Below are 57,278 nucleotides of genomic sequence, written 5' to 3'. Positions count from 1 at the left end.
GCGCGTCGAAGACCAACGCGATGGCAACGATGAGAATGGTTCCGGTGAGCGCCATTTCGAGCGCGTTGGCGCCGCCGAGGCGCGACAGACCGTTGAAGATCAACGAGCCGAGACCGGGCCCGAGGACGTAGGCCACGATCGCGGCGACACCGACGATCATCTGGGTCGAGACCCTGATCCCGGTGAGGATCACCGGCCAGGCGATCGGCAGCTCGACGGTGAGCAGGATCCGCCACCGCGAAAGTCCGATGCCACGCGCGGATTCCACGACCGTGGCCGGCACCGATCGCAGCCCGACGATCGCGTTACCGATCACCGGCAGGGCCGCGAAGAACGCCAGCATGATGAACGACGGCACCACACCGAGGCCGAACGGGACCAGCAGCAATGCCAGCAGCGCCAGCGAGGGGATCGTCAACGCGACCCGGCTCGAGGTGAGGGTCAACGCCGACGCCAGCGGCAACCGATACACCGCCACGGCGATGAGGATCGCGACGACGGTGCCGACCAGCACGGTCTGAAAGGCCAGCGACGCATGCTGATAGGTGAGGAAGGTCAGCACCTCGCCTCGGTCCTGGACATAGCTCCACAAATTCACGGCATTCCCATCGTCGGACTGGGCCTGTGGGTACCTGTTCGCGCGTGATCAACGGTCGAATGTGCCGTCGAAGAATAGTCGATACCGGGTGTTCGCCCGGGGACGCGCGCGAGGTGGTGGCGGTCGATGATGGTTATGCCGCACGCTCGAGCGGAGCGGTGTACGGCTCGGCGTCGCCGGCGATCACCGTGCTCGCGGTGCCGTCGATCCCGACGGGGACCGGCCCGCCCAGTGTGATGCGGGTGAGCCTGCGGTGCTCGCTGCCGTCGTAGTCGTCGATGGCGTAGTGCTGGGTGGCCCGGTTGTCCCAGATCGCAACGTCGCCCAGCGACCAGTTCCAGCGGGTGGTGTGCTCGAGGCGGGTGATCCGGTCCTGGAACAGCCGGAACAATGCCCGCGACTCGCTGCTCGACACCCCGACCAGCTCCTTGACGAAGCAGCCGAGCAGCAGGGCGCGCTCACCGGTCTCAGGGTGCACCTCCACCACGGGGTGCTCGGTCTCGAAATAGGTGGACTCGAACTCGCGACGGTAGTCGCGGTCGGTGTCGGCGGGTCGATCCTGGATCTCGGCGGCGTAGTCGTAGCGATTCGAATGCCGCGCGCGCAGGCTCTCGGCGAGTCGCTTGAGTGGCTCCGGCAGCGAGTTGTAGGCGGCCACGGTCGAAGCCCAGGTGGTCGAACCGCCGTAGCTGGGCAAGGCGACCGCACGCAGAATGGAGGCCCGCGGGACACGATCGACGAAGGTGACGTCGGTGTGCCAGATGTTGGACCGCGTCTGGTGCGAGTCGATAGCCAGGCTCTTCGCACCGGCGGAGGTGACCGTCGGGTGCGGGGTGGTCGGGTTGCCGAGCAACTGCGCGAACTCGTACTGCCCGTCCTCGGTCAGATGGTGCTGGCCCCGGAAGAAGATCACCTTGTGCTCGTTGAGCGCGGCGCGGATGGTGGCCACCGATCGCGCGTCCAGGTCACCGCCGAGCCGAATCCCGTCGACCTGAGCGCCGATGTGGGCGCCGAGCTTGACCACCCGCACCGCGCTCCCGGGTACAGCTGCGTCATGGACGGACATGCGGAGGCCTCTCAGTCGAACCTGGACGATCTCGTCACACGAAACCACCAGGAACGCGCCGCGACCATCATTGAATTCAGGCTGAGCGGAATGGCCGAATCGGCCGGTACTACGGTATGCGCAATTCCGCCGCGCTGTGCCCCTGGGATGTCCAAGTACTGAATCGCGATTCGGCCGCTTCCGCCGACGGCGCGCTGATCACCCGGGCGACCGCTTCCCAGGACGCCCCCGACGCGCGCACGAAGCGGACAGCTTCGACGAGCCGCCGCTGTGCCGACGCCGTGTCCTCGAACGCCAGCCGCACCGGAATCAGCGCCTGCATCTCGAGCTGGTGATAGTCCCATTCGGCCAGGACCAGGCGGGCGAGGTCGGCGTCGAGCCGTCCGGTGGAGCAATGCAGCACCCGCGCGGAGGGGGCGTGGTCGGCGGACAGCTCGGTGCGTAGCCAGGTTCGTCCGTGCCACCCGTCGCAGGAGCACAGTGCGCGCCACCCGATCACCTCCTCCGGTCGGCGCGGGTGGCTGTCTTCGGGGGCCAGCGGCCGGGCGTCGTTGGCGACCGTCGCGCGGGGGCTCGGGGCGTCACTGCGTCCGTACAACCCATCCGTGAAGATGTCGGCTACCCATCCGCGATGGTTTTCGAGCAAGCTGTTCATCCTGACTCCGATGTCGAATCCGAAAAGCTCGATCCCGAACCGGCCCGTCATGACGCGATCGCCGGAGGTTCGGTGTGTGGGACAACTACTCCCAGACACTTACGATCAACCTCAGCGACGCCGACGGCAATCACTTCGCCGCATTGTTGTTCCTAGTCACATAATGCCTGGTCGCGGTCTGTGCTCCGAGCGCGGTGAGACCTGGTGGCGAGGTAGATCGTCGCGCCGGAACGCCCGCGGGTCAGCGGGTTGTCGAACTGGATCGGCCGAGCCTCCACCTCGACGAAGGCCGATTCCAGAATTTCGCAGAACTCGTCATCTGGCGCGTCGTCGGACCACATCGCGAAGGTGCCGCCGTCGACCAGGTGTCGCGCGACCGCGCGCAGGCCCTCACGGGTGTAGAACTCGGCATTCGACCCGTGCAGGACATGGCGCGGTGAATGGTCGATATCGAGCAGCAGCGCGTCGTACACACGTCCCGGGCGTGCCGGATCGAATCCCACCGGCCCCGCCGCCGCGGCGAAGAAGTCCGCGCAGACGAGCTCGACCCGAGGGTCGGCAGCCAGCCCGGCGGTGTCGGGCAGCAGCTCACGTCGATGCCAATCGATGACGGCGTCGGAGTACTCGATCACCGTGAGCGCGTGAATTCGAGGGTCCAGCAATGCTTCTCGCGCGGTGTATCCCAAGCCGAGTCCACCGACGAGCACCTCCAGCCGGTCGCCGGGCGTGCGCCCCAATCCCAGCCGCGACAGCTCACGTTCGGCGACGGTGAACAAGCTCGACATCAGGTACTCGTCACCGAGCTTCACCTCGTAGACATCGGCCCGCACCGTCGGATCGAAGCGGCGACGCAGACTGATCTCGCCGATCGGGGTCTGCCGCCAGCTGAGTTCTTCGAAGCGTGCGCTCATCGCCGTCACGGTAGTCCCGTGGCGGCCACAACCCGGCCGGACGACGCGCACAGAACGTCGCCAGATTTGTGCTGGGCGTGATCTTTACGCCATGTTTATGGGTCGACGAGTCGGGAAGTCTGGTCGGCAACCCTGCTCGTGCTCGGTCGGGCGGGTTCTATCGGCCAGGAGTACGCATGACGCTCGCAATCACCCACCTCAGCATGGGCCTGGGCTGGGACCCGGCCCACGCCAACGGAATGCACCCCCGCCGCAAGGACATCGATCTCAACGCCGCGGCATTGTCGTTCGCCGGCGAGAATTTTGTCGACGTCGCGTTCCACGAGCAGCTCACCTCGCGCGACGGCGCGCTGCGCCATCTCGGGGACAGCGTCACCGGCGACGGGGACGGCGACAACGAGGTGATCGTGGTCGACCTGGCCTGCCTCGATCCCGCCGTCACCACGATCGTGTTCCTGGTGACCTGCTACACCGGCCAGCGATTCGACCAGATCGCCAACGGCTTCTGTCGCATCGTCGACAATGTCACCGGTATCGAATTGATCCGCATCGATCTCGACAGCGTCGGCGCCCACACCGGCATCGTCGTCGGCAAACTGCACCGCCCCCACCAGGAGTGGGCCTTCACAATGATCGGCCAACCGATCATCGCCCAGCACGTGGTCGACGCCGTCCCCCAACTCACCGCCTACCTTCACTGAGAGCGACGACCCACCCCGTCGTCACTCCGCCAGACGGTCGCGGGCTCGCAGACGCGTCTCGAGTGCGTCGAGTACGTGCGTCACGTCCGCGTCGAACTCCTCGGCCAGCATTTCGAGTAGTGCCGCGCCCAGCAGCAACAGCGTGGTGAAAACCACGGGGGCGATCGGTTCGGTCACCTCGAGCAAGGAGCGAGCCCCGGGCGCGCCGCCACGATGCCAGGACTCGAGCAGGGCCAGTGCGCCCTGCAGATAGATCGGCGGTTCCGGGCGGGCGCTCAGCGCGGGGATCGCCCGATCGGCCGCGCGGCGCAGGATATCGGAGATGGACTCGACGCCCGGGGCCATGGCCTCCATCGCGCAACAGGCCAAACGCAGGGCACCGTCCAGATGACGCGGGCTGTAGCGGGCCGACTCCGGGATCTGGTCCCAGGGCAGTCGCAGGACGCGAAGCAGGTCGGCGGTGATCGCGGTCGCCGCCGGCGCCTGCGCCGTCGTCGGGGACGACCCGGACGTGTGATCGACGCCGAGCATGATCTCGAGCCCGATCGCCGAGGCCATGAGATCGCCTCGGCTGCTGCGGGTTTCGCGTCGATGGCGGCGGTCCTCGACCAGCAGCCAGCCGACCGTCTGCGCGTCGGCGGCCCGCAACAGTTTCGCGTCGGCCTGCCAGCCGTTCGCGGTGTCGCATCGCGACAGCGCGCAGACCAGGTCCGCCATGACGTGGTTGGCGGTGACCAGCGTCGGCTGATGCCGTGGACGGCGTGACACCACCGGAAGATCACCCAGCCGGGCCGAGGAGGACACGAACGACATCGCGGTGAGTGCCGCCGCGGCGGTACGCGCGGCGGACACGGCGTCGGCGGCGTTGGTGCGCAGCAGCGCGCGATGGATCGAGTCCGCCAGCGGTGCGACGCCGAACTCCGCGTAGTGCAGCAACAGCCAGGCCAGGGGCATGTCACCGAGGACCGGCGCGAGCCGTTCGTTCAGTTCGTAGAGCAACGCGGCCGACTGCTCCGGCTGACGCGATCGCGGCGCCTCCCCGGTGAGGTCACGCCATTCGAGCAGCGCCAGGTAATTGGGTAGCAGCAAGCTATCGACCAGCTCACTCACCTGAGCGATGACGAATTCGAAATCCAGCTCCGTCATCGCGCCCGGCCCGACCGAATTCACCACCGGGTTGCCGTCGAACGGATCGAAACCCGATTCACCCAGAGCGAGATCGAACAACAACTCCGCGTGCCCGAGCCTGCCGACGACCCGGCCGACAAAGGGCACCACCCCACCGTCTTCCACCGCTGTTGCGGCACCGAGGAGGCAATTCACCATCGCCCCTTCGGCTTTCGCATGCGCACAGAACCTGCGCAGCCGCTGGTGCACGATATCCTCGGTATCGAAACCCGTCCGCACGATCTCTTCCGCGATCGTCACGATTGCCGCGTCGACGACATATTCGGGCCTGCCCCCTGCTTCATCCGATGCCGACGCGGGGCCCGCGAAATAGAGCCGGTCACTGAATGCGTCGCCCATTCGTCGCCTCACCACAACCTCCACTCGGATGCGCAGTATTCCGTGTACTCGACACCCTTCCAGCAAATTGTTCGCAAGTCGCGGCTCACACCTCACAAGGCGATAACGGCATGAACTCCGCGCGCAGCGGCCGGACCAACTACACCCATGACGCGTCCCACCGAGGCCCTGTCGCGACACAATCTGCCCGAATTCGGGCAGGGATGTTGGCGAACCCGGTCGGGGCAGGCATGATCGTGCGAGTGAATGACGGGGTACCCACCGAGTTGGTCCGCTACGTAGTGGCGTCCACCGGCCTACCCGAACGCGTGGCCGCCCGGGTCGTCGCCGACATCGTCGGCTACTTCGACGAGACGGCCGAGCAGTTCGTCCGGCGCAGGCACGCCGAGCTGCAAGCTCGGGACATGCGCAATGCCGAGATCTGGCGACGCCTCGAGGTCGAACTCGGCGAGCGCCCGGTCGCGGCACCGTCATTCACCGAACGGCAACTTCGTCGCATCGTCTACGGGTAAGGGGTTCATCACGCCATGTGTGGAATCGTCGGATACATCGGTCACCGGCAAGCCGTTCCCGTGCTGCTGGAGGGTCTGCACCGGCTCGAATATCGCGGCTACGATTCGGCCGGATTGGCACTGCCGCATCGCGGCAAGGCGCGCGTGTGCAAGACCCGTGGCAGGGTGCAGGACCTACGCGACAAGGCCGACACCACTGCCCTGCGCGGCACCGTCGGCATCGCGCACACCCGCTGGGCCACCCACGGCGAGCCCAGTGATGCCAACGCCCACCCGCACACCGACGCCGGCGGCCGTATCGCCGTGGTGCACAACGGCATCGTCGAGAACGCCGAGCAGCTGCGGGCCGAGCTGACCGCGCTCGGCATCGATCTCGTCTCCGACACCGACACCGAAGTGATCGCCCACCTGGTGGCACGTGAGCTCGAGGAAGCCGAGTCCCTCGAAGACGCCGTTCGCGTCGCGCTGCACCGGATCCGAGGCACCTACGGTCTGCTGGTGCTCGACGCGCGCCGCCCGACCGAGCTGGTGGTCGCTCGTAACGGCAGCCCCATCGTGCTCGGCGTCGGCGACGGCGAGATGTTCGTGGCCTCCGATGTCGCTGCCCTCGTCCACCACACCCAGCGGGTGGTGTTCCTCGACGACGGCGAGCTCGCGACCGTCCGCGACAGCGAATTCCGCACCAGCACACTGGGAGTCGAGTCCGAACAGACCGACAAGACCCCGACCACCATCGACATGGTGGCCGAGGACTACGCACTCGGCGGATTCCCCGACTTCATGCGCAAGGAGATCGCCGAACAGGGCGAGGCCGTCCGCCGAGCGCTGCGTGGGCGCCTCGACGACCGCTTCGCCACCGCCCACCTCGGCGGGTTGAACATGGACGCTCGCGAACTGCGCAGTATCAGCAAGGTCGTCTTCCTCGGTTGCGGTTCGGCCTACTACGCGGGCCAGCTCGGTGCCCAGCTGATCGAGGAACTCGCCCGTATTCCGGCCACCGCGGAACCGGCCTCGGAGTTCCGCTACCGCAATCCGGTCGTCGATCCCGACGCGCTCTATGTCGCGATCAGTCAATCCGGCGAAACCCTCGACACCCTCGCCGCGGTGCAGGAGCTACAGCGCAAGGGCGGTCGTGTGATCGGCGCCGTCAACGCGGTGGGCAGCGCGATCGCTCGCCAGTGCGGGGCAGGAGTGTTCCTGCACGCGGGCCCGGAGATCTCGGTTGCCTCGACCAAGGCATTGACCAATATGACCGTGTCGTTCACGATGCTGGCCCTGCTGCTCGGCCGGGTTCGCGACCTGTCGGCCGCCGACGGCCATCGCATCGTCGACGGCCTGCGCGCCCTGCCCGCCGCCATCGACCAGGTCCTCACCGACGAAGACGCGATCGCCGAGATCGCGCACCGCTACGCCAAGGCCCGCAGCATGTTCTTCATCGGCCGGGTGCGGGCGTGGCCGGTCGCCCGCGAAGGCGCGCAGAAGCTGAAGGAGGTCTCCTACGTACACGCCGAGGCCTACCAGGCCTCCGAGCTCAAACACGGCCCGCTCGCGCTGATCGACCAGGAGATGCCGAGCGTGGTGATCGTCCCCGACGACGAACTGCTGGCCAAGAACCTCAGCACCATCGAACAGATCAAGGCACGCGGCGGACCCGTGATCGCCGTCACGAACGCGGACCTGCCGCCGAACGCTGCCGACGAAGTGATCCGGGTCCCGCGCGTCGCACCGGAATTGGACCCGATGCTGCTCACGATTCCGCTGCAGCTGCTCGCCTATCACACGGCCATCGCGCTCGGCCGCGACGTCGACAAGCCGCGCAACCTGGCGAAAAGCGTCACCGTGGAGTAGCGGTCGCGTCGAGCGCGAAGCACGGCGGCGGGGCGGCTGGCAGGATCGTGGCGTGACTACCGCGAACCTGACCCGCTCCGAGACCGCCGCGCGATCGGCGGCGATCACCGTCCGCGCCTATCGCGTCGAACTCGATCTGTCGGCGGCCCCGGATCAGTCCCGGGACGGTTTCGCGACGACGACCACCGTCGAGTTCGATGCCACCGCCGAGCAGACGTGGCTCGACTTCATCGGTCTGTCCGTGGAATCGGTGACCGTCAACGGCGTGGCGGTCGCGGTCGAGTACGACGGTGCCCGGCTCGTGGTCGGGGGATTGTCCGAAACGAACGTGGTCCTGGTTCGGGCCACCGGTGCCTACAGCCGTTCGGGCGAGGGCCTGCATCGGTTCCTCGATCCGGTCGACAACCAGACCTACCTCTACACCCAGTACGAGCCGGCGGACGCGCGGCGGGTCTTCGCCTGCTTCGAACAGCCGGATATGAAGGCGCCGTTCACATTCGCGGTGACCGCACCGGCCGGGTGGCAGGTGATCTCGAATCGGCCGTTCGCGGCCATCCAGGACAACGGCGTGCTCCAGAACGTCGAGTTCTCCCCCACCTTGCCGATCTCGACGTATATCACCGCCGTCGCGGCCGGCCCGTACCATCGCGTCGAATCGTCGTGGACGCGAGGTCAACTCACGATCCCGCTCGGGATCTATTGCCGCGCTTCGCTGGCCCGGTACCTCGACGCCGACACGATCTTCGAGGTGACGAAGCAGGGTCTGGACTTCTTCGCCGAGAACTTCGACTACCCGTACCCGTGGGGCAAGTACGACCAGGTGTTCGTCCCCGAATACAACCTGGGTGCGATGGAGAACCCCGGGCTGGTCACGTTCACCGAGGCCTACGTGTTCCGGGGCGCGGCCACCGCCGCGCAGTACGAGGGCAGGGCCAACACGATCCTGCACGAGATGGCCCACATGTGGTTCGGCGATCTGGTCACGATGGTGTGGTGGGACGACCTGTGGCTCAAGGAATCCTTCGCCGACTACATGGGCGCGCTCGCGAGCTCGGAGGCCACCGAGTGGACCGACGCCTGGGTGGCGTTCGCGAACCGCCGCAAGGCCTGGGCGTATCTGCAGGATCAGCTGCCGACCACGCACCCGATCGTCGCCGATATCACCGACCTCGAGGCCGCCAAACTCAATTTCGACGGCATCACCTATGCCAAGGGCGCGAGCGTGCTCAAACAGCTGGTCGCCTATGTCGGCCGGGAGGAGTTCTTCTCGGGTGTACGCCGGTACTTCCGCACGCACGCATTCGGCAACACGACTCTCGACGACCTGCTGGCCGAATTGTCGGCGGATTCCGGCCGCGATCTGGCGGGCTGGGCGCGGGCCTGGTTGCAAACGACCGGGGTGTCCACCCTGACCTTCGACAGCGGTGCGATCGTGCAAACCGATCCGCGCCCGCACCGGCTCGCTGTCGGGCTCTACGACTTCGATGCCGAGGGTGACTTGGTGATTCGCGAGCGCGTGGAACTCGACCTCGTCGACGCTCGCACACCGGTGACTCTCGCACCCGCTGCACTGCGTCTGCTCAACGACGGTGATCTCACCTACGCGAAGGTTCGTCTCGACGTGGATTCGCTCGCCACCGTGGAGAGTTCACTGAATCGGGTCACCGACCCGCTGGCGCGCGGACTGATCTGGTCGGCGCTGTGGAACGCCACCCGCGACGGCGAACTCCACGCCGAACGCTACCTGTCGATGGCTCGTGATTTCGCGCCCGCCGAAACGAACATGGCGCTGCTCACCGCCGTCCTGGCGAACGCGTCCTTCACCATCGGGCATTATCTGCCCGATCCGGCGCGGGATCGGTGGCGCGGTGAGTGGCTCGAATCCTGCTGGGCCACACTGCATTCGTCGGCACCGGGCTCCGGCGCGCAGCTGGCGTGGGCGCGCGCGGTGGCGGCCGCCGCCACCGTCGACGGGCGCCGTGCCACCGACATCCGGGCGATCCTGCTCGACCGGGCACCGGACGGCCTGGCCCTGGATCCCGATCTGCGCTGGGCGCTGTGGACGGCGCTGGCCGCCACCGATGCGGCGACGGTCGCCGACCTGGACGCCGAGGGGGAACGCGACGACACCGCATCGGGGCGAACCGCTCACCTGCGCGCACTCGCGGCCCGCCCTCGCGCAGACGTCAAAGCCGCGGCATGGAATTCAGCGCTGAGCGACACCACCCTGACCAACGACCACCTCGACGCCACCATCGACGGGTTCCGCGCCGGCCGCCACCGCGACCTGATCGCGCGCTACGACGTCGACTACTTCGCGGCACTGCGCACGGTATGGGATCAGCGGAGCATCGAGATCGCCCGGCGCATCGTGGTCGGGCTCTTTCCCGCCGCCGACTCCCTCGACGGGGTCGACCGGTGGCTGGCCACGAATGCCGACGCACCGAGTTCGTTGCGTCGGTTGGTCGTCGAACAGCGTGACCACCTCGCCCGGGATCTGCGCGTGCGCGACGTGAACTGATATTTCCCATTTCACGTCGGGTTAAACATCTAAATCCGAAAAAGTCGCTCTGTCAACCCCAGTCGACCAATAACGGTTTAATAACCGACGCGTTGGTGAACCCTTGATCTATGACCAACTCACGTAATCGGACAACGAGTACGCCGAGCATGGATCTGACCAGCACCACCATCATGTTGGCCACCTGCGTGTTCTTCCTCTTCGGCCTGGCCGCACTCACCGGATCGCTGCCCGCCGCGATCTTCGGCGCCGTCGGCCTCGGCGCGGGAATGATGATGACGTTCCGAATGCTGGACCTACACGCACTTTAGGTTCATCTCCGCAGATCCGGAGCGCATTCGAAGGCCAGGAGCTGATCCGCATGTCCAAGACCACCGACCGCACCTACGAACACGCCGAACCCCTCTTCGCGCGCTGGGCGCTGACCGATCCGCGCAGCCCCGAACACGACGCCCTGCGCGACCGGATCATTGAGGTCTGTCTACCGCTCGCCGAGCACATCGCTCGCAAGTACGCCGGCCGTGGCGAGATCTTCGACGACCTGCTCCAGACCGCGCGGCTCGGCATGGTCATGGCGGTCGACCGCTACGACGTGACCACCGGTTCACCGTTCCTCGGCTTCGCCGTGCCGACCATCATGGGTGAGGTGCGCAGACATTTCCGCGATCACATCTGGCCACTGCACGTTCCCCGTCGCGAGAAGGAACTCCAGGGCAAGGTCAGGGAAGCGACCGAGGAGATGAGCCGTCGGCTCCAGCGCTCCCCCACCGCCCACGAACTCGCCGCCGAGCTCGACGTGCCGGTCACCGACATCGCCCGCACCCTCGTGGCGGCCAACGCTTTCCAGACCCGCAGCCTCGACACTCCCGCTCGCGACAACGACGGCGATCCCGGCATGACCGTCGCCGAGACGTTCGGCGACGTAGATCCGAGCTACCGTCTCACCGAAGACACGATCACCGTCGCGCCGCTGCTGGCGCAACTGTCGCCGCAGGACCGGCAATTGCTGATCTGGCGGTTCTACGACACGCTCTCCCAAGGCGAAATCGCCGAACGCCTCGGGGTGTCGCAGATGAGTGTCTCCCGCAAGCTCACCAGGCTGCTGGGTGATCTGCGTGCCAAGGCCGCCGACGACCAACCGGTAGCCGTCGCCTGATCTTCGGCCCGCCTGCACCGTGCCCAGACGAGGCGGTGCAGGCTTCGACCGATACCGTCCATTGACTCTGCGGCTACCGGGCTGCACAGTTGATAAAGCAGAATCTCGCGCGTGTCGTGGCGGCGTCCACCGGGTCGGCGCTGTTCACATGGTGTGTCAGTGTGGTGCTCGCCGGCGGGAAGGGTGCGATGACGATGCGCGGTCGACGGAATCGACGGGACCGAGAGATTCGCGAAGTGCGGGAGATCCGGGCCAGTCCGGCCCATCAAACCGCGAAATTCTTGCTGTCGGTGCTGATGCTGGTCTGGTTCGGGGCCGGGCTGGCGGCGGCGATGCAGCGGGACTACTTCACCAATACCCCGGCCAATTGCGGCGATCTGGGCACGATCGGCCTCACGGTGCTCGCGGGCCCGCTCAACTACCTCGGTATGAACCCGAAGGTCTCCGAATGCCAGTTGCCGGAGCCGAGCCGCTGAGCGCACGCGCGACCGGATGCCGCCTCAGATGAGTTCGGCGAGCTGGTCGCGGTCGGTGGCGTCGAGCTTGATACAGGCCCGGTAGATGTGGCCTTCGACCGTGCGGACCGAGACACAGAGCCGTTCGGCGATCGCGCGGTTGGACAGGCCACGGCCGATGAGGGCAGCGATCTCGCGTTCGCGTTCGGTGATCGGCAGAGGGCGCGCCGCCGCGGTGATAGCGGGAGTGCCCGCGCCGTCGCAGCGCGCGGCCAGGGCCGTCGTGCGGGCGGCCGCCTGGGCGCTGGGCCTGCGCTGTCCGGCATGGTCGTAGATCGGCACCGTCTGCGCTTCGGCATCGGCTGCCGACAGCAGGAGCCCCGCGGACTCGAACTCGCGGCTGACCGCGGCGAGCGCGCGGGGGTCGGCAGCGCCGAGGGCAGCGGCGTGGCGGGCGTAGATCGCCGCCACCGGGCCCTGGACACGACCGGCGACGGTCGTGAGCCGGGTGGCGAGGGTGCGATCGCCGAACCGGGCGGCATGGTGCAGCGCTTCGGCTTCCATGGCGTACTGACCGGCGCTGTGCGCCAGGTCGGCGGCCTTGCGGGCCAGGTCGACCGCCGCGTGCGCGCTGTGTTGGGCAGCGGCCAGCCAAGCGCGCGCGATGATGCGCTGCGGTTCGTGCAGGGCCATGTGTGGCCCGCTGTGCTCCTCGGCGTCGCCGAGCACCCGCTCGGCCTGTTCGACCTCGCCCAGCGCCGCGTAGGCCCGGGCCAGCAGCAGCCGCGCCGGCAGCTTCCACGGCAGCGAATTCTCGGCGTTGAGCGCCGCCAGCGCCTGTTCGAAGGCGGTGATCGCTTCGCGGAACCGCCCACGATAGGTGGCGACGACACCGTCGGCGATGCGCGCGATCGCCCAGCCGACGAACTGCCCTGCCGAGGAGAACTCGCGGTATTCGATCGCGCGCTGCTCGGCGAGGTCGAGGTCGCCGATGGTGGTCAGGGCGAGAACGTCGCCATAGCGGACCATCACCCGGATGATCCCGTCGGTGGACTTCTGCTGCGCCCGGCCGCAGGCCGCGATCGGCGCGAAGTCGGCGCCGCGACCGGCCACCGGCATCGCCAGACCCAGGGCGAACGCGGCGAAATCGACGGCCTGGCGGGGTGAGTTCGGATCGGCGATCACCCGCTCGGCAGCCTCGATTCCCTCGTCGAGGTGGTTTTCGTGGACCGCCATCGCCGCCGCGGCGGCATCGACCGTCAGGCGAAGAGCGGGATACTCGACGCGGGTGCGCAGCATTTCGACCAGGTCGCGGGCGTGATCGACATCGCCCAGCGACCAGAACCGCAAGCTGGCGCGCACCACACCCCACTGCACCAGTTGCAGCGGATCGAGGCGGTCGGGATCGAACCGGGCCAGGATCTCGTCGGCATGCTGGGGCCTGCCCTGCCAGAGCAGCGCGCGGGAGAGCAGTTCGGCCGCGCGCAGCCCACCGCCACGCTCGCACGCGGCGCGGGCGAGCCGTTCGCCCAGCGGCAGATTGGCCAGCGACACCGCGTCCTTGGCCGCGTCGATCAGCAAGACGATGTCGATCGGCCGATCGCTGTCCACGCACAGGCGCGCCAAGCGGATACGGTGGGCCGGTGTGCTCAGGTCACGGTCCTGCAGCGTCTCGACGAGGCGTCCGCGCCGGCTGCGCGCGGCGGCGGTGCCGAGACGGCAGCGCACCACCTCACCGAGCAGGGGATGACTGAACCGGACATCGACGACCCCGTTGTGGCTCGTGACCCGGATCAGGCCGGTGACCTCGGCGGCGTCCACGGCGTCGGCGCCGACGAGCTCGCTGAGGATGTCGACGTCGAGCGGCTCGTGCACAGCCAGCGTCTCCAGCACGTCGAGCACAGGCGCTCCCACCCTGCTCAATCGCTCGCCGAGCAACTCGACCAGACCCGAGGGCACCGCGGTGGGCCCGCGTAACTGCCAGACGCCGTTGACGTCTGTCAGAGTGCTCGCCTCGACGCCACCCTCGACCATGTTGCGCAGGAACAGCGGGTTGCCGCCCGAGGACTCCCACATCACATCGGCGCTCAGCCCCTCCAGCGTCCCGCCGAGCACGGTCTCGACGAGTTCGGTGCACTGGGTTTTGGTGAACGGCGCCAACTCGATTCGCTCGAGGTATCCGTCCTTCCACAGTGAGGTGACCGCGTCGGGCAGCGGTTCCCCGGTGCGCACGGTGGCGATGATGCGGGCCCCGCGGTCGACGGCGATCTGGTGCACCAGCGTGGCGGAGAGAATGTCGAGCAGGTGCGCGTCGTCGACGCCGATCACCGTATCGGGCTGGGCGAGCACGTTCTCCCGGGCCGAATGCAGCAGCGCGAGCGGATCGCGCGAGACCGACGCGGCGATCCAGGGCGCGAACGCACCGAGTGGAATGGCTTGTGACGACGCGGTACAGGCCACCCAGCGCACCGGCTCGGACAGCACAGCGGTGACCATCCGGGCCAGGGTGGTCTTGCCGACGCCCGCGGCACCGACGAGGATCACGCCACCGGTGTCGCGGTTCGTCAAAGCCTTACGGACGGCGTCATATTCGGCGGGACGATCGAGCAGCTGCCAGAGTCCGCCCATACATGAAAAGTGTAGTTCCCGTCCGGCCCCGTCACAACGCATCGGCCCGGCGACACGGCTGACGCGCGGGTGGACCGGCGCGGCGGGCGCGCGCGGCGGATGGGTGGGTGCCGCGATGGTCACGGCGGGAGCTCGGTGGCGTCACGGGGCTCGAGCCGCGGCGCGTTGTTGACGTCGTGGCGGTAGTTGCTCGAGGCCTCGTACACGCGCTTCTTGAGCCGGTTGATCGAGCCGAGCGGTCGGTGCGCGTCCAGACCACGCCAGGAGTTGAACGAGAGCACGTCGTCACCGTAGGCACGCCGCTGCGGGGTGTACGGATCCTGCACGTCGAAGCGGATGGTCGCCACAGTGCGGTGCGGTGAGTCGCCTTCGGGCCATGGCACAGTCGCGTCCTCGATCGGCATGGTGGCGGTATCGGTGCACAGTTGCGCGCGCAGTTCGTAGGTGGCGCTGTGCGCGGCGAAGAAGTCGACGATCAGGTCCTGATGCGCGTTGACTCCCGCGTCGGGGTCGACCGGTTGCCCTTGCAGCGCAACGACTTCCGGCGACACCGGCACGTAGAGCAGCTTGGCCACGTAGTCGCCGTAGCGCAGTGGCGCCGAGGAGTAGAAGGTCTCACCGAGGATGTGGGTGTTGGGTGCGACGAAGACACCGAGATTCGGTGGCACGCTGCGCCCGATCCGGCGCAGCACGTGCGTGTTCAGCGCGGCGACGAGGTCGCTGCCCGCGCGCAGGGCGGCGTCGGGCAGCCGGGCCAGCACCCACGCGGTCGGCATCCCCTTGGTGAGGTAGGCGTGCGCGTCGGCGAAGAGGAACTCGCGGTGGGTGACCATGATGAAGTCCTGCGTGCTCGCCTCGTCGTCGGGCAGCGCGCGCGGCCCGTGTACTCCGAGCACCTTGATCCCGAGTCCGCGGACGCCGCGGAGCTGATCGCTGCGGATCACCCCGGAGGTGCTCGACAACCGCGCGATCACCGGATAGGTGCCCGGGGTGGCGAACATGCCCTGGGCCAGTTCGGGCGGCAGGCCCGCGGGCACCGTCAGTTCGCCGCGCAGGATGCCGTGACTCTTGGCATGGGCGTCGCGCAAACCTCGCTTGTACTTGCGGTAGGCGCGTTCATTGTTGTCGCGCAGGACCGCGATGATCTTGTCGATGATCTGTTCTTCGTCGGGCCTCGGTTGTTCCAGGTCCTCGCGGTAGCTCACATAGCTCATCGCGGGCTCCTCCACGGGGCGAACGGATTCGCGACGCCCTCCAGCGCGGGCGCGAGGGTCGGGAAATGGCGCAGCAGCACGCTGCGCATCGTGTTGTCACGCACCCAGGCCAAGCCCGCCTCGGTGTAGACCTCGGGCCGGAAGTCGGTGGTGAAGAACCGGTCCGCCGACAGGCGCCGCGACGCCATCAGCACGAACACGCGAAAGGCGGTGTCGCTGAAGCCGAAACCGGGCGGCTTGGGCTCGGCGTAGAGGCCGATCATCAGGTCGACATCGTCCACGTCGCCGTAGACCTGTTCGAGTTCGCGCGCCCACCGCGGATCATCGGTGAGTTCGTCGAACGAGGTGACCGGCGGGAGGCGCAGGTGCCGCCGGAACTCGTTGTAGCGCGGCACACCTCGCTCGCGGACCCGCAGGATGTCGACGGTCGCGAGATCGAGCAGCGGTTGACCCGGACGCTCGAGCTGTTGGAGGTGGACGGGGTAGTTGTGCAGCGTCAACGCGCCGGGATTGGCTCGGCCGAAGGAGTAGAGCAGCGTGTCCATCGCCGTCTCGGCGAGCCGATCGCGGATGTGGGTGACGCCGAGTTCGGGCAGCGGATGCTCGGCCAGCACGGTGTCGTCGGCGAGACTGCGGACGACGAGCGCGTCGGGGATCAGCGGATGCATGCGGTAGACCGAGACGAACTCCTCGGTGAGCGAGTACGGCACTCCGCTGTCGTCGCGCGCGGAACCCGGTATGCCGCACAGCACTTCGTTGCCGATGAAGTGGCCGAAGCGCCGCGAAACCCGCTCTCCCAGCACGCCGAACCAGTTCGCGCGCATGGCCGCGACGGTGGTGGGATGGGCGATCACGGCCGGTGTCCAGTCGACGGTGTGGATCTTCGCGATCAACGCGGAGTTGACCAGCCGGGCGGTGTCGTAGAGCTGCTGGTCGTTCATGTCGGGGTAGCGCCGGGTCAGGCGGGCACAGATCGCGTTGTGTTCGCGCAGGAACAGCGAGTGCAGAAGGGCCAGGCCCACCCAGGCGTTGGCCGCCGAGGGGTCGAGTGCCACCAGCCGCTCGGCGTCCAGCGGCGGGAGCCCGAGTTCGTCGATCACGAGCTGGCCGTGTTTGCCCGAGCGCAGCGAAGCGGCGAATTCCGCTGTCTTGCCGTAGATCTGAGAAGCATCCCACCAGTGGGTCTCCCCGGTGACGTAGGTCGGCGCGGCGCCCGCATCGGGGGCGGGCACTGTCACGGTGCGTGGGATCGTCATCGGGGGGTGCGGCCACTGATCGTCGTCGTCCAGGGTGACGACGAAGGGGTCCTGTTCGGCGGGGTCGTGCACGAACCAGTCGTGCACCTCGAACTGGATCCAGGCCGCCGCCAGCAGATTCAGGGTGGTGGCCGGCTGGAATCGGTCGCGCGTGAGCAGCTGCCTGCTGATCGTGCGCGGGTTGGGTTCCATGATCCGCGCGGGATCCTCGGGGTAGGTGCGATCGAGTGGAACATTGCGGCCGAATCGGCAACCGATCGAACCCGCGCGCGGGTCGTCGGGGCTGTTGTAGGTGCCCTCGACGGTGCGTGCGTTGCGGTGTTCGCCGGTGTCGTCCGGGGGCAGCGGTCCGGCCGGGTGCGGGCCCGTGTCGAAGAGGTTGCGCGCCCGCAGTCTGCTGCGCAGGCCGACCAGCACGGCCAACCCCAACGGGGTCGGTAACCGGAACCAGCCGACACGCCGGTCGAGCGCCTCCGCGGCGGTGACCAATGCGCGAGTGACCAGTGATTGCTGCTGTGCGTCGACCATCGAGAACCTCCACGGAATGGCGCGTGCTCCCCGCCTACCGGACCGATCGAATCCAGTCTCCGGCACCTGGTCAGGCCTGTCACGAGTAGTCCACTACGCACGCGCACGCGCACGCGGGCACCGTGGCGCCGATCCGGCGCCACTGTCGTCGACGGTCGTCGCTCGACCCGGACGCACGACCTGATCGGGTAGCGCACTACGCGCGCGCCGCGGCCCGTCGATGGGCGAATCTGGCTTCCAGGGGGCCCGCGCACCGCGGGCAGCACCCGCCACAGCGACAGAAAGGGGGCCCGGGTGATCACGCCGATCGAGATCAAAGTGAACCTCGACGGGGATGTCGCGGGCGCACTGCACCGGCTCCGATGTCCCGATACCGCCGCGGTCTACCGCGACATCTGGTTCGCCGAGCCGCTGCACCCGGGTACCGCGGGGGCGCCCACGCTGCTGTCGAGCCGCATCGTCATCCGGTTGCGCAGCGGCGCGGAGGAGGACGATCTCACCGTCAAACTGCGACCGTGCGTGCGCTCCCAGCTGGCGGGCCGCTGGGCGGCACCCTTCACCGAGCCAGGTGTGCGGTACCGCATCGAAAGCGATTGGTCGGCCGATCGGCGGATGCTGTCGGCCTCGGCCATCAGCTCCCGGCCTGCCGGTTCGCTGCGCGCGGCCGTGGCCCGGGGCGTCGATGTCACCGACGCGCTCCACTCGGCTCAGCGGCAGTTCCTGGTCAGCTGCACGCCGCCCGGCGTCGCGGTCGACCACCTGCGCGCGATGGGACCGGTCGCTTCGGCACGGTGGGCGGGGGTGCCGGTGGGGACACTGCGCGCCGATGTCGAGCGGTGGACCGGCGCCGGACTCGATCTGGTCGAGCTGTCGCTGAAAGTCACACCACGACAGGGGGATTCGCCCGTCGATCTGCACCTGCGCGCGCTCGACGCCCGGCGCGAACTCGAAGCCGCCCTGCGCACGCTCGGCGTGACGATCGCGTCGGGTGATACCAAAACCGAGCAGGTGCTCACCGCACTGGCGGCGGCGCACCGGCTCGGATAACGCTCGGCAGAGGGTCGGTGACCGGTCCTGATCGACATCGTCGGCGACGCGGACCTGCCCTGCGACTGTCACGGTGCCGGATGGCCCGGATCGACCACGCTGTCGATCGGAGCCGGCCTCCGGCGGATCCGTGGCACTGCCATCACAGCGGCTCAATTGGCGATGATGAAGTTGAACAGCACCCTGATATTGCTGTTCCACCCCACGTGATATCGCACCGTCATCGTGCCGTCGGCGTGCGGAACCACATTCAGGACCTGGGTGGTGGCAGGTCCGAGGAACGGGATGTTGTTCGTGTCGATCTCGGTCAGACTGACCGAGACCTGACTGTCCGCCCGCACGTCAGCGTTCGGGAATCCGAATACCCAGGCGCCCGTTCCATGGGTGCGCAAGATCTTCTGTGCCCAGAAAATCGACGTGATATTGGTCTGGTCGATCGCCCGAACGTCGGCTTCTTCGGCGCCGTAGCCGGTTTTCGCCGACTCGAACGCCTCTTCTTCGGTATCCGCGCTCGCTGCCACGACCGCATCCTCCGTATCCGTTTCCAACATTTCGGTGCCCCTTCTCGGCGGAAAAACTGTCTGGAGCTATCGTCGCGCGCGGGCGTGTGGGTGCGAATGCGTAATCCACTACCCCAATACGCGCGGGTGCGGCGCCGGTCGGGCCACGCATTCGAGTAGTCCGCCACGCTATCGAGTTCGACACGGCCGCAGGAGGATCGAGAGGTGCCGATTTCTCGGCATCAGATCATCGATCTCTCTAGATGGAGGAACGGCAGTGAGCGGATATTCCTTATCTGTTCACGATCAAAGCGGGCGCCGATTTTCTCGATCAGCGCCCGTTCACGCCGTAGCGCCGAGGGTCCGGGCCCGCCTACCTGTGTCGAGTGATTGTCGTGCGAATCGTGGTGTGGCTCATACGGACAGCGTGTGTCCGATCGTGGCCGCCACCGCGGCGTGGGCGAGGTATTCGGCGATGTCGTGCGCCCGCTCCTTGGGGTTCTCGACCGGGAGATCGCGCAGATCCGGCCCCCAGGCCTGACGCAGTGGGCAGCCGATGGCGATCGGATCGCCGGCGTACCAGGTGTTGAGCCATTCACCGACCCGCTCGGGCCTGCTCTGCCCGCCCGTCAGCAGCTTGCGGTACACCCCGTCCAACCCGAGCGGGCTGCCCGCCGTCACCAGCAGTCGCACGTTCAGTTCGCGGGGCAGCTGGGTGAGCAGATCCATCGCGACCACGGTGCCGAGACTGTGGCTGACCAGGATCAGTTCTCCCTCGGTGGGCGCATCGGTGAGCACCGTGTCCAGCACACTCTTGCGGACCCGTTCGTCGTCGAGATAGGCGGCGACGTCTTTGAAGATGGCGCCGATGAGCGCGGAATCGAGGCCACTGCGGGCGGCGATCCAGCTGAGCTGGTCGTGCAACCGCCCCAGCACCACCGCACCGAACCCGCCGAAGAGCTCGCGCGCTTGGGGGTCGTCGGGTAGGTCACCGGCGTCCGGCATCCCGGCCCGGCGCGCGGCCTCGGCGACCAGGCTCTCGTAGAGTGCCGGACCGGAGTCGACGGCCTCGCGGGTGTCCATGCTCTCGACGAGCTGGTCACCGTAGAAGGGGAAGTACACATCGGCGGGGTCGATGGGGCTCAGGCCGGCGAGGGTGAGTCCCTTGTTCAAACCCGCTGTCCAGTTGCGGCGCAGTTCGACCGGGTCGCGGCCCTGTTGTCCGCGTCCGTGCAGGAACAGCACGCTGCGTCGACCACCGAACGCGGTCGACCGACCGCGCAGGCCGCGCACCAGGCTTTCGGGGGCAGACCCCCGTGCCGGCACCGGCAGTGCCGTCGCCGCCTCGCTCGGTGCGACCGCCGCGAGCCCGAGTTCGTCGAGCAGGGCGCGCTGGGCCGGATCGAACTGCCGCGATCCGAGATCGTGCAACAGCACGCTCACCCGAACGCCCTCGTTGGCGATCCAGTCGATCGCGTCGTCGCCGTCCCCGGACTGCCACAGTTTGCCGTCCTTGCGGAGTACCCGGCCTTTGTCGTCCTTCTTCGGGACTCCGGCGTGATGCAGCGCCACGATCTCCCACTGATCGTTGAAGACCGGCGAGCCCGAATTCCCCGGTTCGGTGTCGGAGGCGTAGTGCAGGAAGTCGTCGAGTTGCAGGTCGAGGCGGTTGTGCCGGATCGAGATCTCCTTGAGCCGGCCCGAGGGGTGCCCGACGACGTTCATCGCCTCACCGATCACGATCTTGCCGGGCTTGGCGATCAGCGGATTCCAGCCGAAGGTGACGCCGGGCGCCACGCCGTCGGGCCCCGGCGCCACCCGCACCACGGTGTAGTCGAGGTGTTTGTCGGTCACGAAGAAGTCGTCGGGGGCCAGGCGGTAGCGCACGGTGGGGTTCGGGACGTTGTCGATGTCGGCCTCGGCCCGGAACTCGACCACCACCGACTCGGCCGCCCCCCTCGTCGGCAGCACATGATTGTTGGTGAGCAGCAGTTGCGGCGACACCATCGAACCGGTACCCGTCGGCACCTCACGGCCGTTGTCGGCCAACGAGATGCGCGCCACCGCCGCGGCGGCCCGAGCACCGCGGGTCAGGAAGTTCGCGGCCTGCAACTCGTTGGCGAAGCCGATGACCCGTTCGAGCGAGCGGATGCTGTCGACCGGGTCCTGCCTGCCGAGTTCGATCACCGCCTGCGCGGGGACTTCGCCGGTGACGAGCAGCCGGTCGGCGCGGGCGAGAATCTGTTCCTTGGTGTCGACGACATCGGACTCGGTCACCGCCCGCAGGCGGGTCACCTCATCACGTTGCGCCTCGGTATCGTCGAATCGCTGCGATGCGGCGTCCATCTGTTCGTGCCATGCGGTGGTACGAGCGTCGCTCTCGGTATCCATGGGTCACCTCGCCCGGAGAATGTGTGCTGGGGTATTCAGCGTGGGCGCGTGCGCGGTGCCGATCACGAGTAGTGGACCACTCGACTTCACCGCGCGGGCACCTGCGCGATGTCACGGATAGATCGTGTGGGCGGCGTTCACATCGCCGGCCGACAACGCGGAGCGCTGGCCCATCGTCACGCCGGGCGGTACGGGCACACGCGCGAGGATCGTCGCCTGCCCGGTGGTGCTGAACGCCGTCGCGGGGTAGTGCATGATCGAGCCGAAGTCGTAGCCGCCGACGTCGTCACCGTCGGTGATGTGCTGATCGAAGTTGTGCCGGTGCGCCGGGTCGACCCGGTCGAGCCGCACCGCGATGAAGTTGCCCCGGTCCTCCCGGCTCTGCTCGTGCCAGAGTCCGAGCGCGTGCCCCATCTCGTGGACCACGGTGCCCACGGGCGCAGAAGCGGCGAGTTCGATCGTCTGCCGTCCGCCTCGCCGCCCGACCGGCGACCGGCTCGACGTGCTGGGCACGAACCGTACGAAGTCGACGTGAGCGCCGGTACGCGGGACGAACCGGATCCTGGTGCGTGAGTTCCAGTGCGCGACCGCGTCGACGACCCGCTGCGGTGCTGGCAGGGCCGGGTCGACCTCGAAGGGGACCACGGCATTCGGCCAGCGGAACACCGCACCGGAGATCACCACGCCTTCCTGTCGACGGCGGGCATCGATCTCCTCGAGGTTGCCGAGCACGATGTCGCCCTCGAAGATCGCGAGGTCGTCGACCGCCGCGTAGCGCAGTTCGCGCACCCCGTGCGCGACGCTGCCGATCAGCGCGGAGCCCGCCTCCGGGCCGGAATGGAATTCGCCGGTGTCGTCGGTGTCGATGACCGGTCGGAGAGTGTCGTCGATGATCATGGCGGTCGTGCTTCCTGTGTCGGAGCCGACGACGGCGGGATCCGTCGCCTGTTCTGGAAAGCGTGGTCCGCTGACCTCCCGGCGCGCGTGAGTAGCGCGCTACCCGATCACGCGGACGCGATCGCGTCACCTCGCCACTATCGATCGCCGGGCAACGAGCTCATCAGCCTCGGGTTCCACACGCTCACCGGGTCGGACCCGGACACGGCCCGTGCGAGGGAGTGGTCAGACCTGATGGCACGCGTGCGGGACGCGGACCGGCACTGACTACGCTGACAACAGCCCGGCATACGCAGACAGGGCAGGCACGTGCACCGACCCGCGAGGAGAACTACCCATGTGGCCGTCCGACTGGCCTTCGTCAGCCCGCGCGATCGCGACCGCCGTCGAGGCCGCCGTCAGCGCGGCGAGGGCCGCCGACGAAGCCGGGTTCGGCACGACCACGGCGGATCTGTCCGAACTCCCCGCCGACCAGGTCACCTCGGTGCTGGCAGCGATCGTTCGGGACCTGCTCGAGATCGCGCATCCGGATGGTCTCACCGGTGACGATGTGCGCGCCGTGCTGGAATCGGTGGTCCGCCGATCGGCGACGTGGCTGCCCCGGCTCGACGCCGCCGCGGTCTTCAGCGCGCTCGCCGGGGCGCTCGGGATCGACGAGGCGGCCGAGCCCGACCGGGCGTGGACCAACCCCCAACCCGCGGCGGTCCTCCTGATCGAGTACCTCGCCGATCTCGCCCGGACACCCCCGGGTGACGCCGTTCAGCGCGCGATCAACGAGATCGCCAGGGCCGAAACCGTCGAAATGCCCTGAGCTGCTTCACTCCTCGTCGAGCAGCCGCCGGATCTCGGCGCGCAGGACGACTGCCACACGGTCGGCGGACAGGGGCGGCAGACCCGCTTCGATCAGAGCGGCCGCCACATTGAGCGTCGCTTCCTCGACGAGGTCGGCGGTGGGGATCTCGGGAGTTCGGGCGGAACGGGCGTCGGCCCACGCCGATTCGGTCGCGGCGACGGTGTTGTCCAGCGCGGTGTCGTCGGTGCCGGAGTTCATGGCCTCGGGCAGGTCGCGGCGCACACGGCGACGAACGGCGACACCGATGCGCTGCGCGAGGGTCTGAGTGGCGGACTGGGACCCTTCCTTGATCGCCTCCGCGATGCCGTCGGCCACGTTCTTGAGCAGCCACAGGCCGACCACGGCCGCCAGGGTGGCAGGGTCGAAGCGCACCTCCCCCGACGGTTGCAAGCGGGGCAGGTCGGCGGCCAGTTCGTCCGCGATCGCCGCGGCCGAAGCCTCGAGGTCACTCATGTATCGCCTTTCAGTGCCGGAAGCAGGTGGGCCCGTGCGGATTTGGGGCGGCGCAGCGCTGTCTCGCCGTCGAGCAGGATACGCCGGACCCGACGCTGGTCGCCGGCGGCGACGGCCGCGGCGATCAGGCGGCGTTCCTGATCGAAACCCGCGTTGTCGAGGTCGAGCCACTGATGGAACATCCCGTCGACGACACGGACGGCCCACTCGTCGGCGACCTGATGGGTGCGCGTGTGCGCCTCGTCCCCGGTGGTCGAGGCGAGCGTCGCCGCGACTGTTCGCGCGGCGTGCATATACGGGTAGGTGTCGTAGAGCGCTTTGGCGAATCCACCGCGGTCGTAGGTCGGCTGGTGGACGGCGGTGTCGCGCATCTGCTCGCCGCAGTCGAGGAAGCCCTCGGCCAGCTGCTCCACGATTTCCTCATAGCCGTCGCGGATCGCTCGTTCGACAAGCGGTGTGATCGGTTGGCCGGCAGTGAAATTCGCGTCCGCGTACGCGAGTTGCCGAGCCCACAGCCCGATGCCGGTGAGCGGGTCTGCGGTGTGGGCGATGGCCCCGGCGAGCATGATCGCGGTCAGCGCGTCGGCGGCGGTGGCGCCGTCGACCAGACCCAGTTCGCGCTGTTCCCAGACCGCACCGACCAATCGATGCTCCTGCGCGGTGACGACCTCGAGTGGGTCCATACCCGCACGGGCGAGCTCGCCCAGGCGCAAATCGCGGATGAGGGTGAGCAATCCGGTCCGCAGCGGCGATCGCGCGCCGGGGGCGGTGATCGCGACCGCGTTGCCGATGAACCGCTGTAGCGGCGCGAGCCGGACATCGGATACCTGACACGCGCGAGGTGCCAACGCGGCGAGCCGATCTCGCGCGGGCGTTCGTGTCAGGTCCACGTCCAGCGTGCGCCAGTGCGCGGCTTCCGGCGGCGGCGCGTCGTGCAGGCGCCCGGACAGGTCCGAGCGCACCTGCGCCCATCCCTCGTGTACCCGCCCGTCACGGTCGAGGTGTCGCAGATGCGCGGACAGGTTCTCCACGCCACGTTCGGGGTCCTCCGAGACAGCGGCCAGGTCGGCGTCGGCGGTGCTCGAATACTGTTCCAGCAGTTGCACATTGGCGTCGATGTAGATCGGATCAGCACCGATCAGCGCGCACGCCAACAGCATTGCCTCGTCGAAGCAGTCGGCGTCGCTCGACGGCAGCATCCACATGTCGAGGCCCCTTCTCGCCGGGTGAACTCCTCGAATGTAACCGAGTTCGCCGATCGAGTGTGTTGCTCGGCCACGGCGCGCGGCCCACCGGAGCCGACCCGCCGTCGAGATACCCCGCGTGCGCGTTCCGGCGCCGGGCGGGTCAGCGGCCCGCCGCGGTGAGCCGGTAGTCAGCTTCGAGCAGCATCCATGCGCTCAGCTGCACCGAGAGGTCCCGGCTCAGGTTCGCCGACGATGCCGCGGACGCGTCCGCCAGCTGGAGAAAGGTCCCCGGATGCTCGGGCACCGTGACCGGGCGGGTCCAGTCCGCACCGAACAGCGGCAGCCCGTTCACCTCGGCACGGTTTTCCCAGGCCGCCCGGGCGGAGGCGTGCACGATATTCGCCGCGGTCGTGTTGTCCAGCGACAGTGCGGCTTCGGCGAGAAAGCGCGCGAGGATTCCCATGAAGAGCCCGGAATCGTTTCCGGCGGCGGCGACGATCACTCCCGCGGCGGTGAGCCGCTGCTCGACCGCGGCGATCACCGCGGCAGCACGGTGGCGATGAACCGATTCGCCTGTGCGCAGAGCCAATTCGGCTTCCAGTCCGATGGCCACACCCTGGCAGTAGGTGTGCACGGTGCGGTCCACCTGCCCGCCGGGCTCGTGGACCCCATCGTGGATCAGGCCGGTTTCGGTGTCGCGCAATCGCGTGTGCAGGAAATCGGCCAGTTGGCCGGCACGGGAGAGTTCACCGAGGCGCGCCAGCGCGATGCCGGTCGGGCCGATCGCGGGCGTGTTGTAGAAGTCGTCGCCGTTGCGCCATGGCACCGCGCCCACATCCGGGTTCCATCCTTCGAGCAAGGCTCCCCGCAGATTCCCGATCGCGTCGCCGAACCGGACGTCGAGCAGTCGCTCGGCACGCTCGAGGGCGATTGCCAACCACCCCATGTCGTCGTAATAGCGGTTGGTCCAACCGGTGATGTTGCGGGCTCGGATACCGCGTGCGAGGGCGACGACCCGATCAACGCGGTCGGGAGTGCTGGTCCGGTGCGCGGCATCGATCGCGCAGTCGAGCAGGTGTGCTTGCCACCAGTAACACCATCGCCCGAGCAAGGACCTTTCGGTCAGGTCCGCGGGCCACGCGAGCACTCCCAGCCGATAGTCGGGCAGACCGAGCAGCGAGTGCACATGCCGCTGCACGATCGCCTGTTCGGCCAGGTCCGCGCGCTCTCCCGGACCGCTGTCGACCGAGCACTTCCGGGTGATCGTGCCCGCCTGTGTCGGCTGCGCCACCGCGGTCAGCGCGATCGCCGCCCCCGCCGCGCACAGCACGCTGCGCCGACTGAACTCGTGGTTCAGGCGATCCATTCGCTCGGACTCCTCCTACTGGGCATCGGCGTCGGTGCCGAACCCTCAGAGTCCCGTGTCGCGATTGCCAAAGCTTGAACTGCTCCGGTGCGCCGTGAAAACGTTTCACACCGGTTACGGCTCGTCGGCCTCGGCGCCCGGGGAGTAAGGCGAGCTGAAACCGGGCACCCACTCGAACGGGGTCGCCCCCGCACCGGCGGTCCGCTCGGCCGCCGCGGCGAACGGAGCGTTGTTCTGCGTCAGCCGGCCGATGGCGCGTTCGAGTGCGGGCAGGATCTCGGTGATCGCGAGATCACCGTGCGCGAAACGTCCCAGCAGGGCATAGACCATATTGGTCAGCACGAGAGCGAGATCGGCCGCGTAGTCCTCGTCGAGGCTGGCGAACATCGTGCTCACCGCGGGCAACACCGCGGCGAAACCCTGCGCGTCGAGGCGCTGCCCGCCCGGACCGGAGCGGGCGTGGTAGTAGGCGGCGAGCATCCGTGGGTGACGCTCCCATGGCTCGAACACGTAGCGGGTCACCCGCTTCAACACGTCGGCGAGCGATTCGTCGGCTCGCGGCGGGTCGAGTTCGGTGTAGGTGTTCGTGGCCATCCACTGTGCGACCGCGGCGAGGACGAGTTCGTCGCGGGTGGGGTACAGCTTGTAGACCGTGGTCAGCGACACCTGGGCGACGCGGGCCACCCGGCGCAGCTGAACCGCGTCATACCCCTCCGATTCGAGCAACGACAGGGTGGTTTCGGTGATCTTGCGCGCGGGATCACCTTCGCCCTTTCTGGCCACCACGTCACAGTAGTCGATCGTCTCGTCGCGCCACCGAGGCGATTCGACCTCAGATACGCGTTCCCACATCCGCGGCGACGAGGGTGTCCATTGCACGCTCCGCGACCGCCGCGATCGTCATCGACGGATTGCACGCGGCGGCGTTACCCGGCAACAGCGCACCGTCGAGCACGTAGAGCCCCGGCTGGTCATGGACACGGCCGTCCAGGTCGCACACCGAGCCCATGCTGGCCCCACCCAGCGGATGCCAGGTCGAGGGAAACAGCGAGTTGGTGTCCAGCAGCATCCCGGTCGAACCCGCGATGCGGCGCACGGCGGGGTCGATGTGGTTGTTCTGGATGGCCTGGTCGCCGTCGTGGGGCCAGTGCAGAATCGCGTCGTCGCGGGCGGCGTCGTAGGTGAACGCCCCGCGACTGTCACTGACGCCGTAGCCGACGAGCATCGTGCTGGCCGGGTCCATCGACATCGGCGGGATGGAGGCCTGGATCACGGTGTGCGCGGCCTGCGGATCGTCCCAGTTCTTACTGCCGTACACCACCGGACCACCTTGTTCCGCACCGAATTTGGCGGTCGGGTCCGACCAGACATAGATGCGGTCGGCGTTGGTGCCCCAGTTCTGGCCGAGCCCGTCGGGCAGGTCGGGAATCAGGCCCTTGGCTCCGGCTCGCACGAGCAGCCGGGTGGTGTTGAGACTGCCCGCGGCCAGGATCACCGATCCCGCGGTGAGCACCTTGTTCTCGACCACGGCACCCGCGGTGTCGAGACGTTGCACGTGCACGGTCCAGTGGCCGTCGCGGGCGCGTTCGAGATCGGTCACCTCGTGCAGGGTCTGCACCTGGCAACGGCCGGTCGCTTCGGCGGCGGCGATATAGGTGACGTCGACGGAGTGCTTGCCGCCGTTGTTGACCCCCATCGCACCGTCACCGTTGGTGTAGGAGGCTTTCATCTCCCCGCGCAGCTCGGCCAGCGCGAAGTTCCAGTCGATGGGCATCGGGATCTTCGACAGCGGCATCCCGGCCCCGCGCACCCGCTCCGCGAAAACCCGTGCGGCCCGGTAGCTGTCGGCGGCGATCAGCTCGTCGGGAGCTTCGGCCAGGCCGAGCATCCGTGCCACTCGCGGATAGTGCACCCGATCCATCGTCGCCCAGTCCAGCTCTTCGGGAAAGTGCGCGTTGAACACCGTCTCGGCGGGCTGCAGCGACATGCCCTGGTAGACCAGCGATCCGCCACCGACACCGGCGGCGCACAGCGCGGTCATGTTCACCCCGGGCACCGCCTCCACCAGCCCGGCGTACGGGTCGAACACGAGCGGTCGCCCGAACAGGTTCGGGCTCGACCGGTACCACAGCAATCGCTTGTCCGGGGCGGATGCGCGTGGGAAGGTCTCGGCGTTCGGGCCGCTGGGCCACCGCTGGCCTCGCTCCAGAACCGTCACCGTGACACCGGCCTGCGCCAACCGCAGCGCACTGACGCCGCCGCCGAATCCCGACCCGATCACCACCACCCGGTGCTCCTCGTAGGTCAGCGGAACAGTGTTGGACCGCAGGGCGATCGGAGCCGGCGTGCCCGTGGGGCGGGCACCGAGAAGTATCCCGCTCGCTGTTGCCGCGGCAACCAGCATCGAGCGGCGCGAAATGGCTTTCACACACAGATCCTTGTTCAGTCGATGCTGCAGCCGGAGACCGGCTTGTCCGCAAGACGATCGAGTAGATAGGTGAACGCGTTGTCGGGCCCGAAGCCGTCGATGATCTCCGGCCCGAAGTGATTCGGGATGGTGGTGCCGGGAAGGATCGGCGGGAGCTCGTTCGTGCGGAAGGTGACCGTGGCGCCCTTGCCGCACCAGTCTTCGGCGAGTCGCCGGGCCTGTCCGTACGGGACGGTGTCGTCGTTGCGGCCGCTGGTGATCAGGACCGGCGTGGCCGGGGTGGAGTTGCCGATCCGCAGTTCCGCCAATACCGGTGTGGCTTCGGGCAATTCGGCGAGATGGGCGGACAGCGGTCGGCCGTCCTTGGTCAGTGACGCGGTTTGCAGGAAGGGGTGATGCATGATCACGTCGGCGATGCACGAGTCGCTCAGGGTCTCGAGCATGGCGCGACCGGCCGGACTGGTGACCTGGTCGACCGCGCGCTGCAGCTCGGGATAGCGAGCCAGCATGCCGTTGACGGCGAACCCGATCGCGCCGCCGATCAGCGCACCGTCGATCTTCTCCAGAATCGCGGTGAGGTCGGCGACCGGCCCACCTGCCCAGGTGCCTTTGAGATTGAGTTCCGGCGCGTAGCTCGGCTGCATCTCCGCGGCGGCCGCGGTGGCGCCACCGCCCTGGGAGTAACCCCAGAGCACGACCGGCGTCTCCGGTCCGGCACCGCCCAGATTGTTGGCCGCGCGCACACCATCGAGAATCGCGTGCCCGCTCTCGAACCGGTTGGCGTAGGTGTGGATGCCGGGTGTACCGAGGCCGACGTAGTCGGTCACCAGCACCCGCGCGCCCAGCCCGCTCCACACCACCGACGACGGCAGCTCCTGGTTCGCCGAGATCCCCAACGGCTCGGTGGACACCGCCATCCCGGTCGAGAACGCCACCGACATCGCGCAACGGTCGGCCTGCCCCGACGTGCCGGGGCCGATGACCACCGTCGGACGCGGTCCCACGCCCTGCCACGGCCCGGTCGGCTCGAGGTATGTCCCACTCACCGCTACCGGCGACCCGTCCTGCAATCGAGACGTGTACATCACGTGCTGCGCCTTGCCCGGCCATCCCTGCTCGGTGGGCGGTGTCACGAACAAGGTCATCGGTGCGGTCTTGATGATCGCGCCCGGTTCCTGCGGGATCCGGTCCGGCGGTGTGTAGAACGCACCGACGGGCTCGGCCGCGGCCTCGCCCGTCCGGGTCACCACCCCGGTCGCCGCCATCGCACCGGCCAAGACCATGACCGCGACGACGCGCCCGGCACGCGGCCACACCCGTCGAAGATCCTGTCGCTTCATCGAGAACCTCTCCGTCGTCATCACCGGTCGGCGTCGTCGCCGCAGTGACCCAAGTCGCCGGAATGGCAGATCATGATGCCTGTCACACCAGCGCCGACAGAGAGTAACACGGTTACTGTTCAGTGCGAACACCCGCCGCCACACAGCACCCCACCGTGCCGACGACCACGCGACTCGCCGTGGTAACCGAAGAACTCGCGTGGTGAAAGCTGTTCCAGCGAATCATCTTTCAGACCGCTTCGGCTGTGGGATGGTGCCGGAATGCTGATCGAATACGGAGTGTGGGGTTCGCGATTGGTACTGGCCGGGGCTTTCGGACTGTCGGCATGGGGGAAGCTGGCGGACGGGCCCGCGACACGGAAGGCGTTGGTCGACTTCGGGACAGGCATCAGGTGGGTTCCCGCGGTGGCGATCGGGTTACCGGTGGCCGAGGGCTTGGTGGCCGCGGGCTTGCTGCTGCCGTGGACGGCGGGAATTGCGGGCGCGGCGTCCGCGCTGCTGCTCGCCGGGTTCACCGCGGCGATCGTGCGATTGCTGCTGCGCGGCGAGCATCCGAGCTGCTCCTGCTTCGGCGCGGCGAGTTCGGCGCCCATCGGGCCCGCGACACTGGTGCGTAACGGCCTGCTGCTGGCGCTCGCCGCCGTGGTCACGGTCGGCGCGATCCGATACCCGCGGGTCCCTGCCGGTTTGCCCGTCGAGGCCGGCGTGGGTCTCGTGCTGATCGCGATGCTGGCGGTCGTGCTGACCTGGACGCTCGGGGAGTTGCGCGCACTTCGTCGGCGGGTCGACGAACAGGCCCTGTCGACCCTCGGCGCCGAGGGGCTGCCGGTCGGTGCGGTGGCACCGGAGTTCGAGTTGCTGGCCGCCGAGGGTGGGCGGATCGATCTGGCGTCGTTGCTCGCGCCGGGAAAGGCGATCCTGCTCGTGTTCGTCCATCCGGGGTGCGAAATGTGCGCGGCGCTGGCCCGCGAGTTGCCGCGCTGGCACTGCCGCGTGCGGGAAACGTTGACCGTCGTGCTGGTCGGCAACGGCGATCTCGCCGAACATACCGCCTGGGGGCGTGCGCAGGAGGTGGGCGATATCCCGATCCTGGTGCAACAGGGCAATGAGGCCGCTCTTCGCTATCGGGTCCGGGGAACGCCGTCGGCGGTGCTGATCGGCGCGGACGGGCGGGTCGCGGCCGCGGTCGCCCGGGGTGCCATCGCGGTGCGCGAGTTGATCACCACGGCGAAGACGGAGGCGGGGCGGCGATCACCTCGTCGAGACGAGCTCGCCTCAGGGACGCGCCGATAGGCGCTCCCCTATTGCCCCGTTTCGCAGACAGAAACCGACTGATTCCCTAAACCCGTTGCTTCCCAACGGGTTTCATTCGCAATGCGCTCATGTTGCCGCGAATCCGCCGATACACTCGACCTCGCAACACGCTCGACTCCCGCTAGCCGAACACATCGACCAAGGGGAAATGTCATGGCGCTCTTTGCATTCACCGACTACAGCGGAAAAGAATTCATTTTCCAGCTCAACAGCGAACAGCGGATCTCCGAGGCACGCCGGATCCTGTCCGGCGAGGAAACGATGTCCACCCACGTCATGGGCAAGATCCGCAAGACCAAGCAGAGCTACAACCCGGAGTGGAGCTTCCACCTGGACCCCGACACCATCACCTTCTTCACCATGGCCATCGAAGTATGTGATTCGAGCATCCAGTACACCGAGGACTTCCTCGACGAGGCGTGCGGCGCCTTCCTTCCCGGCTGTTTCTGGTGCCCCTGGTCATCGCGGCTGACGCGGGAAGTGACGGCCTCGGTCAGCGCCTGACATCGGCTCCGGCCGGCGCGCCGCGCGTCGGCCGGACCCTTCGAATCAAGGCTCGCGAGTGCGTTCGTGGCACCGCGGCCAGTGGCACCGCAGCTAGGTGATATCCGTCCGGTGGCGTGCCGCATCGAGGGCGGTGAATGCCGCCGCCGCGAGGATCATCACCGCCGAAACGAGCAGAGCCACGTCGAGTCCGTGATGGAATGCCGCTTTGCCGGCATTGAGCACCTCGGAAACCTTCGACAGGTATTTCAGATACGGGCCGATATCGACGCCCTCGGGGATCTTCCCGAGTTCCACGGCTTGAATGGCGTCGGGCTGTAGCGAGGTCGGCAGACCCAGCTCGTTCATGCGCGCCTTCAGGTCCGAGGACAGGAATCCGCTCACCAGCGCACCGAGCACGGCCACACCGAACGCCGAGCCGACCTGGCGCATCGTATTGGTCACCGCGGCAGCCATTCCCGAGTGTTCCGCCGGAACTCCCGACATCACCGCCGACGTCAACGGCACCACCGCGATCCCGAAGCCGAAGCCCGCCACCGCCATCGCGGCCGACAGCGAAGGATCGTGGAGCTCACCGGACAGCATATGGCGGGTCAGCAAGATCCCGCCCGCGCCGACCACACAGCCGAGAATCATCGGTGTGCGCGCGCCGCGCCGCGCCACCCAGAACCCCGCGACCAGCGAGCCGATCACGATCATGGCGGCCATCGGCGCGAACACCGTGGCCGTACGCGCACCCGAGTACGACTGCATCACTTGCAGATACAACGCGGTGAAGAAGAAGATCGAGAAAATGCCGAAGTAGACGGCGAAGGCGACGATCAGCGCACTACGCACTGCCGGAAAGCGCAGGTAGTGCAAGTTGAGCATAGGTGCGCGGGCCCGTGTTTCGACGGCGATGAACCCGGCGAACGCGAGTCCACCGATCGCGAAGAACGCGAGCACCGAGGGCGAGGTGTAGCCGCGATCCTGACCGGAGATCGCGGCATAGATCACCGACCCGAAAGCCGTCGCGCCGAGCAGCGCGCCTGCCCAGTCGATCGGCTCGGGGCTGGGGTCGGCGCTCTCCGGGACCGACCACAGCGCGACGACGAGCGCCACCGCCGCGATCACCAGGTTGAACCAGAAGATCGAGCGCCACCCGTACGCATGAACCAGCACGCCGCCCAGCACCGGCCCCGCCGCCAACGCCAGCCCCGACACCGCCGCCCACACCCCGATCGCCTTCGCGCGCGTGCGGTCGTCCGGGAAGACGTGCCGAAGCACCGACAGTGTGCCCGGCTCCGACGCCGCCGCACCGAGCCCCATGATCGCGCGACCGGCGATGAGCACCGCGACACTGCTCGCGAGTGCCGACACCACCGACCCGGCACAGAAGATCACCAGGCCGACGATCATCACCCGCTTGCGACCCCAGCGGTCCCCGAGCGACCCACCGGCGAGCATCAGCCCGGCGAACACCACGGTGTAGGCGTTGACCACCCACTGCAGTGCGGTCACATCCGCACTCAGATCGCGCCGGATATCCCCCAGCGCCACGCTGACGACGGTGGTGTCGAGAAAGGTCACAAATACCACTACAGCGACTGCGGTCAGAGCGACACGCGGTCGCGCCGTCCCGCCCGGCGCATTGCCCATCGGTCTCACGGGCACAGGGTACTGGCGGGTTCAGCCGGACGCCAGACGGCCACCGGCCGACGACATCAGCGGGACTCGCACCGGCGGAAGTACCGGGCCGACAGAGGAATTCCCTATGCCACCTGCTGACATTTCGTCTTTGCCTCGCGCTGTTTTCCGGACATACCGTGAAACAGCTCGACGAGGGAGGCACCGCGATTTCATCGAAGCTTCGCGCGCCGCACACGTCGATCCCCTGCCCGTCGGGCGAATACGCAAGCGAGAGGACCGGTGGCATGACCACGATCGAGAATGTTTCGCACACGCGAGAACTCGCCGGAAAACGAGCTCTGGTCACGGGCGGTTCCCGCGGAATCGGAGCGGCCGTCGTACACCAGCTGCTGGACGCGGGCGCCCAGGTGCTCACCACCGCCAGATCGGCGACGAACACAATTCCGGACGGGTCCGCCTTCGTGACCGCCGACGTGCGAACACAGGCCGGCGCACAGGCACTCGCCGCAGCCGTGCACGAGGTGCTCGGCGGGGTGGACATCCTCGTACACAACGCCGGTGGTGCGCGACCGCACGCGAGCGCTTCGGCCATCCCCGACCGCGAATGGCAGGACGCGCTCGACCTGAACCTGCTCGCCTCGGTGCGGCTGGATTCGCTGCTGGTGCCGGGTATGCGGGAACGGCGTTCCGGCGCGATCGTGCACGTCTCCTCGGCCGCGGTTCCCACCGCGGCACCACAGTTCCTGCACTACGTGGCCGCGAAAGCCGTACTCCAGACCTACAGCCGGGGACTCGCCTTGGACCTGGCCGTCGCCGGAATCCGGGTCAACACCGTGTCGCCGGGCAGAACCGCCACCCCCGGCGGTGAAGAGACCTGGCAGTTGTGGGCAAGGATGGACGCGACGGCGGGCGACACCGTCACCGCGATCGGCACGACGCCGCTGGGGCGCGACGGACAGCCCGCCGACATCGCCGACGCGGTGCTGTTCCTCGTCTCCGACCGCGCGAGCTGGCTGACCGGAACCAATCTGTTCGTCGACGGGGGCGAATTCCCCCGGGGCTGAAGCCGGTCAGCGCGCCGGCGGGAGTGACGCGGCCTCGGTCCAGGTCTGGCGGCGAAGGAGTTCGAGCAGGGCTGCCTCGGCCGGGCCCGGATCGGTGCGGACGACAGCGACGACGGGCTAACGGCGGCGCAGCGCCCGCGGCAGTTGACGAGTGCCGAAGCCCATCTGCGCCGCGACCACCAGCTCACCCACCAGCTCGTCGGCGCCTGCCCGCGCCGTCGCCCGTGCCCGCCGCGCCGCGTTCACCGCGACCTCCGCTTCGCGCAGGAACGCACGACCGACCACGGTGGGTACCAGTCCCGTCGGCGTGCGAGCGAACAGCTTCACGCCGAGTTCCCGCTCGAGGCCCCGAATCTGCTGCGACACCGACGGTTGAGCAACGTGCAACACCTCCGCCGCCGCCGTCACCGACCCCTCTTCGGCCACCGCCAAGGCGTACTCGAACTGACGAAGGCTCATCGGCGGGTTCCTCCCTGAGGGTGTCGAGCTGCCCCCGCGATGCTAGGCCGGTAGCTCCGGGCCGGCCACGATCGGTGCGTCGGCGACCAGCGGTGCACGGCGTCGAGCCGTCCAGCGCGCGGGGTGTGCGAGACTGGGGCGGTGAGCGATGCCGATGCGGGCACCTACGTCGAGGCGGGCGAGTTCCGCCGCGATACCAACTACATCACCACGCGGATCACCGCCGACGGACGTGAGGGCTATCCCGTCGAACCGGGGCGCTACCGGCTCGTCGCGGCCAGGGCGTGCCCGTGGGCCAATCGCACGCTGATCGTGCGCAGGCTGCTCGGGCTCGAGCCGGTGCTGTCGCTCGGGCTGTGCGGGCCCACCCACGACAAGCTCAGCTGGACCTTCGATCTGGATCCGGGCGAGGTCGATCCGGTGCTCGGCATCCACCGCCTGCGCGATGCCTATCTGGCCCGGTTTCCGGACTATCCGCGCGGCATCACCGTGCCCGCGATGGTCGACATCGTCACGGGGCAGGTCGTCACCAACGACTACGCGCAGATGACCCTCGACTTCTCGACCGAATGGGCCGCCTACCACCGGCCCGGCGCACCGCAGCTGTACCCGGAACCGCTGCGCGAGCAGATCGACGAGATCAACCGAGACGTGTTCCGCGACATCAACAACGGCGTCTACCGCTGCGGGTTCGCCGGTGATCAGGACGCCTACGACGCCGCCTACGTCCGGCTCTTCGCCGCACTCGACCGGATCACCGAGCGGCTGAGCACTCAGCGCTACCTGGTCGGCGACACCATCACCGAGGCCGATGTGCGGCTGTTCACCACACTCGCCCGTTTCGACCCCGTCTATCACGGCCATTTCAAGTGCAACCGCACCAAACTCAGCGAGATGCCGGTGCTGTGGGCTTACGCCCGCGACCTGTTCCAGACTCCCGGCTTCGGCGACACCATCGACTTCGGGCAGATCAAAGAGCACTACTACGTCGTGCACCGCGATATCAATCCCACCGGCATCGTCCCCGCGGGGCCGGACCTGTCGAACTGGCTGACCCCGCACCACCGTGAGGAACTGGGTGGGCGCCCCTTCGGCGACGGCACCCCACCGCCTGCGCCGATCCCCGCCGAGCAGGTACCCGCGATCGACTGAGGCTCTGTCTCCCGGCCCGATAGCCAAGCGGGGCAACAGTTTCGGTGATTCGTCGAAACGGTTTCGTGTCGGTGCTCAGCGCTAGCGTGCTCGGGTATGGACACCGTGCCCGATGCCTGGTTCGCCGACTTGCTGACGCAGCTGTGCGCGAGCGACTTCCGCACCGGCACCCGGCTCGACATCGAGCACGTGTGCGGTACTGCGGGGTGGCTGTGTCCGGGTGACGGCGTGGTGGTCATCCCGGGAACACCGTCCGGTGGCCGCATCGACGACGACCGCGGTGCCGACGGTAAGCAGCGCGCGCACCTGTCCATCGCCGTCGCGACCATCGCGCCCGAACTGTTCCGTCACTACCTGGACCTGACGGTGACGACGTGGGGTGCGCCGACATGGTTTTGCGGCCTGTCGGATCTCGGCGTCGGCTGGGTCGACGGCGACGCCCTGCGCATCCTCGAGCTCTCCGACCACGGCACGGTGACGCTACGGATCGAGTCCCTCGATGCGGATGCCCAACGCAGGTGGTGGAATTGGAGAACCCAGTACCACTACCCGGATCTCATCGACGAAGCCGACCGGGTCCCGAACGATGAGCACGATGTCTCGGTCACGAGCGCCGACGATTACGAGGTCAGCTTCACCTGGTCGGCCGGTTCGGCCGGGCGCGGCAGCGAGATCTGGAGCGTCTACACCCTCGGCCACCTGCGTGGTCTGCTGACCGACCTGCTGGGCAGCGTGCACCTCGCCATGCGAGCGCTGGGCCCCGGTCCCGAACCGCTTGTCCTGCACTTCTTCGACCGCGACAAGACACCGGATCGCTACGCCCAACTCGAGCTGTCGCCGACCGAGATCCGCCTGCGCGCCTTCACCACCGAGGCCACCCGCCCACACCTGGACCGGCTCGGCTTCGTCGACTGCGGTGACGGCAGCGCCACCCGGATGTGGCCGACCGACCGGGCACGGACCGCCGCCACTGTCACCGTGGTCTTCCTGCACCGAGTCGGGCTCGGTTCGGAGAATCTGACGATGACCGAGTCGGGGAATCCACTACCGATCGACCACTTCTCGGTGGATCTGCAGGTCGACCTGGAAGGTGACGGCGGCCTTCCGGCGTCAGCTGTCTCGCAACCGTTCGACCTGCCCATCGGACCGCTCGGTCCGCTGTCCGATGCGGCCGATCAGGGTGGCGAGGACGAACAGGGCGATCAAGATCAGTAGATGGGCGACGAAGAGCGCCAGCACGGGGAGCGCGAAGCCCTCGTCGGTGAGAAACCCGCGGTCACTGACGCAATACAGGGTGAAGTTGGTCGAGGTTCCTTCGGAGTCGTGGAAGGTGTCCGAGACGACGACCGGCGTGGTGGCCGTCGGTGAGCAGAACAGGGGTGCGGTGAGTTTCGCTTCGCCCGGCCAGATGGCAACAGCGATGAGAATGGTGAGGAAGGCGGCGGCGCAAGCGAGTGACACCGCGGAAATCAGGACGCGTCGCATTCGCTATACCTGCCGCACTCGAAGGAAGGTGCCGGTCCGGTCGAATTCGGCGACCATCTCCGAGCGTGGCGACAAGACATTGGCGACGATGCGGATCTCGCGGCCGAAACGGCTCACCACGATGACGGTCACCTGCCCGCCGGGCAGCGCGCTTCGGGCGAGGGCGGTGTCGACGATGTCCTCGATTCGCGACAGACCGGGTACCTCGCTGACGGCGAAATCCTCGCCGTCGAGGTCGTCGGCGGCGGAGACCCGAACCGGACGTGGTGCGCTGAGGGCGCCGAGAGCGAAGGAGTAGTCGTCGAGCTGCCGGGATCGATCAGGTGGCCGAACGCGCAGGCGCACGGTGGGTTCCCGAGCGGCCAGTACCTCGTCGCCGGACAGATATCGGGTTATCTGGGCGGGTTGGTCGTTCAAGGTGAGGCGGAACTGGGTCGAATTCGGTGGGGTGAGCATGATGACGTTCGCTTCGAGGTCGGTGGCACCGGTTCGCCGGCTCAGCGCCGCGATGGCCTCCTGCGGCAACGAACTCACCAACCCGCCGCCGCGCGCTCGCAGCTGATCCTCGAAATCCACCCGGTCCACCGCGCCCACGCACCCACTGGTGCCCAGTACGACCAGGCAAACGAGGACCCGAAACCATCTGCCACCGCGCACATCCCGAATGCTAAGCGTTGCGCCGGGATCGCGCCGGTCGTCAGCCCCCGACTGGTTGCAGAACGCGCAGAATCGGGTCGTAGGCCCAGTTCAGCATGCGTTCGGCGTCCTGCCGCGCGGCGGCGCTGCTGTGGTCGGAGCTGTGCAGGACGACACCGATCAGCGGGATGCCGGCGCGCACCGTCTCGAACATCAGGCAGTGTCCCGCGGCGTCGGTGTTGCCGGTCTTGATGCCGATGGTGCCGGGATATTCGTCGAGCATGCGGTTGGTCGTTTCCCAGCGGTGCTCGCGGTTGGCGGGTCCGGCGGGAACGTGGAAGTCCCGGGCGCCGACGATCTCGCGGAACAGCGGCAGGTTCATCGCCCGCACACCCAGTGCGACGAGGTCCGCCGGGGTGGAATAGGTGGAGTGATCGGTGGGATACGGCATACCGGCCGGGTCACTGAAATGCGTTCCGGCCAAACCCATCACCCGCGCGGTGTCGTTCATCCTGGCCAGGAAACCACCCTGACCGGGACCGAACGACTCGGCGACGGTGTAGGCGGCGTCGCAGCCCGACGGCAGCAGCAGCGCGTAGAGCAGTTGGCGCGCGGTGAGCACCTCGCCGGGAACCAGTCCCGCGGTGCTGCCGTTTTCCCTGGCACAGTAGGCGCCCGCTTCCTGCGGCACCGTCACCGGCCGTTCGAGGTCACCGCTGACGATCACGACCACCGCCGTCATCACCTTCGCGATACTGGCGATCGGGACCGGGGTGTTCGCCTCGCGCGACCACACCACCGTCCCGGTGAGCCCCTCCGCCAACGCCGCGCCCGAGGCCTGTACACCGTCGGGCCCGGCGGCCGGCCACGGCAGCAGACCGTCAGCACTCCCGGAGGGTGCGGCAGCCGCAACACCGTGACCAGCGGCGACGATCAGAACCCCGACAGTGACGGCGTGCAACACCTTGGCGAATGTCCGCATGGCGACATTCTGGCGTACAACTACGCCGACCTGCGGGATTTACCCCCTCGATTCACCGAACTCGTTGCCGTTGCGGTCCAACCCGCCGGAACTATGCCTGGAACTCCCGGACATAGATCGTGTCGACGCCGAGTACACCGACCGAGCTCGCGCCGCCCGGCTGACCGAGTGGCTCGGCCCGTCCGGGTAGCGGTTCGTGGAAGAAGCGGACGTTCTCGGTGACGAACTGTTCTTGGCCGGGCGGCAGATCGTCTTCGTAGTAGATCGCCTCGACCGGGCAGGCCGGTTCGCACGCGCCGCAGTCGATGCACTCGTCGGGCTGGATGTAGGCCATCCGATCGCCGATGAAGATGCAGTCGATCGGGCACTCCTCGATGCAGGCCCGATCCAGGATGTCCACGCAGGCGGCGCCGACCACGAACGTCATGTTGTGCTCCTCAGCTGTACTGGCCCGCAACTTGCGGTAGTGCTGATCCTGCTGCGCACGCTCGCGGGCGGGTAGCCCCGATATCCACCACCTCGTAAGGTTTCCTTATGAGCTTGCCGCCCGGAACGCCTGATCTGGAGGTACTCGATCTCCTGGTATCGGTGGCGGAGCTGGGCAGCCTCGGCGCCGCGGCGCGCCGACACGGCATCAGCCAGCCCGCGGTCGGCATGCGCATCAGCGCGTTGGAACGGCGGCTGCGGCTGCGGCTGCTCGATCGCGGACCCACCGGTTCGGCCTTGACCGATGCCGGTGCGGCCGTGGTCGAACTGGGTCGGCCGGTACTGGCCGCGGGACTCGCCCTGATGGACGGTGTCGCGGAACTGCACCGCGAACTGTCACCACAACTGCATGTCATCGCCTCGAAAACCATCGCCGACCATCGGATTCCGCAGTGGCTGGCGGCATTGCGCAAGCTCCGGCCCGAGCTCGCCGTCGAACTCGACGTGGCGAACTCCCAGCAGGTGACCACAGCGGTGCGCGATCGCGAGGTCGTGCTCGGATTCGTCGAGGGCCCGCAGGCGCCCGCGGGGCTGGGGAGCCGGGTACTCGTGGCCGACGAGCTGGTCGTTGTCGTCGCACCGACCCACCCGTGGGCCACCCGCACGCGCCCGGTGAGCCCACGCGAACTCGCCGATACGCCGCTGGTGTGGCGCGAGAAGGGATCCGGGACACGGGACACCGTGTGGGCCGCGCTACAGATCCACGGCACCCCCGCGCGACCTGCGGCCGAACTCGGTTCCGCCGCAGCCATTCTCGCGACCACCCGCAGCGGACTCGCGCCCGCGGTGGTCAGCCGGCTGATCGTCGCCCACGAACTCCGTGCGGGCACTCTGCACGAGGTCGACCTGGCCGATTCGCTGGTTCTGACCCGAAAGTTCCGTGCCATCTGGCACCGCAGCACACCACCATCCGGCCCCGCGGGCGACCTGGTCGACCTCGCCGCCCGCATCGAAGCGGCCCGACCGACAGTACGACGACCGCCGCGAGACTGACCGATCGTTTGCCTGGCACCGGATCTTCGCTCACACGGACAGATTCGGCATCGGCACCGGGCACGACCCGCTGCGCAGAGAGCGCGCACCCACGACACCGACCAGCGACGCCGCGACCGCCGGGCCGACGGGCACCAGCGGTAGCGCACCCCGCTCGACACACGCCCGAAAGCCTTCGAGGATTCGGACCGTGCCCTCAGCCTTCGGTTCGACCAGGCTGCCGTCCGGCAGCGTCACGGCGGCGGGTGCGCGTTGCTCGTCGCGGGTGACGCCGTCACCAGTGGTCCAGCCTTCTTTGCGCACGCGCACCGACCAGGCGCGAGCGCCCGGTGCGCGAACCGATTCGGCGAGCCCCTCGGTACCGCGCACCGAGACCCAGCTCCAGTGGCTGTCCGGTTCGCCTTGCAGGAATCCGTGCCGGGTCACGGCCAACCCACCGCCGCTGAGCCGGACCACCATGACCACCGCGGACCTGGAATCGGTGGTGTCGACCGGAAAGGCCGTCACCTCGGTCGGCAGCTCGCCGGTGAGAGCGAGGATCGGCGACAGGGTGTGCGTGCAGTACGCCGTCGGCTCGATACGACCACGCCAGTGATTCGGATCGCCGATCAGGCCCGAGACATCATCGGGCGACATCGCGTGCAGATAGTCCGCCTCGACAAGCGTCACCCGTCCGATCTCCCTGGCTTCCACGGCTTTTCGAAGGAGCCGGACATGTGGATGGAAGACGTAGTTCTCGGCGAACGAGTACGTCGCGGCCGAGCGTCGTTCGGCCTCGAGCAGCGCGATCGCTTGCCGCTCGTCCGCACACGCGGCGGATTCGGAGAGCACGTGGATTCCGCGGTCGAGGAAGGCGACGGCCAAGGGGGCGTGCTCGTCGAAGTCGTTGGCGAGGACCACCCCGTCGAGGTCGTACTCCAGCAGGACGCGCCAATCCTCGAACACGGCCGCCGATGACAGGTGAACGGCCGCTTCTGCCCGCCGGGCCGGGTCACGATCGCAGGCGGCGACCACCTCCATACCCAATCGCCGACACCACGTCGCCAGATACAAGCCCATTCCCAAACCGACCACACCTACGCGCATGGCTTGATGCCTCCTGGATACTTCTTGCCGAGCAGGTCACTCCCCCTCGATCAGTTGCCTACCACTCCGCAAGGATCTCGACGTAACCGTCGGTGCCGTTCACGCGGATGCGCTGCCCGTCGCGGATCAGCTCGGTGGCGTGTTCCACGCCGACGACGGCGGGGAGGCCGTATTCGCGGGCGATCACCGCACCGTGGGTCATCAGGCCGCCCACTTCGGTCACCAGTCCCGCTATCCCGACGAACAGCGGGGTCCAGCTCGGATCGGTGTAGGCGGTGACCAGGATGTCACCGGATGCCAGGTCGGCCTGCGCGATGTCGGCGATGACGCGGGCGCGCCCTTCGATCGTCCCGGCCGAGACCGCCAAGCCTGGCAGTGCCCCGGCGGGAAGGTCCTCACGCCGATATGCCCCGGCGAGGGCCTCACCGTCGGAGGTGAGCACTCGCGGCGCGGTGAGCGACCGATACGACCGGAACGCGTCTTGTCGTTCGTCGACGAGGCCCCGGTCGGCCAGTTGCGTGCGAACGACCTCCTGCAGCTCGTCGAATCTCAGGAAGAAGATGTCGCCGGACTCGTCGAGTGCACCGGCCCGCACCAGCCGTTCGGCTTCGCGCAGCAGCGCCTGCTTGTAGACGAAGTAGCGGCTGACCATGCCGTATTTCGGGTACTCCCGATATCCGGAGAACGTGCGGACACGCTCGATCATCCGCGCGGTCTCCGCGGCCTTCTGCTCCCCCTCGGGGAGGGCTCGCAGGCGTCGCAGAATCTGTTGTTCCGATTGTTCGGCCTCGCGCAGGCCGTCCTCGAAGCGACGCCTGCCCTCGCCCGGCCCGAAGTTCTTGATATTGCCGAGAATCGTCGGTACCAGCGTGGCGGGACTCTCGCTCCAGCGCGGCCGGGTGATGTCGATTTCGCCGGTGCAGCGCATGCCGTACTTGCCGAGGAACCCCTCGATCGCGGCTCGTGCGTCGTCTCCGCCCGGGTGATCGGCCAGACCGTCCAGGAAATCGTCGCCCTCGATCCGCTCCAGGTAAGCCACCACCTCCGGATGCGGGCGGATCACATCGGCGACATCCAGCAACGCCAGACCCATCTCCGATGTCACGTTGCCGGGGACCGACTGGGTGAGTGCGTCGGCGGCGTTCTTCTCGCCCAGCCATTCCCGCAATCGATCGTTGAGCCACTCCGTGGCCTCCATCGCGGCCATGATCACCTGCAAACCCTGGGGAGCGAACAGGACCCGCCGCAGCTCCTGCTGAATATCGGTCCAGATGAAGTCGAGCAGCGGCGATCCCGACAGATCCGCGATGTCGCGCTTCATGGCCGCCAGCGATGCCTCGCTCTGCGCGATGAGCGCGGTGACGATATCGGGATCGGTTTCGATCGGCGCGGGGGCGGTACCGAACGGCGCCGCCGGTGCGCCGGAATCCTCCTCTGGCACTGGACGAACGAAGTCACCGCGCTCGAGCACTGTGCGCAGCGCGTCCCCCATCAGCGGGTCGGACTTGCCGAGTCCCGCCGCCAACGCGGCGCCTTTCGCCGGGACGGACACCATCGCGGTGACATCGACGAACAACCGGCCGCCCGCGTCGCGCATCGGCGCGTTGCTCGTCAGCTGCCACACCGAGAGCCCCAGCGGCTTCATCGCGTCGGTCATCATCTGCTGATGGCCCACCGACACATAGACGTGGTTCTCCCCGTCGTCGGCGGCGGGGATCGGGAACAGGCTGGTGATCGGCCTGCTCTGCACGACGCGGAAAACATTACCGTCCGAACACCATTCGATGTCCTGAGGGCTGCCGAAATGCGCTTCGATGTGGCGGCCGAGCCGCGCGAGCCGCAACACCTGCTCATCGGAGAGGACCGGCTCGTTCCGGTGTTCTCCCGCGATCTCGCGCACCTGGGTGCCGCCTGCCGGGACCGGCTCCACGCGAATCTTCTTGGTGGCGATCGTCTTGTCGGTGATGTGGTCGTCGCGAACCCGGTAGACGTCGGCATTGACCAGACCCGACACGAGCGCCTCACCGAGACCGAAACCGGCGTCGATGGACACGACCGTCCGGTCGCCGGTGAGGGGGTCGGCCGTCATCAGGATGCCGGCGGCGCGCGCGAACACCATCCGCTGCACGACCACACCCATCCGGATCTTCTTCTGGTCGAAGCCGTTTCGCAGTCGATAGGTGACCGCTCGCTCGGTGAACAGCGAACCCCAGCACCGGCGGACATGCTCGACGATCGCCACCGATCCCACGACATTCAGAAAGGTGTCCTGCTGGCCGGCGAACGAGGCGCCCGGCAGATCCTCGGCCGTCGCGCTGGATCGCACGGCACAGGCGTCCTCTGCTCCGAGCCGAGTATGCGCGGCGAGGATCGCCTCCACGACCGCGTCCGGCACGACCAGCTCCTCGATCATGCGCCGCAGCTGCGCGCTCAGCCGGGAGATCGAGGCCCGATCACCTGGCTCGAGGCGCGACACCTCGTCGAGCCGAGCATCGAGCGCCGGCTCCCCCGCCACCGTCCGATCGAAGGCATCGGTCGTCACGCAGAACCCGTCCGGCACCTCGGCACCGTCGATCCGCGACAACTCACCGAGGTTCGCACCCTTACCGCCGACGATCGCGACCATTGTTCGATCGATCTCGTCGAACCCGAGCACATAGGCCATCCCGCTACTCCTCACCTGGTGGTTTCGGTCTAACGCGAGCGATTATGGACCAGGATTCAGCGCCTCATGAGGGCCCGGAATCGTGTATACAGTAGAAGGGGGAAAGCAACGGGAGCGTTCGTGCGCCCGACACCGGCGGCAAATCCGTGACCACACCGGATTCCAGTCGACCACAGCCCCGATCCGCCTTGATCGGACTCGGGTTGCCACATCGCGAGGCAACCGGCCTCCGAAAGCCGACCGCTGCCGCGTGACGGGCGCTTGTGCCATGTTGCCCATCGATTGCGGATGCCGAGATTTTCACCTCGCGCGCCGATCCGGGCCGCCTGCGACCCCGAATACGTGACAGATCAGCTAGCACGCAGCGTCCAGCCCCCGGCTTTGCCTGTGAGGACACCATGGCCACCGAGAACCCTTTCGACTCCCTGCCCACGACCGATTCTTCCGCCGAACCGGCCCCGCCGTCCTGGGCCGCGCCTGCCCTGCTCCTGTCGCTACTGATGCTCGGCCTCGACCTGGTGGCCCTGATTCCCCTCGGTGCGTGGATGCGCGACTACGGCATCGGCCTGGTCTGCACGATCTACCTGATCCACGTCCTGGCGTCGACCGCGGTGGCCGCATGGACCGTGAGCCAGTTCCCCCTCCAGCTCGATATCGAACCGGAGCAGCAGAACACCTAGCCATACCGGTGCGGCAGTGGGGGATGCGGGTGCATCCCTGCTGAATTGTCGGCGAACACCGAGTTCACGGCACCTTCGGGCCTGCCACACGTGGGTGCGCTGATGGCAGGATAGAGGCGGAGTTTGCCTGATCTACCCGGAGCACCGCTGCACCATGACTCGAACTCGCACCCCGCGCCCGTCCGATGTACCGCGAGCTGTCGGCGGGGACCTGGTGAATGTGCGACTCATCGTGCTGGCGTTGACAATCGGCGTCACCCAGCTGTTCGTGATCCCGCTGGCACTGCTCCCACTGGATGCGGCGTGGGGTTGGGCCCTGGTGCCGCTGACGCTGACCATCACGCCGTTCTGGGCACTGATCCACGAGGCCGTTCACGGGTCGCTGCTACAGAATCGGACCCGCAACGACCGGATGGGACGCATGCTGGCGGTGGTGTACGGATCGCCCTTCGCGATGCTGAAAGTGGGCCACCTGCTCCACCATCGATACAGCCGGGTCCGTGAGCGCAGCGAGATCTATGACCCGGCGACGATCACTCTGCGAGCCGCCGCTCCCCCGTTCTATCTGAAACTGTTCGGCGGTTTGTACCTGCTCGAAGTGCTCGCGCTACTGCTCGCGCCGATGCCCGAGCGAACCATTCGCGCACTGGGACGTCGAGTGGACGCACCCGATTCGGTCGGTGGTCTCGTCCTCGAGCGTGTCGCCCAGCCGGCGGTTCTGGGCAAGTTCCGCACCGACGCTGCCGCGATCGTCGTCCTCCACACCGCCGCGTTCCTCGCCTACGGCGCACACGGCTGGATGCTGCTCGCCGCGATCGGCGGCCGCGCCCTCATCATCTCCCTCTCCGACAACGCCTACCACTACGGCACCGACCTCGAATCACCCAGAGCAGCAATGAATCTGCGCCTGCCCCGCACACTCGAGCGCTTCGCCCTCAGCTTCAATCTGCACGATGTGCACCACCGCCACCCCGGTCTGCGCTGGTACGAGCTGCGCTCCCGATTCGACTCCGAAGGCGCTCACTACCACCTCGGCTGGTTCCGCGCGGTTGCCCGTCAACTCCGCGGTCCGATCGAACTGACCTGATTTCGCTCGATCCCGCGGCGCCGGGTGAGGCATCGTAGATCCATGCCGCTGACGATTTCGGTTCTCGCGGACCGCCCCGATCTGTACGACGCCTTCACCGGAATGACCGACTCCTGGCCTGAATTCATGCGCCACGACCCCGTCGGCAACCTGTACTACTCGATGCTCGATCGGTTCGCCGACTACATCCTGGTCTGCCAGGACGAGGCGGGCGAGGTGGTGGGCCGGGCCTATTCCGTCCCGTTCCGGCTCGGTGCGGCCGACCTCCCCGACGACGGCTGGGACGGTGCGATTCGCCGCGGCATCCACACCTCGGCGACCGGCGCACAGCCAGACACGGTGTCCGCGATCGAGATCGTCATCGAACCGAGCAGGCAGGGCACCGGGCTGAGCGCGGAAATCCTTGCCGCTCTGCGGGACAACGCCGCTCGGCTCGGATTCGCCGAGCTCGTGGCGCCCGTGCGCCCCAACGGAAAAGCCGACATCGAACAACCGATGAGTGTCTACGCCGGGCTGACGAGGGCGGATGGGCTGCCCGTCGACCCGTGGCTGCGCGTACACGTCCGGGCCGGCGGCACGATCGACAAGATCGCACCGCGATCCATGGTTATTCCTGGGACGCTGGAGGAATGGCGTGCGTGGACCGGCCTGCCGTTCGACACCAGCGGGCAGGTACTGGTGCCCACAGCGCTGGCCCCGATGTCGTGTTCGGTCGAGCACGGTGTCGCGGTCTACGTGGAGCCCAATGTGTGGATCCGGCATCCGACAGGAGCGACGGGTTCGCAGCGGATCAGTGCAGGTCGAGGTTGGTGACGGTCTCGGGGCCGAGTGCGATGCGGGCGTGCCAGGTCGGTGGCTCCCAGGGATCGGGAGCCATGCCCTGGTAGCGGGCCGACACGTCGAGGTAGCGGGAGCCGCCCGCCTCGGCGGCCACGACTTCGTAGTCGTACCAGGTGAGGTCCGAGCCGGTCGGCACGTGGAGTTCGATGCTGTCGCCGGTGCCGTCCGTGTCCTCGATCGCCTCTCTGGCCTCGAGATCGCGGACCAGAATCGGCACCGCAGCATAGAGTTCCAGGCTCGTCGCTGTGGTGAACCGGTCGGCCGGATAGCGGCCCTGCCAGCCCGACGGATCGGCGAGTACCACGTCCTGGAGCGGCTCGACGACAACACGATTCGACGACACCGGACTCGATGCCACTGCACTGCACCCGGATTGACCGCGCAGGAGCGCGTTCGCAGTCACCAGGACCGAGGTGGGATGTCCGGACCCGGGTGCCGCCCCGGTGGTCCAATGTGGTGGGGTGTCCTCGTCGCGTCCGGCCATGAGCTCGACGATCGTGGCAGCTTCGGAGCCGTCGACAGTGGCGCACAGGGCTCTGCCGTAGCCGCCGACACCCAGGGTGCGCTGCGTGAGCGGGATGGCGAAAGGCCAATTGGTCGGCGCAGGCAACGGCTCGTCATCCGGTGAGACCGCGGGCTGGAACGCGATATCGAGGGCGGTCGGCGTGTACGGCGCACGACGCCGCACCGTGAGCTGCTCGTCATCGGGCAGTGCTCGCAAACGATCGATCACGTTCCCCAACCTGCGCACCTCCCCATTGCCGGAACGCGTGCGGGAGTCGGTGTCCAGTCCGTAGACCGAGACACCCACCGGCCCATCGAAGTTCGCGTACACCACCGTCGTCGGCTGGTCCGTCGGCGGCGAGAACTCGCGGTAGTGGGCATCGTCGAAGGAGAGTTCGCCGAACCACGCGCGAACTTGCTCGATGCCGTCCTCGGTGAGCTGGGCCCAGTACACGCCGAACACGCTCTGCTCGGCACCGTTGTCCACGTAGGTGAAAACCGTACCGTCGCGCCGCAATTCGAAGAAGGGAACGCGTCGGCTCCCGACACGGCCGGTATCCAGGAACCCCGCCGACTCAGCGATCGACACCAACACATCCGCGTCACGCGCGGCAGGCGGATCATCCTCGCCGCGGCCGAACACAGTGCACGCGCAGAGCGACGACACCGCGATGAGCATCGCACCGAGAACAACAGATCGGTGGGCCATATCCGAGCCTAACGCAGGCTGTGATCTTGCACGGCCGAGTAGCCGCCCCCTCCCGATGGCCGCATCATGGATAAATCGCCGACTCTCAGATCCGGGCATCTGTCAGTCGCGCGCCACCGGTGCCGCGCGTTCGGCGAGACTGCCCATGCCTAAGGAGTCCGCCGGTGAGTCATGCATTCTTTCGCGCACAATCCGATCCGATCGGCGGCACCGAGGTACTCCATCCCGAACCCGAGGCGAGCAGCGGATGGATCGGTGGGCAGTTGCGCGGGATGGCTGTCGGCGCGGTCCTGGCGCGCGCGGTGGAGCGCGAGCTCATCGTTCGCGACCGGAGCGACTTGCGGCCGGTGCGGTGGACGCTCGACCTGTTCCGCCCGGTGTTCATGCGGCCCTGCACAACTCGTGTCGAGGTGATCCGCGACGGCCGCCGATTGTCGTTGTTCGATGCGGTGCTGATCCAAGACGGCCGCCCCGTGGCGCGGGCCGGCGCGCTGTATCTGCGCCCCGGCCCGACACCGGACGGCATCTGCTGGTCGCCGGAGACGACCGCGGATCCGCCGCCTGCCGACCGCGAACCCTCGCCCGATCGGGATCGCGTGTACTTCAGCGAGGAGCAAGGTTGGAGTCCCGATGCCCGCACCCACCACAACGCGGCCCGCACGGGGATCTGGCACCGCCCGATCGCGGTCGTGGTCGGTGAGCAACCGACGCCGTTCCAGTTCGTCGCGGGCCTCGCCGATGTGACGAACGTGGTCACCAACCTCGGCAGCCACGGCCTGGAGTACATCAACGCCGATGCCACGCTCACGTTGACCAGGCTTCCGGAAGGGGAGGAAGCCGGGCTGGTCGGCCTGGACCGGCTGGCACAGGACGGCATCGCGCTGGGCACTGCGGCGATCTATGACCGCAAAGGCGTATTCGGTACCGCGACAGTCAGTTCCCTCGCCAACACCCGGGGCCCCGCGGACCTGACCGCTATCGGGGCGTCGTCATCGCCCATGGCCGCGGACTAGTTCGCACCGCCTCAGCTGCGCCGCCGTGGCGATTTCATGACCCGGCCTCGTAGGCTTGCGCTATGGCACACGACACCGATCAGCCCGTCGACATCAAGCCACGCTCCCGCGATGTCACCGATGGTCTCGAGAAAACTGCCGCTCGTGGCATGCTCCGCGCGGTCGGCATGGGTGACGAGGACTGGGTCAAACCGCAGATCGGTGTGGCCTCGAGCTGGAACGAGATCACGCCGTGCAATCTGTCGCTCGACCGGCTGGCCAAGGCGGTCAAACGCGGTGTCCACGCCGGGGGCGGTTTCCCGCTCGAGTTCGGTACGATATCGGTCTCCGACGGCATCTCGATGGGCCACGAGGGGATGCACTTCTCGCTGGTCAGCCGTGAGATCATCGCCGATTCGGTCGAAACCGTGATGATGGCCGAGCGCCTCGACGGTTCGGTGCTGCTCGCCGGCTGCGACAAGAGCCTGCCGGGCATGCTGATGGCCGCCGCGCGACTGGACCTGGCGAGCGTATTCCTCTATGCGGGGTCGACCCTGCCCGGCAATATCGACGGCAAGGACGTCACGATCATCGACGCGTTCGAGGCTGTCGGTGCCTGCATCAAAGGTCTGATCACCCCCGCCGAGGTCGACCGCATCGAGCGGGCGATCTGTCCCGGCGAAGGCGCGTGTGGCGGCATGTACACGGCCAACACCATGGCCTCGGCGGCCGAGGCCCTCGGGATGAGCCTGCCCGGATCGGCTGCGCCGCCTGCCCCGGACCGTCGCCGTGACGATTTCGCCGAGAAGTCCGGCGAGGCCGTCGTCGGATTGCTGCGCAAGGGGATCACGGCCCGCGACATCATGACGATGGAGGCGTTCGAGAACGCCATCACGGTCGTCATGGCGCTCGGCGGGTCGACCAACGCCGTGCTGCACCTGCTGGCCATCGCCCGCGAGGCCGGTGTCGGCCTCACTCTCGCCGACTTCAACCGGGTCGGTGACAAGGTGCCTCACCTGGGCGACCTCAAGCCGTTCGGCCGCTATGTCATGAACGACGTCGACAGGGTCGGCGGCATCCCCGTCGTGATGAAGGCCCTGCTGGATGCCGGTCTCATGCACGGCGACGTCATGACCGTCACGGGCGCGACCATGGCCGAGAATCTCGCCCACATCGAGCTCGGCCTCGACGGTGACGTCATCCGCCGCCTCGACCGGCCGATCCACCGCACCGGCGGGCTCACCATCCTGCACGGCTCGCTCGCACCCGAAGGCGCCGTGGTGAAGAGCGCCGGTTTCGACTCCGATGTCTTCCGCGGCACGGCCCGGGTGTTCGACGGGGAACGGGCTGCGATGAACGCACTCGAGGACGGCACCATCGTGGCCGGTGATGTCGTGGTCATCCGTAACGAGGGCCCCAAGGGCGGACCCGGTATGCGCGAGATGCTCGCCATCACCGGCGCGATCAAGGGCGCCGGCCTCGGCAAGGACGTTCTGCTGCTCACCGACGGCCGGTTCTCCGGCGGCACCACCGGATTGTGCGTGGGGCATGTCGCGCCCGAAGCGGTCGACGGCGGCCCGATCGCGTTCGTCCGCGACGGCGACCCGATCGTGCTCGATGTCGCCAACCGCATCCTCGATGTCGAGATCGACGAGAAAGAACTCGCCGCCCGCAAGGTCGGCTGGGAGCCGCTGCCGCCCAGGTACACCTCGGGGGTGCTGTCGAAGTACCGCAAGCTCGTCAGCTCGGCCGCACACGGCGCCGTCACCGGCTGACGGCGCCGCCTCGGCGAGAATCGCTCAGCTCAGCGTCTTCAGCGCCGTCCCGTCGTAGGGCTTCACCTCGTCGCTCCGGCCCGCCAGGATCTTGGCGGCCCATTCCGGGTCCTGGAGAAGGGCTCGACCGACGGCGACCATGTCGAATTCGTCGCGCTCCATGCGATCGAGGAGGTTGTCGAGACTGCCGAGCTCGGCGCCCTGCCCCGAGAACGCACGCAGGAAATCACCGTCGAGGCCGACCGATCCGACGGTGATCGTGGGCTTGCCGGTGAGCTTCTTGGTCCAGCCCGCCAGGTTCAGCTCCGAGTCGTCGAACTCCGGAAGCCAGTAGCGGCGGGTGGAGGCGTGGAAGGCGTCCACACCGGCCGCGGCGAGCGGGGCCAGGATCGCCTCGAGCTCCTGCGGCGTCTCGGCCAGGCGGGCGTCGTAGGCCTCCTGCTTCCACTGCGAGTAGCGGAAGATCACCGGGAACTCGGGCGAGACGACCGCGCGGACGGCGGCCACGATCTCGGCCGCGAACCTCGTGCGGGCGACCGCGTCACCGCCGTACACATCGTCGCGGCGGTTCGTGCGCTCCCAGAGGAACTGGTCGAGCAGATAGCCGTGCGCACCGTGCAGTTCGACGCCGTCGAAACCGATGCGCTCAGCCGCCGCGGCGGCCTCGGCGAAGGCGCCGATGACGTCGTCCAGGTCACGCTGGGTCATCGCCTTGCCGGTGCCTTCGGTGCCGTCGACGCGAATGCCGGAGGGGCCGACGGCGGGCGCGTCGACATAGGGCTGCTCGCCCTGATTGCGCACCATGCCGATATGCCACAGCTGCGGCACGATCGTGCCGCCTGCCGCGTGGACGTCCTCGGCGACCTTCGCCCACCCCGCCAACTGTTCCTCACCGTGGAACCGCGGCACACGATCGCTCTGCCCGGCCGACTGATGGCCGACGTAGGTTCCCTCGGTGACGATCAGACCGACGCCCGCGGCAGCGCGGCGGGCGTAATAGGACCGAACATCGTCACCGGGAACGCCGCCGGGCGAGAACATCCGCGTCATCGGCGCCATCACGATGCGGTTCGGGACGGTCAGGCCGTTGAGCGTGACGGGCCGCGACAGGATCTCGGCCGTACGGGAGGCCTCGGACTGGGTGACGATCACTGGGTGCTCCTCAGAGGTACTTGACAAAGTCGAAGGTTGAGAACTTCAAGCAATGCCCACACGCTAGAGGCAGATATTTGAGATAGTCAAGTTTCTGCGGATAAGCTGACTCCCATGGAAGAAGCTGCGCGCGTCGATACGGCCCAGCTCATGGAGCTGCTCTCGGTGGCGCTCGGTGTCTATTACGGAGACTTCACCGCGGCGGCAGCGAGCGAGAACCTCACGGCGAGTCAGGGCAAAACGCTGACGGTGCTGCGCCGAGGGCCTGTCGCTATGCGTGCCCTGGCCGAGACCTTGTCCTGCGACGCGTCCAATGTCACCGGGATCATCAACCGGCTGGAGAAGCGCGACCTCGTGCGCCGCGAAGCCAGCGCGTCCGACCGGCGCGTCACCCACCTGGTCATCACGGCCGAGGGCGTGCGTGTCACCGATACGATCCGCGCGAAGATGCAGTCGACGCAAGACGGCCTGAAAAAGCTCAGCGACCGAGATCGAGATTGCCTGTTCGCCCTGCTGGAGCGCGTTTTCGTGACCGGCACCGACTGAGCTGCCGACCGGGGCCCGGCGTCAGAAGGACGACCCGAGCAGGGTCCGCACGAACGTGTCGGTCGACTTCCCGAGCTCCGCGGTCGTTCCCGCGGCGAGCACCCGGCCCGCTAGCAGGATCACCATCCGGTCGGCGACGCCGCCGTGAGTCAGCATCTGCACCTCGTTGCTGACCACGAGTACCGCCGCACCGGAGTCGGCGTAATCGCGCAATGATCTCCACACGCCGTACGCCGTCGCCCTGTCGAGGGAATTGGTCGGTCCGTCCGCGATGAGCACGCGCGGAGCCGGCAGCAGCGCGGCGGCGAGCGCGGCACGCTGGATCTGACCTCCCGAATGCTGATGTGGGAGAAGGTCCGAGGCCTCGGCCGGATACTGTGCCGCGGCGCATGCTCGCTCGACACTCCACGCTCGATGGCGGCGCTCCAACGTCCGCAATTGGGCGCTCACTGTCTTGTCGGAGTCGAATGCCGTCACACCTTCTTGCGGCACATAGCCGACGACGCCCTCACGCAAGGCCGTCCATCGCTGATCGTCGACAGCCACACCGTCGACCAAGACCTGGCCCTTGGACTGCGCGGTGGCGGGCAATCGTCCCGCGAGAGCCGAAGCGGCCATGGACTTTCCGGCGCCGGGGCCACCGAGCACAGCGGTGATCTGACCAGCAGGCACCACCAGATCGACCTCCGTGAGCACGGTTTCGCTCCATCGCGCGGTGTCGACACGGACGGTCAGGCGGCGCAGTTCCACGGTCATAACTCACCATGGCACGCTCGAGTATCGAGCATCCACCGTTCGCCGGAGGCGGTCGGAGCTCATCGCACGACCGCTGGCATGATTGCCGACCAGAATCGCGATTGCTTTCGCGACCTGCGCGGAACTGGTAGAACCGGATCAAACACGAGGTGCCGATCGCGAAGCGCCGAGACGTTCGCCGACAGACTCTCCCTATCGGTCGACGCCCGCGGCTGAGGTAGACGTTCGCAGATCGGCATGCTGCCACGAGGAGACGTCATGGCTACCGACCAGAGCTTGCTGCACCGTTTCGTCATTTCCCAGCTCGGCGCGGCCGGGCTCGATCGGGCGCAGCTCATCCGGGACACCGGGGTGCCGGATTGGTCGATGACCGGCCACGACGTGCATCTACCCAGTGCGACGTTCTCCCGGCTGTGGGAGGTCGGTGAACATCGCCTCGGTCCCGACGTCGCCCTCCAAGTGGCCCGGCGCTACGAGCTGTCCAGCCTCGGGCTCTACGACTATCTGTTCGCGTCCGCGCCGACGCTGGGCGCCGGGCTGGCGACGTGCGGTCCCTACATCACCGCGGTCACCACCAATCACCGATTCGACCTGGTCACCGAAACCGAGGACGAGTCCACCCTGTACCTCGAGATGCTCGATGGCGAAGGTCGCGGCAGGGACCACACCCAGCTGTGGGGTTTGTCGGCCGTTCTGAGCCGCGCGCGCCGGGTGGTCGAGGATCCGTTGAACCCGGTGCGCGTCTCGCTGCGCCAAGCCGCTCCCGCGCACGTCGACGGCTTTCGAGCCGTGTTCGGCTCCGCCACGCTGGAATTCGACGCCCCGGCCGACTCGATGACCTTCCGCTCCGCGGACCTGGACCTTCCCCTGACCACCGCGGACCCTGTCCTGGCCGCGGTCCTGGAACCGCTGGCCGCCGCTTTGCCACCGCCGCCGACCCTTGCCTCGGCCTGGCCCGCCCGAGTCGCCGACGCCTTGGACGAAGCTATCGAGGCCGGAACGGTCTCCCTCGACAGTGTCGCCCAGATCCTCAACATCAGCCCTCGCACACTGCAACGACGGCTGGGCGAATCGGGCACGACCTGGCGGGCCGAACTGGACCGGGCCCGCAGCGCACGGTTGTCGCGAGCGACGTCCGGGGGCTCGCTCAGCGGCACCAAGCAGGCCGAACTGCTCGGCTACTCCGATGCGGGGTCGCTACGCCGGGCTGCCCGACGCTGGTCGGTGGGCTCGCGTCCGGTTCGCAACGTCACGTCCTGAGGTAGGTCGAGGCGATCTGCCAGAACGTTTCGCGCTCCAACAAGCGGAAGTCCCACCCATCGATGAGGTCACGGAACGTGGCGACGATGCCGGCGACATCGAAATCATCGCGGGTCGCTGTTCCTTTCGACTCCAGCGCGGAAATCACGTAGACAGTGGCACTCTCCCTCGTCACCGCACACTCCCATCGTTCACTCACCGACCATTCGAACGTAAGTGTCGAATTACCTCGCGGCCACGACAAGAACAAAACGCGCCAATCTCGTGCCGAACACGCCAACCTCACCGCCGAGGCGCGGGATTCACCCGTTCCGGATGAGGCCGACGCCGCTCTTCGCTGGTTGGCTGAGTCTCGCCGACCGCACGAACGGCGGTCCGAGGCGAGGAGCGTTCGTGAACTCGTACCCGCCGATCGACGAACACGGCATCGTCGGTGATCTGCAGACAGCGGCTCTGGTATCGGCCGCCGGAACGATCGACTGGTGGTGCGCGCCACGATTCGATTCACCGAGCGTGTTCGCGTCCCTGCTCGACAGCGAGAAGGGCGGACACTGCTCACTCGCCGTCGACACCACCAACCCGGTGACCATCCGGCAGCTGTACTTACCCGACACCGCCATCCTCTTGACGCGGTTCTCCGGGCCCGACGGCGTGGGCGAGGTCGCCGACTTCATGGAGCCGATTCGCGGTACCGAACCCGCCGACCGGCACAGATTGGTGCGGGTCGCGCGGGTGGTGCGCGGAAGCTTCACGTTCGCTCTCGCATGCCGCCCGCGGTTCGACTACGCACGCGCCAGCCACACCCTCGACCGAGTCGATGAGCGAACCGCCGTCTTCCGTTCCGGCATCGCCGATCTGCATCTGCAATCCACCGACCCGATCGCGCTGCACCCCGACGGCGCCGACATCACCGCGCGATTCACCTTGTCCGCCGGTGAGCGAGCGGCGGTCGTGTTGACCACCGCCCCCGCCGGGGCGGATTTCTCCTCGGCACCGATGTGGGCAACGATCGCCCACGAGTTCGACCAGTGCCGTCGCTTCTGGCAGACCTGGTTGCGCTCGTCCACCTACCGCGGGCGCTGGCGCGACATCGTCAATCGCTCCGCGATCACCCTCAAACTGCTCACCTATGCCCCGACCGGCGCGCCGATCGCCGCGGCCACCATGGGGTTGCCCGAACAGATCGGCGGCGAACGCAATTGGGACTATCGCTACACCTGGATCCGGGATGCCTCGCTGTCGGTACGGGCGCTGAGCGACCTCGGCTTCACCGAGGAGCCCTACGCCTTCCGTCGCTGGCTGCGCGACCGGGTCGACGCGGGCGGCACCGCCTCCGGCGAACCCTTGCAGATCATGTACCGCGTCGACGGCGACCCGCACCTGGACGAGATAACGCTGCCTCACCTGGAGGGATACCAGGGTTCGGCGCCGGTGCGAGTCGGCAACGGCGCCGCAGACCAGATCCAGCTCGACATCTACGGCGAGGCGGCCGACGCGCTGGCGCAGGCGACCGATATGGCCGCCATCGCCGGTTGGCGGACATTCAGCGGCCTCATCGACTGGCTCGCCGACAACTGGGATCGCCCCGACGAGGGCATCTGGGAAACTCGCGGCGGCCGCCAGGAATTCACCTACAGCCGCCTGATGACCTGGGTGGCCTTCGACCGCAGCATCCGCATGGCGAACGCGCACGCCAGGCCCGCCGACGTGGTCCGCTGGACCGCCGAACGCGACGCCGTCTTCCGGCAGATCATCGACCGCGGCTGGAGCCAGAAACGCCGAGCGTTCGTGCAGCACTTCGCCACCGACGTACTGGACGCCTCGCTGCTGCTCATGCCCCGGATGCGATTCCTGTCCCCCACCGACCCGATGTGGCTGAGCACCCTCGACGCGATGGACAAGGAGCTCGTCAGCGACAGCCTGGTCTACCGATACGACCCCGAGGCATCACCGGACGGCCTGCGCGGCACCGAAGGCACCTTCAACCTGTGCAGCTTTCTCTACGTCGAAGCCCTCGCCCGGACCGGGCGGCTGCAACAGGCCCGCTATGCCTTCGAGAAGATGCTCACCTACGCCAACCATGTCGGCCTGTTCGCCGAGGAGATCGGTCCATCGGGCGAGCAGCTGGGCAACTTCCCCCAGGCCTTCACCCACCTGGCCCTGATCGCCGCCGCCATCGCGCTCGACGAAGAACTCGATCGCGCCGAGGCCGAGCCCGCGTCGGACTGATCCGCTCACCCGCGATGCGAACACGCCAGACAGCACATGACGCACTTCATGCCATTGTGCACAGCATGCCAATTCGCTCAGCTCTCGGCGGCGACGACGCAGAACTCGTTGCCGTGCGGGTCCTGCAGCACGGTCCAGCCGAAACCGGGCAGCGAGTGTTCGCCGTGGACCGTGGCCCCCAGCGCCGTCAGCCGGGCGACCTCGGCCGCGCGAGCCGTGGTCTGGAAATCGATGTGCACCCGGTTCTTGGTCACC

At 67.8% G+C, this 57,278-nt stretch carries 53 protein-coding genes (2 of these 53 only partly in view); 23 read left to right on the top strand and 30 right to left on the bottom strand.

What is annotated here, in order from left to right; genetic code table 11:
- The 4 genes from ACFTS5_RS08515 to ACFTS5_RS08500 all read right to left on the bottom strand — a co-directional run.
- Window positions 1–598, bottom strand: partial view of an ABC transporter permease gene (locus ACFTS5_RS08515; protein WP_378628901.1) — the 5' portion only. Its footprint begins 44 nt before the window's first position; the window shows 598 of its 642 coding nt (coding positions 1–598); the start codon lies at window positions 596–598; its stop codon lies off the left edge, out of view.
- Between the two features lie 133 nt (window positions 599–731).
- Complete coding sequence (locus ACFTS5_RS08510) at window positions 732–1,664, bottom strand: TauD/TfdA dioxygenase family protein (protein ID WP_378628899.1); 933 nt, start codon at window positions 1,662–1,664, stop codon at window positions 732–734.
- Window positions 1,665–1,773: 109 nt separating this feature from the next.
- Window positions 1,774–2,319, bottom strand: a complete 546-nt coding sequence (locus ACFTS5_RS08505; RefSeq protein WP_378628896.1) for a hypothetical protein — start codon at window positions 2,317–2,319, stop codon at window positions 1,774–1,776.
- Window positions 2,320–2,471: 152 nt separating this feature from the next.
- Window positions 2,472–3,230 carry a spermidine synthase gene (locus ACFTS5_RS08500; protein WP_378628893.1) on the bottom strand — a complete coding sequence of 253 codons (759 nt, stop codon included), beginning with the start codon at window positions 3,228–3,230 and terminating at the stop codon, window positions 2,472–2,474.
- A gap of 176 nt (window positions 3,231–3,406) precedes the next feature.
- Here ACFTS5_RS08500 and ACFTS5_RS08495 point away from each other — a divergent pair, with 176 nt between their 5' ends.
- Window positions 3,407–3,931 carry a TerD family protein gene (locus tag ACFTS5_RS08495; RefSeq protein ID WP_378628891.1) on the top strand — a complete coding sequence of 175 codons (525 nt, stop codon included), beginning with the start codon at window positions 3,407–3,409 and terminating at the stop codon, window positions 3,929–3,931.
- Between the two features lie 21 nt (window positions 3,932–3,952).
- Here the strand turns inward: ACFTS5_RS08495 and ACFTS5_RS08490 are convergent, their stop codons facing one another.
- Complete coding sequence (locus ACFTS5_RS08490; RefSeq protein WP_378628888.1) at window positions 3,953–5,458, bottom strand: hypothetical protein; 1,506 nt, start codon at window positions 5,456–5,458, stop codon at window positions 3,953–3,955.
- Between the two features lie 242 nt (window positions 5,459–5,700).
- Here ACFTS5_RS08490 and ACFTS5_RS08485 point away from each other — a divergent pair, with 242 nt between their 5' ends.
- The 6 genes from ACFTS5_RS08485 to ACFTS5_RS08460 all read left to right on the top strand — a co-directional run bounded on the left by ACFTS5_RS08485 (window position 5,701) and on the right by ACFTS5_RS08460 (window position 11,971).
- Window positions 5,701–5,970 (top strand): hypothetical protein, encoded by a 270-nt coding sequence (locus tag ACFTS5_RS08485; protein ID WP_378628886.1) that lies wholly within the window; start codon window positions 5,701–5,703, stop codon window positions 5,968–5,970.
- 15 nt (window positions 5,971–5,985) lie between these two features.
- Window positions 5,986–7,818 (top strand): glutamine--fructose-6-phosphate transaminase (isomerizing), encoded by a 1,833-nt coding sequence (glmS, locus tag ACFTS5_RS08480; protein WP_378628884.1) that lies wholly within the window; start codon window positions 5,986–5,988, stop codon window positions 7,816–7,818.
- 52 nt (window positions 7,819–7,870) lie between these two features.
- Window positions 7,871–10,339: an aminopeptidase N gene (gene pepN / locus ACFTS5_RS08475; protein ID WP_378628882.1), complete on the top strand. Its 2,469-nt coding sequence runs from the start codon at window positions 7,871–7,873 to the stop codon at window positions 10,337–10,339.
- Between the two features lie 110 nt (window positions 10,340–10,449).
- Complete coding sequence (locus ACFTS5_RS08470) at window positions 10,450–10,650, top strand: hypothetical protein (protein WP_378628880.1); 201 nt, start codon at window positions 10,450–10,452, stop codon at window positions 10,648–10,650.
- Window positions 10,651–10,700: 50 nt separating this feature from the next.
- Window positions 10,701–11,495, top strand: coding sequence for a SigB/SigF/SigG family RNA polymerase sigma factor (locus tag ACFTS5_RS08465; RefSeq protein ID WP_378628878.1), 795 nt, complete (start codon window positions 10,701–10,703; stop codon window positions 11,493–11,495).
- 161 nt (window positions 11,496–11,656) lie between these two features.
- On the top strand, window positions 11,657–11,971 hold the full coding sequence (locus ACFTS5_RS08460; RefSeq protein WP_378628876.1) for a hypothetical protein: 315 nt from the start codon (window positions 11,657–11,659) through the stop codon (window positions 11,969–11,971).
- Between the two features lie 24 nt (window positions 11,972–11,995).
- Here the strand turns inward: ACFTS5_RS08460 and ACFTS5_RS08455 are convergent, their stop codons facing one another.
- The 3 genes from ACFTS5_RS08455 to ACFTS5_RS08445 all read right to left on the bottom strand — a co-directional run bounded on the left by ACFTS5_RS08455 (window position 11,996) and on the right by ACFTS5_RS08445 (window position 17,576).
- A complete protein-coding gene (locus ACFTS5_RS08455) occupies window positions 11,996–14,578 on the bottom strand; it encodes a LuxR C-terminal-related transcriptional regulator (protein ID WP_378628874.1) in 2,583 nt (860 codons plus the stop codon).
- Window positions 14,579–14,697: 119 nt separating this feature from the next.
- Window positions 14,698–15,792 carry a catalase family protein gene (locus ACFTS5_RS08450; protein WP_378628872.1) on the bottom strand — a complete coding sequence of 365 codons (1,095 nt, stop codon included), beginning with the start codon at window positions 15,790–15,792 and terminating at the stop codon, window positions 14,698–14,700.
- Entirely contained in the window at window positions 15,789–17,576 is a 1,788-nt protein-coding gene (locus tag ACFTS5_RS08445; RefSeq protein WP_378628870.1) for a peroxidase family protein, read from the bottom strand. Before ACFTS5_RS08445 ends, ACFTS5_RS08450 begins: the two co-directional genes overlap by 4 nt.
- 294 nt (window positions 17,577–17,870) lie before the next feature.
- Between ACFTS5_RS08445 and ACFTS5_RS08440 the strand changes: the two genes are divergently transcribed.
- Window positions 17,871–18,623 carry a hypothetical protein gene (locus tag ACFTS5_RS08440; protein ID WP_378628868.1) on the top strand — a complete coding sequence of 251 codons (753 nt, stop codon included), beginning with the start codon at window positions 17,871–17,873 and terminating at the stop codon, window positions 18,621–18,623.
- A gap of 152 nt (window positions 18,624–18,775) precedes the next feature.
- On the opposite strand, the gene ACFTS5_RS08435 is transcribed toward ACFTS5_RS08440, so the two are convergent.
- The 3 genes from ACFTS5_RS08435 to legP form a co-directional block, all read right to left on the bottom strand.
- On the bottom strand, window positions 18,776–19,144 hold the full coding sequence (locus tag ACFTS5_RS08435) for a hypothetical protein (RefSeq protein WP_378628865.1): 369 nt from the start codon (window positions 19,142–19,144) through the stop codon (window positions 18,776–18,778).
- A 393-nt stretch (window positions 19,145–19,537) separates the two neighbouring features.
- The gene (locus tag ACFTS5_RS08430) at window positions 19,538–21,514 is read right to left on the bottom strand and encodes a trypsin-like serine peptidase (protein ID WP_378628863.1); all 1,977 of its coding nucleotides are present in this window, start codon (window positions 21,512–21,514) and stop codon (window positions 19,538–19,540) included.
- A gap of 111 nt (window positions 21,515–21,625) precedes the next feature.
- Window positions 21,626–22,411 carry a Dot/Icm T4SS effector Zinc-dependent metalloprotease LegP gene (legP, locus tag ACFTS5_RS08425; RefSeq protein ID WP_378628860.1) on the bottom strand — a complete coding sequence of 262 codons (786 nt, stop codon included), beginning with the start codon at window positions 22,409–22,411 and terminating at the stop codon, window positions 21,626–21,628.
- A gap of 337 nt (window positions 22,412–22,748) precedes the next feature.
- Between legP and ACFTS5_RS08420 the strand changes: the two genes are divergently transcribed.
- Window positions 22,749–23,222, top strand: coding sequence for a hypothetical protein (locus ACFTS5_RS08420; RefSeq protein WP_378628858.1), 474 nt, complete (start codon window positions 22,749–22,751; stop codon window positions 23,220–23,222).
- A 6-nt stretch (window positions 23,223–23,228) separates the two neighbouring features.
- Here ACFTS5_RS08420 and ACFTS5_RS08415 read toward each other — a convergent pair whose 3' ends face one another.
- The 6 genes from ACFTS5_RS08415 to ACFTS5_RS08390 all read right to left on the bottom strand — a co-directional run bounded on the left by ACFTS5_RS08415 (window position 23,229) and on the right by ACFTS5_RS08390 (window position 30,038).
- Entirely contained in the window at window positions 23,229–23,717 is a 489-nt protein-coding gene (locus ACFTS5_RS08415) for a hypothetical protein (protein WP_378628856.1), read from the bottom strand.
- Entirely contained in the window at window positions 23,714–24,922 is a 1,209-nt protein-coding gene (locus tag ACFTS5_RS08410) for a hypothetical protein (protein WP_378628854.1), read from the bottom strand. Before ACFTS5_RS08410 ends, ACFTS5_RS08415 begins: the two co-directional genes overlap by 4 nt.
- Window positions 24,923–25,064: 142 nt before the next feature.
- On the bottom strand, window positions 25,065–26,270 hold the full coding sequence (locus tag ACFTS5_RS08405; protein WP_378628852.1) for a glycoside hydrolase family 76 protein: 1,206 nt from the start codon (window positions 26,268–26,270) through the stop codon (window positions 25,065–25,067).
- Between the two features lie 114 nt (window positions 26,271–26,384).
- Window positions 26,385–27,053, bottom strand: coding sequence for a TetR family transcriptional regulator (locus ACFTS5_RS08400; protein ID WP_378628849.1), 669 nt, complete (start codon window positions 27,051–27,053; stop codon window positions 26,385–26,387).
- Window positions 27,054–27,102: 49 nt separating this feature from the next.
- Complete coding sequence (locus ACFTS5_RS08395) at window positions 27,103–28,698, bottom strand: GMC oxidoreductase (protein WP_378628847.1); 1,596 nt, start codon at window positions 28,696–28,698, stop codon at window positions 27,103–27,105.
- Between the two features lie 14 nt (window positions 28,699–28,712).
- Window positions 28,713–30,038: a lipase family protein gene (locus ACFTS5_RS08390; protein WP_378628844.1), complete on the bottom strand. Its 1,326-nt coding sequence runs from the start codon at window positions 30,036–30,038 to the stop codon at window positions 28,713–28,715.
- Window positions 30,039–30,299: 261 nt separating this feature from the next.
- Here ACFTS5_RS08390 and ACFTS5_RS08385 point away from each other — a divergent pair, with 261 nt between their 5' ends.
- A complete protein-coding gene (locus tag ACFTS5_RS08385; protein WP_378628843.1) occupies window positions 30,300–31,331 on the top strand; it encodes a peroxiredoxin family protein in 1,032 nt (343 codons plus the stop codon).
- A gap of 174 nt (window positions 31,332–31,505) precedes the next feature.
- Complete coding sequence (locus ACFTS5_RS08380; RefSeq protein WP_378628840.1) at window positions 31,506–31,856, top strand: calmodulin; 351 nt, start codon at window positions 31,506–31,508, stop codon at window positions 31,854–31,856.
- A gap of 93 nt (window positions 31,857–31,949) precedes the next feature.
- Here the strand turns inward: ACFTS5_RS08380 and ACFTS5_RS08375 are convergent, their stop codons facing one another.
- Entirely contained in the window at window positions 31,950–33,425 is a 1,476-nt protein-coding gene (locus ACFTS5_RS08375) for an MFS transporter (protein ID WP_378628838.1), read from the bottom strand.
- 344 nt (window positions 33,426–33,769) lie between these two features.
- Here ACFTS5_RS08375 and ACFTS5_RS08370 point away from each other — a divergent pair, with 344 nt between their 5' ends.
- Window positions 33,770–34,549, top strand: coding sequence for an oxidoreductase (locus ACFTS5_RS08370; RefSeq protein WP_378628836.1), 780 nt, complete (start codon window positions 33,770–33,772; stop codon window positions 34,547–34,549).
- A 117-nt stretch (window positions 34,550–34,666) separates the two neighbouring features.
- Here ACFTS5_RS08370 and ACFTS5_RS08365 read toward each other — a convergent pair whose 3' ends face one another.
- The gene (locus tag ACFTS5_RS08365) at window positions 34,667–35,008 is read right to left on the bottom strand and encodes a LysR family transcriptional regulator (RefSeq protein ID WP_378628834.1); all 342 of its coding nucleotides are present in this window, start codon (window positions 35,006–35,008) and stop codon (window positions 34,667–34,669) included.
- 141 nt (window positions 35,009–35,149) lie between these two features.
- Here ACFTS5_RS08365 and ACFTS5_RS08360 point away from each other — a divergent pair, with 141 nt between their 5' ends.
- Complete coding sequence (locus ACFTS5_RS08360) at window positions 35,150–36,160, top strand: glutathione S-transferase family protein (protein ID WP_378628833.1); 1,011 nt, start codon at window positions 35,150–35,152, stop codon at window positions 36,158–36,160.
- A gap of 96 nt (window positions 36,161–36,256) precedes the next feature.
- Entirely contained in the window at window positions 36,257–37,375 is a 1,119-nt protein-coding gene (locus tag ACFTS5_RS08355) for a hypothetical protein (protein WP_378628831.1), read from the top strand.
- Here the strand turns inward: ACFTS5_RS08355 and ACFTS5_RS08350 are convergent.
- From ACFTS5_RS08350 to fdxA, 4 genes are all read right to left on the bottom strand, one after another.
- Window positions 37,271–37,645 (bottom strand): hypothetical protein, encoded by a 375-nt coding sequence (locus ACFTS5_RS08350; protein ID WP_378628829.1) that lies wholly within the window; start codon window positions 37,643–37,645, stop codon window positions 37,271–37,273. The two genes, ACFTS5_RS08355 and ACFTS5_RS08350, sit on opposite strands and share 105 nt — an antisense overlap.
- A gap of 3 nt (window positions 37,646–37,648) precedes the next feature.
- The gene (locus ACFTS5_RS08345; RefSeq protein WP_378628827.1) at window positions 37,649–38,221 is read right to left on the bottom strand and encodes a hypothetical protein; all 573 of its coding nucleotides are present in this window, start codon (window positions 38,219–38,221) and stop codon (window positions 37,649–37,651) included.
- Between the two features lie 121 nt (window positions 38,222–38,342).
- Window positions 38,343–39,263, bottom strand: coding sequence for a D-alanyl-D-alanine carboxypeptidase family protein (locus ACFTS5_RS08340; RefSeq protein WP_378628825.1), 921 nt, complete (start codon window positions 39,261–39,263; stop codon window positions 38,343–38,345).
- A gap of 91 nt (window positions 39,264–39,354) precedes the next feature.
- The gene (gene fdxA / locus ACFTS5_RS08335) at window positions 39,355–39,690 is read right to left on the bottom strand and encodes a ferredoxin (RefSeq protein ID WP_378628822.1); all 336 of its coding nucleotides are present in this window, start codon (window positions 39,688–39,690) and stop codon (window positions 39,355–39,357) included.
- A 107-nt stretch (window positions 39,691–39,797) separates the two neighbouring features.
- On the opposite strand from fdxA, the gene ACFTS5_RS08330 reads away from it, so the two are divergent.
- Window positions 39,798–40,742 carry a LysR family transcriptional regulator gene (locus ACFTS5_RS08330; RefSeq protein WP_378628820.1) on the top strand — a complete coding sequence of 315 codons (945 nt, stop codon included), beginning with the start codon at window positions 39,798–39,800 and terminating at the stop codon, window positions 40,740–40,742.
- A gap of 30 nt (window positions 40,743–40,772) precedes the next feature.
- Here the strand turns inward: ACFTS5_RS08330 and ACFTS5_RS08325 are convergent, their stop codons facing one another.
- Together ACFTS5_RS08325 and rph are read right to left on the bottom strand one after the other, a co-directional pair.
- The gene (locus ACFTS5_RS08325) at window positions 40,773–41,828 is read right to left on the bottom strand and encodes a Gfo/Idh/MocA family protein (protein WP_378628818.1); all 1,056 of its coding nucleotides are present in this window, start codon (window positions 41,826–41,828) and stop codon (window positions 40,773–40,775) included.
- Between the two features lie 58 nt (window positions 41,829–41,886).
- Complete coding sequence (rph, locus tag ACFTS5_RS08320; protein WP_378628816.1) at window positions 41,887–44,493, bottom strand: rifamycin-inactivating phosphotransferase; 2,607 nt, start codon at window positions 44,491–44,493, stop codon at window positions 41,887–41,889.
- A 398-nt stretch (window positions 44,494–44,891) separates the two neighbouring features.
- Here rph and ACFTS5_RS08315 point away from each other — a divergent pair, with 398 nt between their 5' ends.
- From ACFTS5_RS08315 to ACFTS5_RS08305, 3 genes are all read left to right on the top strand, one after another.
- On the top strand, window positions 44,892–45,173 hold the full coding sequence (locus tag ACFTS5_RS08315) for a hypothetical protein (protein WP_378628815.1): 282 nt from the start codon (window positions 44,892–44,894) through the stop codon (window positions 45,171–45,173).
- A gap of 154 nt (window positions 45,174–45,327) precedes the next feature.
- Complete coding sequence (locus ACFTS5_RS08310; RefSeq protein ID WP_378628814.1) at window positions 45,328–46,260, top strand: fatty acid desaturase family protein; 933 nt, start codon at window positions 45,328–45,330, stop codon at window positions 46,258–46,260.
- A gap of 42 nt (window positions 46,261–46,302) precedes the next feature.
- Window positions 46,303–47,073 carry a hypothetical protein gene (locus ACFTS5_RS08305; protein WP_378628812.1) on the top strand — a complete coding sequence of 257 codons (771 nt, stop codon included), beginning with the start codon at window positions 46,303–46,305 and terminating at the stop codon, window positions 47,071–47,073.
- On the opposite strand, the gene ACFTS5_RS08300 is transcribed toward ACFTS5_RS08305, so the two are convergent.
- Window positions 47,051–48,313, bottom strand: a complete 1,263-nt coding sequence (locus ACFTS5_RS08300) for a hypothetical protein (RefSeq protein WP_378628811.1) — start codon at window positions 48,311–48,313, stop codon at window positions 47,051–47,053. The genes ACFTS5_RS08305 and ACFTS5_RS08300 overlap by 23 nt on opposite strands.
- Before the next feature lie 164 nt (window positions 48,314–48,477).
- Here ACFTS5_RS08300 and ACFTS5_RS08295 point away from each other — a divergent pair, with 164 nt between their 5' ends.
- Both ACFTS5_RS08295 and ilvD read left to right on the top strand, forming a co-directional pair.
- Window positions 48,478–49,326, top strand: a complete 849-nt coding sequence (locus tag ACFTS5_RS08295; protein ID WP_378628809.1) for an acyl-CoA thioesterase domain-containing protein — start codon at window positions 48,478–48,480, stop codon at window positions 49,324–49,326.
- Between the two features lie 62 nt (window positions 49,327–49,388).
- A complete protein-coding gene (ilvD, locus tag ACFTS5_RS08290) occupies window positions 49,389–51,080 on the top strand; it encodes a dihydroxy-acid dehydratase (protein ID WP_378628806.1) in 1,692 nt (563 codons plus the stop codon).
- Window positions 51,081–51,104: 24 nt separating this feature from the next.
- Here the strand turns inward: ilvD and ACFTS5_RS08285 are convergent, their stop codons facing one another.
- Entirely contained in the window at window positions 51,105–52,232 is a 1,128-nt protein-coding gene (locus ACFTS5_RS08285) for an NADH:flavin oxidoreductase (protein ID WP_378628804.1), read from the bottom strand.
- A gap of 114 nt (window positions 52,233–52,346) precedes the next feature.
- Here ACFTS5_RS08285 and ACFTS5_RS08280 point away from each other — a divergent pair, with 114 nt between their 5' ends.
- A complete protein-coding gene (locus ACFTS5_RS08280) occupies window positions 52,347–52,778 on the top strand; it encodes a MarR family winged helix-turn-helix transcriptional regulator (RefSeq protein WP_378628803.1) in 432 nt (143 codons plus the stop codon).
- Between the two features lie 21 nt (window positions 52,779–52,799).
- On the opposite strand, the gene ACFTS5_RS08275 is transcribed toward ACFTS5_RS08280, so the two are convergent.
- Window positions 52,800–53,534: an ATP-binding cassette domain-containing protein gene (locus ACFTS5_RS08275; RefSeq protein ID WP_378628800.1), complete on the bottom strand. Its 735-nt coding sequence runs from the start codon at window positions 53,532–53,534 to the stop codon at window positions 52,800–52,802.
- A 258-nt stretch (window positions 53,535–53,792) separates the two neighbouring features.
- Here ACFTS5_RS08275 and ACFTS5_RS08270 point away from each other — a divergent pair, with 258 nt between their 5' ends.
- A complete protein-coding gene (locus tag ACFTS5_RS08270) occupies window positions 53,793–54,794 on the top strand; it encodes an AraC family transcriptional regulator ligand-binding domain-containing protein (protein WP_378628798.1) in 1,002 nt (333 codons plus the stop codon).
- Here ACFTS5_RS08270 and ACFTS5_RS08265 read toward each other — a convergent pair.
- Window positions 54,784–54,942, bottom strand: a complete 159-nt coding sequence (locus tag ACFTS5_RS08265; RefSeq protein WP_378628796.1) for a hypothetical protein — start codon at window positions 54,940–54,942, stop codon at window positions 54,784–54,786. The two genes, ACFTS5_RS08270 and ACFTS5_RS08265, sit on opposite strands and share 11 nt — an antisense overlap.
- A gap of 245 nt (window positions 54,943–55,187) precedes the next feature.
- Here ACFTS5_RS08265 and ACFTS5_RS08260 point away from each other — a divergent pair, with 245 nt between their 5' ends.
- A complete protein-coding gene (locus ACFTS5_RS08260) occupies window positions 55,188–57,023 on the top strand; it encodes a glycoside hydrolase family 15 protein (protein WP_378628793.1) in 1,836 nt (611 codons plus the stop codon).
- A 77-nt stretch (window positions 57,024–57,100) separates the two neighbouring features.
- On the opposite strand, the gene ACFTS5_RS08255 is transcribed toward ACFTS5_RS08260, so the two are convergent.
- Window positions 57,101–57,278 carry the 3' end of a VOC family protein gene (locus ACFTS5_RS08255; protein ID WP_378628790.1) on the bottom strand. 191 nt of this gene lie beyond the right edge of the window, so 178 of the gene's 369 nt are visible here — the last part of the coding sequence; its start codon lies beyond the right edge, outside the window; it ends in the stop codon at window positions 57,101–57,103.

Source organism: Nocardia sp. NPDC056952, from assembly GCF_042674185.1.
Taxonomy (GTDB): Bacteria; Actinomycetota; Actinomycetes; order Mycobacteriales; family Mycobacteriaceae; genus Nocardia.
The sequence above is the reverse complement of the archived record's forward strand: the minus strand, read 5'-3'. Positions and strand labels throughout refer to the sequence as shown.

Coding starts and splice junctions, on each gene's coding strand:
- ACFTS5_RS08410 (WP_378628854.1), bottom strand. CDS start 24,922: ATGTGGATGCTGCCGTCGAGCGACGCCGACTGCTTCGACGAGGCAATG.
- ACFTS5_RS08355 (WP_378628831.1), top strand. CDS start 36,257: ATGGACACCGTGCCCGATGCCTGGTTCGCCGACTTGCTGACGCAGCTG.
- ACFTS5_RS08420 (WP_378628858.1), top strand. CDS start 22,749: ATGTGGCCGTCCGACTGGCCTTCGTCAGCCCGCGCGATCGCGACCGCC.
- ACFTS5_RS08470 (WP_378628880.1), top strand. CDS start 10,450: ATGACCAACTCACGTAATCGGACAACGAGTACGCCGAGCATGGATCTG.
- ACFTS5_RS08275 (WP_378628800.1), bottom strand. CDS start 53,534: ATGACCGTGGAACTGCGCCGCCTGACCGTCCGTGTCGACACCGCGCGA.
- ACFTS5_RS08430 (WP_378628863.1), bottom strand. CDS start 21,514: ATGGATACCGAGAGCGACGCTCGTACCACCGCATGGCACGAACAGATG.
- ACFTS5_RS08315 (WP_378628815.1), top strand. CDS start 44,892: ATGGCCACCGAGAACCCTTTCGACTCCCTGCCCACGACCGATTCTTCC.
- ACFTS5_RS08465 (WP_378628878.1), top strand. CDS start 10,701: ATGTCCAAGACCACCGACCGCACCTACGAACACGCCGAACCCCTCTTC.
- ACFTS5_RS08305 (WP_378628812.1), top strand. CDS start 46,303: ATGCCGCTGACGATTTCGGTTCTCGCGGACCGCCCCGATCTGTACGAC.
- ACFTS5_RS08500 (WP_378628893.1), bottom strand. CDS start 3,230: ATGAGCGCACGCTTCGAAGAACTCAGCTGGCGGCAGACCCCGATCGGC.
- ACFTS5_RS08340 (WP_378628825.1), bottom strand. CDS start 39,263: ATGCGGACATTCGCCAAGGTGTTGCACGCCGTCACTGTCGGGGTTCTG.
- ACFTS5_RS08445 (WP_378628870.1), bottom strand. CDS start 17,576: ATGGTCGACGCACAGCAGCAATCACTGGTCACTCGCGCATTGGTCACC.
- fdxA (WP_378628822.1), bottom strand. CDS start 39,690: ATGACGTTCGTGGTCGGCGCCGCCTGCGTGGACATCCTGGATCGGGCC.
- ACFTS5_RS08505 (WP_378628896.1), bottom strand. CDS start 2,319: ATGAACAGCTTGCTCGAAAACCATCGCGGATGGGTAGCCGACATCTTC.
- glmS (WP_378628884.1), top strand. CDS start 5,986: ATGTGTGGAATCGTCGGATACATCGGTCACCGGCAAGCCGTTCCCGTG.
- ilvD (WP_378628806.1), top strand. CDS start 49,389: ATGGCACACGACACCGATCAGCCCGTCGACATCAAGCCACGCTCCCGC.
- ACFTS5_RS08365 (WP_378628834.1), bottom strand. CDS start 35,008: ATGAGCCTTCGTCAGTTCGAGTACGCCTTGGCGGTGGCCGAAGAGGGG.
- ACFTS5_RS08270 (WP_378628798.1), top strand. CDS start 53,793: ATGGCTACCGACCAGAGCTTGCTGCACCGTTTCGTCATTTCCCAGCTC.
- ACFTS5_RS08280 (WP_378628803.1), top strand. CDS start 52,347: ATGGAAGAAGCTGCGCGCGTCGATACGGCCCAGCTCATGGAGCTGCTC.
- legP (WP_378628860.1), bottom strand. CDS start 22,411: ATGATCATCGACGACACTCTCCGACCGGTCATCGACACCGACGACACC.
- ACFTS5_RS08490 (WP_378628888.1), bottom strand. CDS start 5,458: ATGGGCGACGCATTCAGTGACCGGCTCTATTTCGCGGGCCCCGCGTCG.
- ACFTS5_RS08370 (WP_378628836.1), top strand. CDS start 33,770: ATGACCACGATCGAGAATGTTTCGCACACGCGAGAACTCGCCGGAAAA.
- ACFTS5_RS08415 (WP_378628856.1), bottom strand. CDS start 23,717: ATGAGTGACCTCGAGGCTTCGGCCGCGGCGATCGCGGACGAACTGGCC.
- ACFTS5_RS08380 (WP_378628840.1), top strand. CDS start 31,506: ATGGCGCTCTTTGCATTCACCGACTACAGCGGAAAAGAATTCATTTTC.
- ACFTS5_RS08390 (WP_378628844.1), bottom strand. CDS start 30,038: ATGAAGCGACAGGATCTTCGACGGGTGTGGCCGCGTGCCGGGCGCGTC.
- ACFTS5_RS08495 (WP_378628891.1), top strand. CDS start 3,407: ATGACGCTCGCAATCACCCACCTCAGCATGGGCCTGGGCTGGGACCCG.
- ACFTS5_RS08455 (WP_378628874.1), bottom strand. CDS start 14,578: ATGGGCGGACTCTGGCAGCTGCTCGATCGTCCCGCCGAATATGACGCC.
- rph (WP_378628816.1), bottom strand. CDS start 44,493: ATGGCCTATGTGCTCGGGTTCGACGAGATCGATCGAACAATGGTCGCG.
- ACFTS5_RS08310 (WP_378628814.1), top strand. CDS start 45,328: ATGACTCGAACTCGCACCCCGCGCCCGTCCGATGTACCGCGAGCTGTC.
- ACFTS5_RS08300 (WP_378628811.1), bottom strand. CDS start 48,313: ATGGCCCACCGATCTGTTGTTCTCGGTGCGATGCTCATCGCGGTGTCG.
- ACFTS5_RS08510 (WP_378628899.1), bottom strand. CDS start 1,664: ATGTCCGTCCATGACGCAGCTGTACCCGGGAGCGCGGTGCGGGTGGTC.
- ACFTS5_RS08405 (WP_378628852.1), bottom strand. CDS start 26,270: ATGGATCGCCTGAACCACGAGTTCAGTCGGCGCAGCGTGCTGTGCGCG.
- ACFTS5_RS08330 (WP_378628820.1), top strand. CDS start 39,798: ATGAGCTTGCCGCCCGGAACGCCTGATCTGGAGGTACTCGATCTCCTG.
- ACFTS5_RS08385 (WP_378628843.1), top strand. CDS start 30,300: ATGCTGATCGAATACGGAGTGTGGGGTTCGCGATTGGTACTGGCCGGG.
- ACFTS5_RS08450 (WP_378628872.1), bottom strand. CDS start 15,792: ATGAGCTATGTGAGCTACCGCGAGGACCTGGAACAACCGAGGCCCGAC.
- ACFTS5_RS08325 (WP_378628818.1), bottom strand. CDS start 41,828: ATGCGCGTAGGTGTGGTCGGTTTGGGAATGGGCTTGTATCTGGCGACG.
- ACFTS5_RS08350 (WP_378628829.1), bottom strand. CDS start 37,645: ATGCGACGCGTCCTGATTTCCGCGGTGTCACTCGCTTGCGCCGCCGCC.